Below are 56,907 nucleotides of genomic sequence, written 5' to 3'. Positions count from 1 at the left end.
GACCACCCCGGCGGCGGCGACCAGATCTGGTTCCAGGGGCATGCCTCCCCCGGCATCTACGCCCGCGCGTTCCTCGAGGGCCGGCTGACCGAGGACCAGCTCGACGGCTTCCGCCAGGAGGTCAGCCACCCCGGCGGCGGGTTGTCGTCCTACCCGCACCCGCGGCTGATGCCCGACTTCTGGGAGTTCCCCACCGTCTCGATGGGGCTCGGCCCGCTCAACGCGATCTACCAGGCGCGGTTCAACCGCTACCTGCACGCGCGCGGCGTCAAGGACACCTCCGACCAGCACGTGTGGGCCTTCCTCGGCGACGGCGAGATGGACGAGCCCGAGTCGCTCGGCGCCATCGGCCTGGCCGCCCGCGAGGAGCTGGACAACCTCACCTTCGTCGTCAACTGCAACCTGCAGCGGCTCGACGGCCCGGTGCGCGGCAACGGCAAGGTGATCCAGGAGCTGGAGTCCTTCTTCCGCGGCGCCGGCTGGAACGTCATCAAGGTGATCTGGGGTCGCGGCTGGGACAAGCTGCTGGCCGCCGACCGCGACGGCGCGCTGGTCAACCTGATGAACGAGACGCCCGACGGCGACTACCAGACCTACAAGGCCGAGGACGGCGCCTTCGTCCGCGAGCACTTCTTCGGCCGCGACCCGCGCACCCGCAAGCTCGTCGAGGGGATGAGCGACAAGGAGGTCTGGGACCTCGCCCGCGGCGGCCACGACTACCGCAAGGTCTACGCCGCCTACAAGGCCGCGGTCGAGCACAAGGGCCAGCCGACGGTCATCCTGGCCAAGACGATCAAGGGCTGGACCCTCGGCAGCCACTTCGAGGGCCGCAACTCCACGCACCAGATGAAGAAGCTGACCGCTGAGGACCTCGCCGCTTTCCGCGACCGGCTCTACCTCGACATCCCCGACTCGGCGCTGGACAAGACCCTGCCGCCCTACTACAAGCCCGACCCCGACTCCGACGAGATGCAGTACATGCTCGAGCGGCGCCGGGCCCTCGGCGGGGCGGTACCGCGCCGCCGGTCGGAGTTCAAGACGCTCAAGGCGCCCGACGACAAGGCCCTCGACGTCCTTCGCCGCGGCTCGGGCAAGCAGGAGGTGGCGACGACGATGGCGTTCGTCCGCCTGCTCAAGGAGCTGCTCAAGGACAAGGAGCTCGGCCCGCGCTTCGTGCCGATCATCCCCGACGAGGCCCGCACCTTCGGGATGGACTCCCTCTTCCCGTCGCAGAAGATCTACAACCCGGCCGGCCAGCGCTACACCTCGGTCGACCGCGAGCTCATGCTGGCCTACAAGGAGTCCGAGCAGGGGCAGATCCTGCACGAGGGCATCAACGAGGCGGGTTCGACGGCGTCGTTCACCGCCGTCGGCTCCTCGTACGCGACGCACGGCGAGCCGATGATCCCGATCTACATCTTCTACTCGATGTTCGGCTTCCAGCGCACCGGCGACTCGATCTGGGCCGCCGCCGACCAGATGACCCGCGGCTTCCTGCTCGGCGCCACGGCCGGGCGGACGACGCTCAACGGCGAGGGGCTGCAGCACGAGGACGGCCACTCGCTGCTGCTGGCGCAGACCAATCCCGCCGTCGTCTGCTACGACCCGGCGTTCTCCTACGAGGTCGCGCACATCACCCGCGACGCGCTGGCCCGCATGTACGGCGAGGACCCGGGGGCGCCGCTGGGCGGCTCCCGCTCCCCCGACGTCATGTACTACCTGACGGTCTACAACGAGCCGTTCAACCAGCCGGCCGAGCCCGAGGACCTCGACGTCCAGGGCCTGCTGGCGGGCATGTACCGCTACGCGGAGGGTCCGCGGGCCGACGACGGCGCGGCGGGCGAGGTCAAGGCGCAGGTGCTCGCCTCCGGCGTCGCCGTGCCGTGGGCGCTGCGGGCGCAGGAGCTGCTGGCGCAGGACTGGGGGGTGAGCGCCGACGTCTGGTCGGTCACCTCCTGGAACGAGCTGCGCCGGCAGGCCGACGAGTGCCAGGAGCACAACCTCCTGCACCCGGAGGAGGAGCCGCGCACGCCGTACGTCACCGCGCGGCTGCAGGAGACGGTGGGCCCGGTCGTCGCGGTGTCGGACTGGATGCGGGCGGTGCCCGACCTGATCGCGCCGTACGTGCCCGGTGGCATGGCGACGCTCGGCACCGACGGGTTCGGTCTCTCCGACACCCGCCCGGCGCTGCGGCGGCACTTCCACGTCGACGCCGAGTCGATCGTGGTGCGCACGCTGGCCTCGCTGGCCGACGAGGGGCAGGTCGACCGGGCGAAGGTGCGCGAGGCCGTGGAGAAGTACCGGATCCGGGACGTGCAGGCCGCGCCGGCCGACGAGCGGTCGGACCCCAGCCCGGCCACCTGAGAAAGGACCCCCTCGCCCCCCACCGCTCGCACGCTCGCGGTGGGCCCCTGCGAGGGAGCCGGCAGCGGGGCCCGTCGAGGGCCCCGCTGCCAGTTCTCAGTGCTCGCGGTGGCGGCGGATGAGGTCGGCGTAGACCCGGCCGCTGTCCTTGACCGTGCGGCGCTGGGTCTCGTAGTCCACGTGCACGAGGCCGAACCGCTGGGCGTAGCCCCGGGCCCACTCGTAGTTGTCCAGCAGCGACCAGGCGAAGTAGCCGCGGACGTCGACGCCGTCGTCCATGGCGGTGCGCAGCGCCGCGAGGTGCCGCAGCAGGAAGTCGGTCCGCTCGGGGTCGTGCACGGCACCGTCGGGCGAGACCTCGTCGTCCCACGCCGAGCCGTTCTCGGTGATGACCAGCGGCAGGCCGGGGGCCTGCTCCCCGATCCACCGCAGCAGCCGGGTGAACGCCTCCGGGCTCACGCCCCAGCCCATCGTCGTCGTGACGCCCTCGGGGTCCAGCTCGACGACGTCCTCCCCGCCGATGAACGAGGTGGGCGGCATGTCGTCGGGCCGGGCACCCGCGCGCACCGTCTGCTCGAAGTAGTAGTTGACGCCGAGCCAGTCCAGCGGCGCGCCGATCGCCTCGAGGTCGCCGTCCTCCACCGGCAGGGGCGCGCCGGCGGCGGCCAGGTCGGCGACGACGTCCTCGGGGTAGGCGCCGCCGGCGACCGGCAGCAGGAACATCCGGTTCTGCTGCCCGTCGAGCCGCCGGGCGGCGTCCAGGTCCTCGGGCCGGTCGCTCGCCGGGGACATCGGCGTGAAGTTGAGCGTGATGCCCAGGTGGTCGGCGCCCTTGTCGCGCAGCACCCGGGTGGCCAGGCCGTGCCCGAGCAGCAGGTGGTGCACCGCCCGCGAGGCCGAGGCGGCATCGCGGACGCCCGGCGCGTGCGCGCCCGACTGGTGGCCGAGGAGCGCGCTCACCATCGGCTCGTTGAGCGTCGACCAGTGCCGCACCCGGTCACCGAGCGCGTCGTGGACGATGCCGGCGTAGTCGGCGAAGCGGGCCGAGGTGTCCCGGTCGGTCCAGCCGCCGCGGTCCTGCAGCGCCTGGGGCAGGTCCCAGTGGTAGAGCGTCAGCCACGGGTCCACGCCCCGCTCCAGCAGCTCGTCGACCAGGCGGCGGTAGAAGTCGAGGCCCCGCTGCTCCACGCGTCCGCCCCCCTCGGGCAGCACCCGCGGCCAGGCCACGGAGAACCGGTAGGCCGAGAGGCCCAGCTCCTCCATCAGCGCGACGTCCTCGGGGTACCGGGTGTAGTGCTCCACGGCGACGTCGCCGGTGTCGCCCCGGAACGTGCGGCCGGGGGTGTGGCTGAAGGTGTCCCAGATGGAGGGCCCCCGGCCGTCGGCGTCGACGGCGCCCTCGATCTGGTAGGCGGCCGTGGCGGCGCCGAAGAAGAACCCGGGCGGGAAGGTGAGCCCTCCGGCGAGCTCCGGACGAATGTCGGTCGAGGACATGGGCGCGCTGCTCCTTGGCGGGTCGGTCGGTCCGGGGCGCCGGTCGGCGAGGTGCGCGCTCGACGCGGTGAGAACGCTCTCACACCCGGCGCCCGAACGCCTCGCCCGGTGCTCCCGCGCCCTGCGGACATCTCGTGCGGCCGCCGCTGGCGCACTACCGTGACCACCCGGTGGCCCCGTGCGGTCGCCGCCCGTCACCGCCGAGGAGCTGCCATGACGACCACCGGTGCGCGCCCTCCGACGCCCACGCTGGAGCAGGTGGCCGCGCTCGCCGGGGTCTCCCGCGCCACGGTCTCGCGGGTCATCAACGACTCGCCGCGCGTCAGCCCGGCGGCGCGGGACGCGGTGCACGCCGCGGTGGAGGCGCTGCGCTACGTGCCGAACCGGATGGCCCGCAGCCTCGTCACCCGGCGCACCGACACGATCGCCCTGGTGCTCTCGGAGTCGAACACCCAGATCTTCGCCGACCCCTTCTTCGCCCGCATCGTCCGCGGGCTCTCCGCCCGGCTGGCCGACACCGAGCTGAACCTGGTCCTGCTGGCCGCCCGGGGCGGCCGGGAGCAGGAGAAGGTCGCCCGGTACGTGCAGCAGGGGCACGTCGACGGCGTCATCCTCATCTCGCTGCACCGCGACGACCTGCTGCCCGACCTGCTCGCCCGCTCCCCCGTGCCGCTGGTGCTCTCGGGGCGCCCCTTCGACGGCCGGGCGGTGCCCTACGTCGACGCCGACAACGTCGGCGGGGCCGAGGCCGCCACCACCCACCTGCTGCAGCTGGGGCGCTCCCGGATCGGCACGGTCGCCGGTCCGCTCGACATGGTGGCGGGCCTCGACCGGCTCACCGGGTACCGGGCCGCCCTGGCCGCCGCCGGGGCGCCGGCCCGGCCGGAGCTGGTCGCGGAGGGCGACTTCACCGAGGCCGGCGGCTCCCGGGCCATGGCGCGGCTGCTGAGCGAGGTCCCCGACCTCGACGCCGTCTTCGTCGCCTCCGACCCCATGGCGGTCGGCGCGCTGCGCGTCCTGCGTGCCGCCGGCCGGCGCGTGCCGGACGACGTCGCGGTGGTCGGCTTCGACGACGCCGAGGTGGCGGCGTCCTGCGACCCGCCGCTCACCACCGTGGCCCAGCCGCTGGAGGAGATGACCGGCGCGCTGGTCGACCTGCTGCTCGAGCAGATCGGGTCGGGCGGGTCGGCGGTCGAGGCCCGCCTCTGCGGCACCGCACTGGTCCGCCGCGCCTCGGCCTGACCCCCTGGGCACGCGCCTCGCCCCTGCCGCCCCGGGGGCATAGGAAGCTATGCACCCGCTTTCGAGCCGCAGGACGCATGGATAGCTTCCTATGCCTCTGCGGACCCCGGCGGAGCGTCAGCCCGAGAGGGCCTGCAGCGCCATCTGCGCGTAGAGAGCGACGCCGGCCGGCAGCGGCTCCTCGTCGAACACGACCAGGTTGGAGTGGTTGGGCGGAGCCGTGGCGGGGTCCACGCCGTGCGGGCGGGCGCCGAGCCACGCCATCACACCGGGGACCCGCTGGAGGACGTAGGAGAAGTCCTCGGCACCCATCAACGGCGCCGGCATCAGCACGGCCGCCTCCGGGCCCAGCAGCTCGGCCGCCGTCGTCAGCACGCGGGCGGCCATGCCGGGGTCGTTCATGGTCACCGGGTAGCCCTCGATGTGCTCCCAGTGCAGCGCCATCTCGTGCGCGGCCGCGACGTGGGTGGCGATCCGCTGGACCGAGGCCACGACGTCGGCCCGCCGCTCCGCGGAGAGGGTCCGGATCGTCCCCTCCAGGAAGGCGGTGTCGGGGATGACGTTGTTCGTGCTGCCCGCCTCGATGTGCGCGACGGTCACGACGGCGGGGTCGAAGACGTCGACGCGGCGGGTGACCATCGCCTGCAGGGCCAGCACGATCTCGGCCGCGACCGGGATCGGGTCGGCCGCCGCGTGCGGCTCGGAGGCGTGCCCCCCGCGCCCGCGGAGCGTCATGCGCCACTGGTCGGCCGCGGCCATCACCGGACCCGGCCGGAGGTTCACCGTGCCGCTCGGCATCGTCGAGGAGACGTGCAGCGCGAATGCACCGCTCACCGGCGCCTCGGGGACGGCGTCGAGCAGCCCCTCCTCCAGCATGTACCGGGCGCCGTGGAAGCCCTCCTCCCCCGGCTGCACCATGAAGACGACCTGGCCGGCCAGCTCCTCCCGGCGGGCCGCGAGCAACCGCGCCGCGCCGACCAGCATCGCCACGTGGGTGTCGTGCCCGCAGGCGTGCATCACCCCGGGCACCTCGGAGGCGAACGGCAGGGCGCTGTCCTCCTGCACGGGCAGGGCGTCCATGTCGCCGCGGAGCAGGAAGGTCGGCCCCGGCCGGGCGCCGCGCAGCACGCCGACGACCGAGCTGGTCGAGGTGCCGGTGGTCACCTCCAGCGGCAGCTCGGCGAAGGCCTCCAGCACCGCCGCCTGCGTCCTCGGCAGGTGCAGCCCCACCTCCGGGTGCCGGTGCAGCCGCCGGCGCAGCTCGATGGTGCGGTCGGCGTCGGAGTACGCGGCGGCGAGCACGTCGGAGGAGCTGATCGGCATGCCCCCACTCTCACCCACGGGACCGGGATCGCGCCCGTCGCCCGGTCAGCACGCCCAGCTCGGCCGGCCGGCGTCGAGCTGCCAGACCAGCACGGTGGCCGCGCCGCCGGTGCGCACCGCACCCCCGTCGTGCGGCCGCACGCCGTCGTCGCCGGCGACCAGCACCAGCCCGGCGGGCGGCACGACCTCCTCCCCCGGCTCCGCGTGCCCCACCCACAGCCGCGTGTCCGGTCGCCCGAGGTCCACCCAGCCGGCGGCCGACCGGTGCACCGCGTGCGCGGCCGGCTCCGCGGGGGCGGCGCTGCGCAGGTAGCACTGCAGCACCCGCGCCCCCCGGTCGCCGGCCACCTCGTCGTGGGTCAGCCCCGCCCCGGCGCGCAACACCGCGACGTCGCCGGCGGCGAGGTCGGCACCGCGCCCCCACCGGTGCTGCAGCCCCCCGGCCAGCACGACGGCGACGACGTCGACGGCGCGGTGGTCGTGCCGGCCGTAGCCCTCGCCGGGCCCGAGCCGGTCGTCGGCGATCCGCAGCAGCGGGCCCAGCGAGCCGTCGTCGGGGGCGAGCACCACCCGCGAAGCCGGGCCCTCCGCCCCCTCCGCGGGGGCACCGACCGGGGGAACGTCCACGGCCTCACTCTCCCCGATCCCGGTGGGCGTGACACGCTGACCCGGTGAGCCGGGTGAGCAACCACCCGCCGAGCGACGCGACGCTCCGGCGGCTGGAGCGCGCGTCGGGGTCGTTGGCCACGCAGGCCGTCGCCCGCATGGACGACGACCTGCCCTGGTTCCGGGCCATGCCGGCCGACCAGCGCTCCTGGGTCACCCTCGTCGCCCAGGCGGGGATCGCCTCCCTCGTCGAGTGGTGCCGCAGCCCCGGGCGACCCCCGCGGCTCACCGGCGAGGTGTTCGGCGCGGCGCCCCGCGAGCTGGTCCGGGCGGTCGCCCTCAAGCAGACCGTCGACCTGATCAAGGTCACCGTCGAGGTGATGGAGGAGCGCGTCACCTCCGTCGCCGAGCCCGGGGACGAGGAGACGCTGCGGCTGGCCGTGCTGCAGTTCAGCCGCGAGGTCGCCTTCGCCACCGCGCACGTCTACGCGAGCTTCGCGGAGAGCCGGGGGGCCTGGGACGCCCGGCTGGAGGCCCTGGTCGTCGACGCGCTGGTGCGCGGCGAGCGCTCGGATGAGCTCTCCGGCCGGGCCGCCGCGCTGGGCTGGGCCGCCGGCACCCCGGCGCTGGTCGTGGTCGGGGCGACGCCGACCGCGGTCGACGACCCGCACGGGGCCGTGCGCCGCGCCGCCCGCAGCCTGAACTGCGACGTGCTGGTCGGGGTGCACGCCGACCAGCTGGTGGTCGTCCTGGGCGGCACCGGCGACCTCGAGGCCGCGGCCGAGCGGGTGGCGGACGAGTGCGGCCAGGGCCCGGTGGTCACCGGCCCGGTCGTGGACGGGCTGGGGCGCGCCGCCGTCTCCGCCGCGGCGGCGCTCGCCGGGCTGCGCGCGGCGGGCGCGTGGCCGGAGGCGCCGCGCCCCGTCACCGCCGACGCCCTGCTGGCCGAGCGCGCGCTCGCCGGCGACCCGCTGGCCCGGACCGCGCTGCACGAGCAGGTCGCCGCGCCCCTGCGCTCGGCCGGTGGCGGCGTGCTGGAGACCGTGCGGGCCGTGCTGAGCACCGGCGGCAACCTCGAGGCGAGCGCCCGGGCCATCTTCGTGCACCCCAACACCGTGCGGTACCGGCTGCGCCGCGCGGCGGAGCTGACCGGCCTGTCGGCGACCGATCCGCGGGGCAGCTGGACGCTCCAGGTGGCTCTCGCGCTGGCCGCGCTGGACCGCGACCGATCGCTCTGGCACTAGTCCCGGACGTCCGGTTCCCACCACGGCTCGCCGCTCCGAGGCACCGAACGCCCGCGTGTTTTGTGGGAATCCCACAAAGATCAGCGGTGTGCTTTCGTGCCCGGTCGCCGCGCGCGGGACCGGTGATCACTGGCACGGTGAACAGGTGCTCGCCGTCCTCGCCCCGGGTCAGGGTGCGCAGAAGCCCGGGATGCTGACCGACTGGCTCGACCTCCCGGGCGCCGAACCCTTCTTCCGCTGGGCCGGCGCCATCGCCGGCGCCGACCTGCTGTCCCTCGGCACGACCGGGGACGCCGAGGCGATCAAGGACACCGCGGTCACCCAGCCGCTGGTGGTCGCGATGAGCCTGTTCGTCGCCCGCGAGCTCGGCGGGCTGCCGGGCCCGGTGGCGCACACCCCGCACACCGGGCGCGACGTCGTGATCACCGGGCACAGCGTGGGCGAGCTCACCGCCGCGGCGCTCGCCGGCGTGCTCAGCATCGAGGCGGCGATCGCGCTGACCGCCGTCCGCGGCCGGGCCATGGCCGCCGCCTGCGCCCGGACGCCCACCGGCATGTCCGCCGTCCTGGGCGGCGACCCCGACGAGGTGCTCGCCGCCCTGGAGCGGCACGGGCTCACCCCGGCCAACATGAACGGCGCCGGGCAGGTCGTCGCCGCCGGCCCCCTCGACGGGCTGGCCGCACTGAAGGCGGAGCCGCCGGCCAAGGCGCGGATCATGCCGCTGCCGGTGGCCGGCGCGTTCCACACCGGCTTCATGGCCCCGGCCCGCGAGGAGCTCGAGGGCCTGGTGGGCGGCCTGCGCCCCGCCGACCCGAGCCGGCTGCTGCTCTCCAACGCCGACGGCGCGGCCGTCGACTCCGGCACCGAGGTCCTGGCCCGCCTGGTCAGCCAGGTCACCAGCCCGGTGCGCTTCGACTCGTGCCTGGCCACGATGCGCGAGCTGGGCGTCACCGCCGTCCTCGAGCTGCCGCCGGCGGGGGCCCTCGCCGGGCTGGCCAAGCGCGAGTGGAAGGGCGCGGGCATCGAGGTGCTGGCCGTCAGCGCGCCCGCCGACCTGGACCGCGCCCGCGAGCTGATCGCGGCCGAGCGCGGCCGCAGCGAGGCCGAGCACCTGCCCGACTGGCGCATGGTCGTCGCCCCGGCCCGCGGGACGGTCAGCCCCGCGGAGATCGCCGAGGGCACCCACCTCCCCGCCGGCACCCCGCTCGGCTGCATCCGCGGCCGCCGGGAGGAGGTCAACGTCTCCGCCGGCTACGACGGCGTGCTGGCCGAGTGGCTGGTGCACGACGGCGATCTCGTCGACGCGGGCGATCCCATCGCCCGGCTCTACCCGGAGGTGACCGCGTGACCACGCTGAAGCTCGACCCGGGAGCCCCGGGCGCACGGATCCTCGGGTTCGGCAGCTACCGCCCCCGGCAGCGGGTGACCAACGACGACCTCGCCCAGCGCATGGAGACCAACGACGAGTGGATCCAGGCGCGGGTCGGCATCGCCGAGCGCCGGTGGGCCGAACCCGACGAGACGCTGGTGGAGATGTCGGTCGCGGCGGGCGGGAAGGCGCTGGCGGCCAGCGGCCTGGACGCGAGCGAGATCGACCTGGTGCTCCTGGCGACCACCAGCCCGCCGAAGGCGATCCCGGGCCTCGCCCCGCGGATCGCCCACCAGCTCGGGGTCCCCCGCCCCGGCGCCTTCGACCTCAACGCCGGCTGCGCGGGCTGGTGCTACGCGCTGAGCGCGGCGGCCGACGCGATCCGCAGTGGCACCGCCCGCAACGCCCTGGTCATCGGCGGCGAGCGGCTCACCGACTACGTGAACTTCCAGGACCGGACGACGGCGGTGATCTTCGCCGACGGCGCCGGCGCCGCGGTCGTCACCGCGTCCGACGAGCCGGCCATCGGCCCGGCGGTCTGGGGCAGCGACGGCGACCTGCACGAGGCGATCGCCATCCCCCCGGACGAGACCGGCATGAGCATGGCCGGCCAGGCGGTGTACCGGTGGGCGACGACGAAGCTCACCGACACCCTGGTCGAGGCCATGCGGCGCGCCGGCGTCGGGCCCGAGGACATCGACGTCTTCGCGCCGCACCAGGCCAATCTGCGGATCATCGAGCTGATGGCCAAGCGGCTGAAGCTGCCCGAGCGGACCGTCATCGCCCGCGACATCGTGCGCGCGGGCAACACCTCCTCGGCCTCGGTCCCGCTGGCCCTGGCCGCCCTGCTGGAGAGCGGCGAGGCGAAGAGCGGTGACGTCGCCCTCCTGCTCGGGTACGGGGCGGGCCTGACCTTCGCCGGGCAGGTCGTCGTGCTGCCGTGAGCCGCCCGGCCGGGAGCCCCACCGCTCCCCCCAGATCCCCGGGACACCCGTCCCGGACGTCGACGGCGCCCCCGCCCGGGGTCGCCGTCCCATCCGAGAGAGAGGACCCCGCGTTGGCCAGCACCCAGGAGATCCAGGCCGGACTCGCCGAGATCCTGGAGGAGGTGGCGGGCGTGACCCCCGCCGACGCCACTCCGGAGAAGTCCTTCACCGAGGACCTCGACGTCGACTCCCTGTCGATGGTCGAGATCGCGACCGCCGTCGAGGACAAGTTCGGCGTCGCCATCCCCGACGACCAGCTCGCCAACATCAAGACCGTCGGCGACGCCATCAGCTTCATCGAGAGCAACCAGTAGAAACACCCCCTGCCCCCCACCCCTCGCACGCTCGGGACGGGGCCCTGCAGGGGGCCGGGTCCCGCCGGCCGACCGTCGGCGGGACCCGACCCCGATCCGGCCTTCGGGCCGTCGTCCGCACGAGGAGAGATCCCATGAGCCCGTCCACCACCGACGTCGTCGTCACCGGCCTCGGGGCCACCACGCCCCTCGGCGGGGACGTGGCCGGTACCTGGGACGCCTTGCTCGCCGGCCGCTCGGGCGTCAGCCGGATCACCGAGGACTGGGTGCAGGAGTTCCCGGCGCAGCTGGTCGCCCGCCTGGCCGCCGACCCGATGGAGCAGCTCGACCGGGTGCGCGCCCGGCGCCTGGACCGCAGCCAGCAGGTGGCGGTCATCGCCGCCGAGCAGGCCTGGGCGGAGTCCGGCGCCGCGGACGCCGGCGTGGCCCCCGAGCGGATCGCGGTCGTCTTCGGCACCGGGATCGGCGGCGCACTCACGCTGCTCGGGCAGGACGACGTGCTCGAGCAGAAGGGCCCCAAGCGGGTCTCACCCTTCACCATCCCGATGCTCATGCCCAACGGCCCCGCCGCCGCTGTCGGCCTGGCCATCGGGGCCAGGGGCGGCGTGCACGCACCGGTGAGCGCCTGCGCCTCCGGCGCCGAGGCGATCCGCTGGGGCCTGGACCTGCTCCGCTTCGACCGCGCCGACGTCGTGCTCGTCGGCGGCGCCGAGGCGTGCGTCCACCCGCTGCCCATGGCCGGGTTCGCCGCCATGCGCGCCATGTCCACCCGCAACGACGAGCCCGAGCGCGCCTCCCGCCCGTTCGACAAGGGCCGCGACGGGTTCGTGCTCGGCGAGGGCGCGGCCGCGCTGGTCCTGGAGCGCGCCGACTCCGCCGCCGCCCGGGGTGCCCGGGTGCACGCCCGGCTGGCCGGCGCCGGCGCGACCGCCGACGGCTACGACCTGGTCGCCCCGCACCCGGAGGGTGAGGGCGCCGGCCGGGCGATCACCGCCGCGCTGCGCGACGCCGGGCTCTCCCCCGCCGACATCGGGCACGTCAACGCCCACGCGACCTCGACCCCGGTCGGCGACACCGCCGAGGCCGCCGCGATCCGCTCGTCGCTGGGCGAGCACGCGCTGGTCAGCGCCACCAAGAGCCAGACCGGTCACCTGCTCGGTGCCGCCGGGGCGCTGGAGTCGGTGTTCACCATCCTGGCGCTGCGCGAGCAGGTCGTGCCGGCGACGGCGAACCTCGACGACCCCGACGACGACGCCGCCGTCCAGGCCCTCGACATCGTGCGCCGCGAGCCGCGCAAGGTGCAGCTCACCGCGGCGGTCAACGACTCGTTCGGTTTCGGCGGGCACAACATCGCGCTCGTGTTCACCACCGCCTGATGACGGACCCCGCTGCCCCCCGCCGCTCGCGCGCTCGCGGCGGCACCCTGCAGCGCGGCCATGAGCCCCGGAGGTACCCGTGACGACAGTCCAGGCCGCGCCCGCCGTGACCGCGCCCGACCCCCGCGACCCGGAGGACCGACTGCGGCGGTTCTTCGACGCGGGCTCGATGCAGCAGCTGGGCATCCGCGACACCTCCGGGGTGCTGGCCGCCCGCGGCACGGTGTCCGGCAGCCCCGCCATCGCCTTCTGCACCGACGCCACGGTGATGGGCGGCGCGATGGGCATCGACGGCTGCCGGCACATCGTCGACGCGATCGACGCCGCCCTGCGCGAGCGGGTGCCGGTCATCGGCATCTGGCACTCCGGCGGGGCCCGCCTGGCCGAGGGCGTCACCGCGCTGCACGCCGTCGGCGAGGTCTTCGCGGCCATGGTCCGGGCGTCCGGTCGCATCCCGCAGATCTCCGTGGTCCTCGGCCCGGCCGCCGGCGGTGCGGCCTACGGCCCGGCACTGACCGACCTGGTGATCATGGGGCCGGCCGGCCGGGTGTTCGTGACCGGGCCGGAGGTGGTCCGCTCGGTCACCGGTGAGAACGTCGACATGGAGAGCCTGGGCGGGCCCGACACCCACGGACGGCGCAGCGGCGTCGTGCACGTCGTGACCGACTCCGAGCCTGCGGCGCTGGAAACGGCGCGGCTGGCCGTGGACCTGCTCGCGGCCCAGGGCAGCTTCGGCCCGGCCGGCGACGGAGCGGGCACCGACCTGGGGGCGCTGCTGCCCGAGCAGACCAACCGGGCCTACGACGTGAAGCCGCTGGTCTCCTCGCTCCTCGACGAACCCGGGCTCGAGCTGCACCCGCGGTTCGCGCCGAACGTCGTCACCACCCTGGGCCGGCTGGCCGGGCGGACCGTCGGCGTCATCGCGAACAACCCGCTCCGCCTCGGCGGCTGCCTGGACTCCGCGTCCGCGGAGAAGGCGGCGCGGTTCGTGCGCATGTGCGACGCCTTCGGCGTCCCCCTGGTGGTGCTGGTGGACGTGCCCGGCTACCTGCCCGGCGTCGGCCAGGAGTGGGACGGCGTCGTGCGCCGGGGCGCCAAGCTCCTGCACGCCTTCGCCGAGGCGGTGGTCCCGCGCGTGACGCTGGTGACGCGCAAGTCCTACGGCGGCGCCTACATCGCCATGAACTCCCGCTCCCTGGGCGCGACCGCGGTGTTCGCGTGGCCCGGCGCCGAGGTCGCCGTCATGGGCGCCAAGGCGGCCGTCGGCATCCTGCACCGCAAGAAGCTGGCCGCCGCACCTCCCGGCGAGCGCGAGGCGCTGCACGCCCAGCTCGCCGAGGAGCACGAGCGGATCGCCGGCGGGGTCAACCGCGCGCTGCAGATCGGCGTCGTCGACGAGGTGGTCGAGCCGGTGCGCACCCGGCAGCGGCTCGTCGAGGCGCTCGCCGCGGCTCCGCACGGTCGCGGGGCCCACGGCAACATCCCGCTCTGAACGATCCGTGCCTCCCACCGCTCGCGGGCGGCGGGGGGCCGATCCAGCACCTCATGTGGGTGGAAGGGCGACCCTGCGGCCGGGCGGCGGCCTTGCTCCGACGGCGATGCCCCTGGGGCGGACATCCCGGGCCCTGAGATGTCCGCCTCAGGGGTATCGCTGCGGCGGCACGGCCGCGCGACGTGGAAAGGCCGTCCCGGCGCCGCTTCCCCGACGGCGCCCGGACGGCCCGCTCCAGGCTACGACGGCTCCCCGACCAGGCCGGGAGTGTCGTGCCCCGATCGTGACCTTCAGACCACCTGGTGCAGCCAGGTCACCGGGCTGCCGTCGCCGGCATGCCGGTAGACCTCCAGGTCGGCGTCCCACGCGGCGCCCAGCAGCTCGTCCACACCGTGCCGGAAGGCTTCGATCGACGTCGCCGTGGCGGCCAGGTGCCGCAGCTGCTGCTCGGTGACGATGAGGTCGCCGTTGGCGCTGGTGGGCGCGCGGAACACACCGTGCCCGGGCACGTAGGACATGCGCTCGCCGTCGTTGCCGTGGCTGGCTTCCTCGGTGACCTCGAAGCGCAGCATCGGCCACGCGCGCAGCGCAGCGACGAGCTTGGCGCCGGTGCCGGGCGAACCCGTCCACGCCACTTCGGCACGGTAGGCACCGTGCGCCGCGGGCTGCTCAGCCCACGACAGGGAGACCGGCGCGCCGACGACGCGTTCCAGCGCCCACTCGACGTGCTGGCAGAGCGCCTTCGGGCACGAGTGCACGAAGACGACACCCTGGGTTGACCGTCGCTGCACCGGGCACCTCCATCGACTCGATCGGTCTCGTCTTCCCCTACGGACCCATCGATTCGGTGACGCGCCGTCATCGGCAGTGGCGGAGCAGGGCTCCCGCGACAAGTTTGCACGATGGTGACCCCATCGCGCCAGCCCGGCTGCGACTCCTGGGGCGAATGTGGCGACCGAGCACGCGCGCAGCGCCTTGTTGCTGGTCAGCGGCCAATACCATCTGTTACCGACCACGTCCAGCGGTGTCAGCGTATTCACAGGTGCGCACGCTCAGCGGGCGCCGCGCCGGTCGGGATCGATCCGGAACCGGCCGAGCCGCGGGGACGGTCGGTCACGCTGAGTAGTCGCGCTGCGGAGCCCGACGGCTCCCGTCGCAGCGCACGACCAGCACGTCCGGCCGACAGGCGGTTCACGCTGCGTGATCCACGGGCCACGCGGTGTCGACAGCTTGGGGTCAGGAGTCGAGCACGCCCACCCGGTCGCCGCCGGTGCTCTTCGCCCGGTACATCGAGACGTCGGCCCGGTGCATCAGGTCCTCGACGTCGTCGCCGGTCTCGACCTCGGCCAGGCCCACGCTGGCGGTGACGCCGAAGCGCGCCCCGGTGACCGCGACGGCGGAGCGCAACCGGTCGGCCAGCAGCGCGGCCGAGTACCCGGCGGTCACGTCGGCCAGCACGGCGAACTCGTCGCCGCCGAGCCGCGCCACGGTATCGGTCTCGCGGACGGCACCGCCCAGGGCCGCCCCGACCGCGGTGAGCAGCGCGTCCCCGGCCGCGTGGCCGTCGGCGTCGTTGACGGCCTTGAAGCCGTCGAGATCGACGAGGCAGACCACCGACTGGTGACCCCACGCTGCGGCCTCCACCGCGCGGGAGACCCGCTCGAGGAACAGCCGCCGGTTCGGGATGCCGGTGAGCGGATCGGTGGAGGCCAGCACCTCCTGCGTGCGGATCAGGAGCATCTGCCGGTCGTAGGCGGCCCAGGAGTTGGCCGACGCCATCGCGCAGACGATCGTGAACACCCCCATGACGGCCAGGAAGAACATGCCGTTGGTGGTGAGCCCCGGCAGTTCGATGCAGAACAGGTACGCCGCCGTCATGACGCTGCCCATGGCGACCACCCCGGCCGGCGAGTACGCGACCGCCGTGTAGGTCAGGGTGAGGAAGAGCAGCGCGTCCAGGGGGCTGGCGGCGCCGCCGTCCAGGCGCGTGGCGACGACGACCACGACGATGGTCGCGAGCGTCCAGCCGTAGAAGAGGGTGGGGCCGCGCCAGTCGCGCATCATGGCGCGCAGCGGGAGCAGCAGCGTCGCGGGGACGGCCACGGCGATGCCGGCGGCCAGGCCGACGAGGCCGAGGCGGGCGGCGACGGGACCGTCGGTCAGCAGCGCGTATGCGGCGACGGCGAGCGCCGACAGCTCGGTGACCAGCACGCCGATCCGCACGTGCCGGATCCAGAAGGCGACGCGGGCGTCGTCGCCGGCCAGCGGCCGGTACAGCCCGGACCGCACGCGGGTCAGCGCCGCGGTCGCGGCCGACCGCGGCCGCGCTCCGGAGGCCGGAGAGCTCCCGGCTCGGCGGTCATGCGCCGATGCGTCACTCACAGGGTGGCGATCGGTCCCGCCCGGCCGCTGCTTGACGCCGTGCTCACCCCTGCGGGTTACCGGTGCCACGCGAGGTGATGCCTGCCCCGCCGGGCCTCCGGGTAGGGCCACCCGCGTGGGTGCACACCAGGGGATGGCCGAGGCGGGACGGGACGCCGTCGCCGGGATGGTGCTGGAGGCGTGGGACGCGTTCCTGGCGCAGGCGGAGTCCGTGGACCTCGACCGCTCCTCGCGGCTGCCGGGATGGCGGGCGCACGAGATCTGCGTGCACCTGGGCTGCTGGGACGACCACGCGGCCCTGCACGACCTCATCGCCTCGGCGCGCACCGGCGCGACCGGGACGCCGCCGGACCCGGATGCGGTGAACGCCCGCGTCGTCGCCGCCCACCGCGACACCTCCCGCGAGGAGGTGCTGGCCGGGCTGCGCCGCAACCGCGAGGCGACCGCCCGCTACCTGGCCGACGAGCCCGTGGAGCTCGACACCGCGCCGGCGGTCTCCGTCGTCGGCCGGGTGCCGCTGCTCAGCGTCGTCCTGGGCCAGGCGTACGAGCTCGCCGTCCACGGCCTGGACCTGGTCTCCTGCGGGGCGGAACCCCCACCCGCCGCCGTGCTGCAGTCCGGAGTGGCCGCGCTGACCGACGTCACGGGTGCGCTGGCGGCCTCGAGCGGCATCTCCGGGCGGGTCAGCCTGGTCACCCCCGACGGCGGCTGGGGGTTCACCTCCGACGCGAGCGGCTGGCAGGTGCGCCGGGTCCCCGCCGGGGTCGTCGAGGGGCCGGCCGTCGAGGCCGCCGCCGACCTGCTGCTCGACGCCGCGTCGGGGCGGGTCAACCCCGTCCCCGCGGCAGCGCGCCGCAAGCTGAAGGTCCACGACGTGCCGGGCCTGCTGCAGCTGGCGCCGATCGTGCAGCAGGTACCGGGCATCCCGGGCGGGCCGATCCTGCAGCTGGCCGCCCGCACCGTCGGTGGGGCCGGCGGCGTGCTCGGCCGGCTGTTCGGCCGGGGCTAGGCATGGGCTAGACACCCCCGCGGGCCAGCCGCGCCGTCCGGCCCCGGTACCACCACGCCATGCCGACGGCGAGCACGGCGAGGCCCGCCACCAGGCCCGGGACGACGACGGAGGCGTCCAGGTGGGCGAACAGCACGCCGGCCGAGGCGCCCAGACCCACCTGCACCAGCGTGCTGGGGACCAGCCCCACGGCCGTGGCTGCGGCGAAGGGCGCCGGCCGCACGCCCGCGAGGCCGGCCCCGTAGTTGACGGCGACGAAGGGCACGACCGGCACCAGCCGGCTCACGAGCACCGCGACGAAGGTGCGGCCGCCGGCCAGCCGGTCCAGGCGCGACCCGACCAGCCGGGCGACGGCCGGCCGCCCCAGCGCGCGGGCGAGCCCGAAGGCGACGACGGCAGCGAGCATCCCGCCGGCGAAGGCCACGGCGAGCCCCGCGGCGAAGCCGAGCACCGCGCCGACGAGGGCCGAGACCACCGACCGCGGCACCGGCGCCAGCAGCACGAGCGCCACCGCGCCCACCAGCAGGGGCCAGGCGACGGCCCCGGCCCCGTCCACGACCGCCCGCAGGTGGTCCCCCGACGGCAGGTCCAGCGTCAGCGCCGCGACCCCGCCACCGAGCAGCAGGGCGCCGAGCACCGTTGCCCGCAGCCAGACCCTGTCCACCGCCGTCCGCACGCCCCGATACTGCCCGAGGCGACGCGCCGCACCGGTCAGCTGCAGCTGCCGCCCAGGGAGATGCCGCGCTGGGCCAGCCACGAGACCGGGTTGGCCCGGTCGGCGTAGAGGCCGCCCCGGTGCGTCTCGAAGTGGAGGTGCGGCCCGGTGGACTGGCCGCGGTTGCCGACCTCGGCGATCTGCTGCCCGCCGCTGACCACCTGGCCCGGCGACACGAAGAACTGGTTCACGTGGCCGTAGACGGTGATGATCCCGTCGGGGTGCTGGATCGCGACGGCGAGCCCGAAGCCGCTGGCCGGACCGGCCTGCAGCACGACGCCCGGCTCGGGGGTGTAGATCGGGGTGCCGATCGGCGCGGCGATGTCCACACCGAGGTGCATCGTGCCCCAGCGCGCGCCGTAGCAGGAGGTGACCCGGCCCTGGGTCAACGCAGCGCCGCTGCCACCCGGGGCGGCGGCCACCGTCATGAGCGCCTGCTCGGCCGCCTGCGCCTCGTCGTACGCGCGGGCGGCGTCCTCGGCGCCCTTCACCTCGAGCAGCCGGATCTCGGCGTCGCGCAGCTGCTGGTCGAGGCTCGCCTTCTCCGCCGTCAGGGCGTCGAACTCGGCCTGCGCCTCGACGAGGAGGCTGTCGGCCTCCGTCTGGGCCTCCTCGGCCTTGCGCGCGGCGGCGTCGCGCTCGGCGACGGCCGCCTTGGCCTCGCGGTCGAGCCGCGCCTCGCGCGCCTCGACGACCCGCAGCTCCTCGAGCACCCGGGCGCGGTCCTCCCCGAGCAGGTCCAGCGTCGCCGCCTGCTGCAGCAGCTCCCCCGGGCCTTCGGCGTGCAGCACCATCTCGATCTCGGTGAACGCCTCGTCGCTGCCCATGTAGGCCTCCCGGCCCAGGGTGGCGACGTCGTCCTGGGTGCGTCCGACGGCCTCCCGGACGGCGGCGAGCTCGGCGGCGATCGCGTCGGCGTGCTGCCGGGCACGGTCGAGCTCGGCCTGCGCGGCCAGCACGGCGCCGCTGGCCTCCTCGGCCCGCAGCGTCATCTGCTGCAGCAGCTCCTCGGCCTCGCGGACCCGCTGCTCGATGCTCTGGACCTCGGCGGCGACGCGGTCGTGCTCGCTCTGCGCTGCGCTCGGTGCCGCCGACGAGACCGGCGTGCCGAGCAGGGACAGCGACAGCAGTGCGGTGAGGGCGATGGTCGCCCGGCCGGCGGCGCGGCGTGGGCGCCGCAGGAGGCCCTTCAGGTGGTGCGTGGTCGCCAAGGCGACTGTCTCCGTTCCTCGGTCCGCCTACCAGGTCAGCTGACGGGTTCGGGCCGGAACGTGCCCTACCTGCCTGCCCGTGGAGGCGCAGGCGGGATTCACCCCAGAAACTTGGGTCCCCGGTCCCCGCGGCGGTCAGACCGCAGAGTTCGGCGGGGCCCGCCCGAGCCCCCGGGTTCGGGAGCGGGATCGGGTGGGCCGCGAGAGACGGTACAAGCGAAACCTGGATATGTCACAGGGTGGTAACGAACCTTCTTGGTCCGCCACTCGAACACCGAGCCGCGAGGCGGGTTCCGCGGAGGCTTCTGGCAGGCTGGTAGGTCCGGGGCGGTAGCTCAGCCGGTCAGAGCATGGGACTCATAATCCCTGGGTCGTGGGTTCGAGCCCCACCCGCCCCACCTGCAACCGCACTCACTACCTTGCTGGCTTCATCGAGGTAGAGAGTGTATCGAGAGCTTGATGCCGCCGCACTGACGGCCCAAGTTGGGACATTCCGGGAACCGAGGGACGTCGATCGCCTTGTCCGAAGCACTTGAAGCAGCACTCGTGGAACGCGTCGACCTTGACCAGTTCAAGGCGGCGAAGCGGACTCTTTTCGCGTTGCAGTTGAGCCGAGACTTGGAAGACATCGCCTCGGTCGCCGCCACAGCGCTCACCGATGGCCCCGACGATAAGTCGTGCGACCTCGTCTATGTCGACCGGGATGCGGGCAGCATGGTCATCGCTCAGGGCTATGAAGCGACCGTGGCAAAGCCGCATGCGCCGGAGAGTAAGGCGAGCAGCCTTCACCAGGCCGTCAATTGGCTCCTTGGTGCCGAGACCGCAGAAGATGTACCAGCGAGGCTCAGGAGCGCCTGGAAGGAAGTCCACGAGGCCTTCACCGACGGGGCCATCAAAGAAGTTGAGATTTGGTTCGTCCACAACCTCCCCGAGTCATCCACGATTGCGGCGGAACTTGATGCTGTCGCAAAGGCTGCATACCGACTCACTAAGAGCCGATACGACACTGACGACGTCAACATCGTCGCTAGGGAGGTCGGTGAACAAACCCTGACGGACCGATACGAAGGTTCCCGCACCCCGATTCTCGTCACCGACAGCTTTGAGATTCCCGTCTCTGGATCGTTCGGAGAAGAAGGAGAAGATTGGACTGCCGTTTGCACCAGCATCCCAGCATCTTGGCTTCATCACCAGTACTCGGTGTACAAGGAGCGCCTGTTCTCAGCCAACATTAGGGGATATCTAGGCTCTCAGCGTTCGCAGACGAACATCAACAACGGTATCCAGCAAACCGCGAAGGAAGAGCCCAAGCAGTTCTGGGCCTACAACAACGGCATCACGGCACTTGTGCACTCCGTGGACCCAAGCGAGGATGGGACAACACTCACCGTACGGGGGCTAGCAATTGTCAATGGCGCCCAGACCACCGGGGCAATCGGCTCAGTTCCCGCCAGTGCGGTGGCGAACGGTCGCCTACTTGCCCGATTCATCAAGTGTGACGATCCGACCACCGTCCAGGAGATTATTCGCTACAACAACAGGCAGAATCCCACCCAGGCATCCGACTTCCGTAGCAACGACCGCGTCCAAGCCCGCCTTGTTAGCGAATTCACAAGCCTCGGGGTAGTGGGCTACAACGGCGGACGCAGAGGCGGCGCAGAGGATGTGATCCGTCGCCCTGGGGAGAATCAGCTTTCCGCAACTGTGGCGGCGCAGGCGCTAGCCGCCTTCCACGGTCGTCCCGATGTCGCGTACCACGCAAAGGGGCAGATCTGGGAAACAGATTCCATCTACAGCGAGGTCTTCCCCGAACGAACGACTGCTAAGCACATCCTATTCGCCTACAGCCTCCTGCGGGCCGTGGAGCAACAAAAGTTGGCCTTGGGCGCCAAGCCCATCGGCTCTCAAACACAGAGCGATAAGGACCTTGCCGCTTGGTTCGGGCTTCGTGGGTCGACCTTTCTGGCGGTAGCAGCGGTGGGAGCAGTCTGCGAGACAGTTCTTGGAGTCGCCATCCCAGACCGCTACTCCGTGAGCTTCAAGAAGCGCTTGTCCGTCGCGGAAGCAATCGCCGAATGGCAGCCGGTGCTACAGGCGGTCCTCGCTCTAGCCCCCACCCAGCTGAGCGCGCCTTTGATAGTCCCAGGAGCGTTGCGCAACAGGGTTGCAGTCGACAGCGCCATCAACAATTTCCGGGCCGTCCTAGTGGCGACAGCGACTATCAATCAGCCGATATACTCCTCGTTCTCGAAGCAAGTCACGCACAGCTAAAGGTTTAGCGACTGTCGCCCCCGGTCTCGGAGCACGGGTGACAGTCGTGCGTGTTTCGCATCTGAGACGACTACTGGCAGACAGCCAATGCCTCGGTCGAGCTCAGCAGACCATGGTGGCGAGCTGCCAGGCCTCGCACCAGGCACTCCGGGCCTCCGCCCCCGCCACCGCCGCCGCGCCGGCCCCGGTCTAACCGGTGGAGCCGCAGAGAGCGTAGCGGAACTTGACTCATAGTCCCTCGGCTTGAAGTCCGGTCACTGGAACCGTCGATCAGAACATGTCGTGGACCAGAGCACCGGAAGCGCAACAGTGGCAAGTCGAATTCGGCACCCGCCTGCGGGAACTGAGGAAGGTTCGCGGATGGTCACAGATGGAGTTGGCGAACGCCGCTGATCTTGACCCGACATACGTCTCATCCGTCGAACAGGGTCGTCGAAACATCGCCTTAGTCAATATACGGGTATTGGCCCAGGCCCTCGCGGTCGACCCAGCGGACTTCTTTCACAGCTCAACCGCACGACGGGAACAAGCCTCTCGGGGGCCTGCGGAATGAGCCCGGACAGCAGGGACCCAGCACCTGATCGATTCGCCAATGCGGGCGACATCGATCTGACGGGCCTCACTGAGACGCAGTTGAACATCCTCGCGTCGATGGCTGAGGCCATGCGCGTACCTGTCGATGTCTCGGATACTGACGGCAGTGATCTGGCTAGCGTTACGTTCATCGAGGCAATGTCTAACTTGCTCACTCTTCATCATGCCCAGCACGAAGAACCCCTGAACAAGAAATCGTTTGAGTATCTCTTCAAGACCTGCCTGATCGCCTCGGGCCGGCCAGCCCAGATGAACCCTTCTCCGGGTGACGAATCGTGGGACATTCGGGAAGCTGACATGCGTTGGTCCCTAAAGACCGAGGCCGCCAAAGGCATTAGTCCGAACATGATTCGGATTGAGAAGCTGATGGAGGCCCGTTGGGTCAGGGAGTCCAACACCCCCGCCCAATGCGCCCGGGAGGTGCGCCTACGTCTTCCTCAGCACATGCGGGACTACGACCGCATTCTCGTACTTCGAGCGTTTGCCAGACCTGGCGCCTACCTCTATGAACTAGTGGAAGTGCCCAAGGACCTTCTTGTTCGCGCCTTTACGACGGCCCGCCCAGCGGATTTCGAGAAGCAGGGATCCTCGATCAGCTTTGGGGCGAACTTCTCAGGCTCAGACGGCAAAAGGATCTTTCGGATGCTTCTTGATTCCAGTGTCGAGAAGATCCGCCTTTGGTACCAAAGGGATTCTGCGCGCGTCCACGGTCGATGGCTCGTGCAGGTGGATCGGGCTCAGGAGGCTCAGCAGAACGCGATCGAGGCCTGATGAGGCTTGCGGACAATATCCGCACTCGTCAGGTTCGTGCCGGCGAGGATTGTGCTGGCGAGGTCTGGCTTCTCACCAGTGAGGATCCAAGAGGCCACCCAGGCAAGCTGGTGAGAGATGAGCGGCGGGACGGCATCCCCGATCTGCCGGTACAGGTTCTTTCGACTGGTTCCGACGAACTTGTAGTCGATCGGGAACCCTTGCAAGAGGCCGAGTTCTCGCACGCTGCACTGCCTGTCCTGTTCAGGGTGCGCGTATCGCCCGTTGCCCACATGTGAACATTCCCGCTTGATTGTCGGGGCAGGCTTGTCCCACGACAATCGCCCGTAGATGTCGCAGTAGCTATTCAGTCGCCCCTTTTCGACAGCTCGCCACATCGACGGGATCAAGTGACGATGTTTCCCTTCATCCGCCAACAGGTCCGGCCAGCTTCCGCCGTTATGTGGAATAGCCTGTATCCGCTCTAGGGACGCACCTTCGAGATGCGTGCTCGTGTGGGAGGGGTCGCTTGGATGCGTCTCCCCCGACAGGATGGCGGGTAGGTCGCTAATTGCTCGCCGAACTGTCGTAGCCGCCGGTGACACTCCGAAGCCCTCCCAGAGGTCTTCCAATGTACGCATCTGGAGGTCCTTCTTTACGGCAATAACGACCGCGCGCTCCCGCTGCTGAGCCAAGCCGAACTCGCGAAGACGGTGAACACTGGCGTGAACTTGGTATCCGAGCCCGGTAAGGTTCTTTCGCAGGGCCAGGAAGTGACTGTTGAAGCGACCGTTCAAGAGTTGCGGAACGTTCTCCATCAACATGACGGACGGCGAAAGCAAGTCGGCATAGTCAGCCGCATGAGCAATCAGGCTGTTGCGAGGATCGTCCTCCGTACTGTTCTTTGCAATCGCCCGCGAGAAGCCCGTGCAGGGTGGGCACGCAAGCAGGACCGACAGTGGGTCGGTGGCATCGAGCTTCCAGGCTTCAACGACGTCTGTCGGGCTCGTTAGGCCGAGGTCCACCGCCTGGGGTGTGACCTTCATGTTGGCCTCATACGTTGCGTTGCATCCGATAGCCCCGGCGCCCGTGCTCGGCTTCCCGATCTCCGCGTCAGCGGCGGCCACCATCGCGAATGCAGGGTGCGCCGCGAAGCCGTAGCTCATGCCCCCGCCGCCTGAGAACAGGTCAGCGACGGCGCCCAGGTAGTTGGTCGACAAGGTGCCTCCGGTTCGTCTCGCCAGCGAGGCTAGCCACCGCCGCCGACAGGAACCGGGGTTGCGTGTCGTGTCGGAGGGTGCCTCCCTGCCTGGCCGTGCCAGCCGCACCTAGCGTCCCAGAGGCATCCTCCGTGGGCCCTGGTTATCCACAGCTCGTGATGGCCCTCACTAGCCTGATCACCCCGACGGGAGCCGGCCCCCATGACGCCACGGGGGTGCCGGAGGCAGGCGTACTAGCTGGAACGCGCCAGAGCCTCCCGATCGAGAGCGGCGGACCGGAGAACAGCCGCAACCGTGGCGGGCAGCCATGCGCGGCCACCACGAGCAGTCGGTATGCCGTCGGCGTTCAGCCGGTTGGCGATACCCGTGAGCGTGCCGCCCGCATTGCGCTCGGCAACGATCCGCTCCCTGATCGCTGGGGCAAGCGCACGGGGGCGTCCAAGCCGGGCGCCAGCAACCTTCTTGGCTTGCAGCGCCGCCGAAGTACGCTGACCGATCAGCCGCCGTTCGAACTCGGCAAAGCTGGCCATTACATTTGCCATAAGGGCACCGCTCGGGGTTGATGTATCGATCGCCAAGTCCAGGGCCACCAGTTCCCAACCCTGCCGCCTGGCCGTGTCCATCAAATTTGCGAAGTCAAGGAGCGACCGGCTCAGCCGATCCAACTTGCTGACGACCAAAACCCCAGCTTCCCCAGTCGCGAGCTGTTCAAGGGCCCATGCGATGCCGGGACGCGAGAGATTCTTAGCACTTACGCCTTCATCGCTGACGAACTCGACGTCCAGCCATCCGCGCTGGATGGCGGCTGCCTCAATGACTGCGCGCTGATCAGCAAGACCCAAGCCAGAAGCCCGCTGCTCGTCCGTCGATACGCGAACGTAGGCCAGAACCCGACTGCTAGTGCGCTTACCCATGAGAAGACCCTAAACAAAACGGTCGTTTTGTACAACCAGCGAGGTCTATGGGCGCACTATTGAGTGAAGCGGGGTCCGCTTGCTCCCTGTATCCGACTCCGAAACGCGAAAGTTCAACTTGGGGAGCTGGCAATTTGTTATCAAACTGCAATAAGGACCAGCGTCATCCGTCCTTGTCCGCAGACGTGTACCGGACTACCTAGAACGGCGCCGCTCATACTTCTCCGCCACACCCTTCACTTGGGCCAAATTATGCTCGGACCGAAACCTGCCCTCGGTACGCTTTACTGTCCCGTCCAGCGACAACTGAGAGGCCTAGAGAGCACTTACCACTCGACGCTATCGGCTTCCGTTGCCGACGATTCGGGCAGTGGCCACCGAGATACCGGGCCATCTTCCGTCTTCGCCTTCCGTATTGCATCCAGGGAAGCAATCGCATACCTCCTTAGAGGATCCTCCTTCCAACCCCTGTAGTTCTCGTGGCTCATGCGGATTGCCCGCATTCTCATCTGAATCTCTAGTTCCGTGTACGGGCTCTGATCCGCAGCGCCTCTTACCCCAGCGGCCGGCCCCCCTGCGGGTGTCCGAAGAGCATTAGTCGGCAAACTCTCTAACAGGTTAGAAGAACCAGAGGAAGACTTGATTAGGTTAGGGGAAGCTGACGGGCCAGGAGCGATAGCGACGGGCACGGAGGCTTCTGAGTCTATCGATTCAGGAACATCCAGAGAAAGAGAAAGACCATCCGAAGACAATGACTCCTGGCTCAGTCCCGACCCGCCAGGGGCGGGAGCGTCTTCTTTGCGTTCTCCTTCTACGTTCCCCTTCTTGTTCTTCTTCTTGTTTACCTTTGGGGTAGGTTCCGCCGCACCCTCTTCTTGTCGAGCGCCCCTGGGGGAGTCCGATCTGCCGCTAGAGGGGGTCTGTTCTACCGACTCGCCTGCCCGGGAAACCGTTACGGACTCACGATCCGCCAACGTCAGCCAGCCAGATTCGTCGTCCTGATCGACTTCTTCTCGCACGGGGACATAGGTCGCTAAGACGTCGGCATTGACTCGGTAATGAGTAGGCTGCTCCCTGACTGGCTTACTAAGCAACAGGTCTCGGGACAGCAATGAATCTCTGGTCTTCCTCCACAGCTCGATCCCCATGCCCATTTCGGCCTTGGAGTTCTCCTTTGAGCGACGGTACACACCCCGCGACTCGATTATGAACAGGAAGAGCTTTTCGTTGCGGTTCAGGCCAACTGCATCCCTAATGTCCCAAAGCACATGAACCCTCATGCCTGTCACGTTCTTGCTGTCGTTCATCTACTCACTTGCCTCGTCGCCGCATGCCGCTTAGTGGATCGCCGGTCTGACGCTAAGGGGTTACGCGGACGGAGTGCAAGCAGCCTTTGCATTGTTGAGCAGGAATGCAGGTTTCCCTGATTCTTGCATTCCCTGATGAGGGTCCTGACCTGGAAGGATGCGGGAAGAATGCAATGACAATGCAGGATGTGATGTCGGCCACACCGCCCATGGCTCCATGTATGCCACTCAGAAGGCGCCCAGGTCCTCCACGGCCCTTTCAAGATCACCTGCTGCTGCCCTGGCGTAGTGCGTGAAAGTGACCCTCACGTTGGCGTGACGCATGAGCTTCTGTACGACGTGGGGAGGGAGACCCTGGGCAATCAGATGGTTGCAATACCAAGTTCGCAGTTGGTGCGGGTTGAGATGGATGCCCAGCCTGTTCCCGGCGTTGAGCAGGGCCTTGCGCACAGCTTTGGGTGATACCGGCGCTGAGAGCTCCTGTGCCCGCTCGGCTAGCCACAGGGGTAGCGGCACCCTCCCCTGCCTTGATTTCGTCGGCACAAGGCGTCTGGTGGTTTCGTCCACCTGCTGACCGACATCGAGCCAACGACCCTTGATGTCGGCACGCGTGGTCGCCGCCAGCTCCCCTAAGCGCAATCCTCCATACATAGCAAGAAGAAGTCTCGTCTCGTGCGGACACGTCATCAGTGCCAAGCGAAGAGTGTCTTCGTCCGGCAGGTCATAGTCCCGGGGGATGGCCGCCGGCACCCGTAGGGCCTTGACGGCAGGATGAGGGACACAGGCTTTCAAGGCGATGATGCACTTACGGCGGGTGTTCTGGTTCTTGATCCCGAGAAGAGCGTCGTTGAGGTCGGCGACGGCGAGCGTCTCTGTCTCTAGATCGAAGAACGGGCGAAGAGAGATCAAGTACTGCCGCCGGGTTGACGGCCTTATGTCCTTGATGACGAGCGACTCCATGACAACATCGCGCAGAGAACCCACGACTCACAATCCCTTCTAGAAATGTGAGCGAGGTCACAGTATGGGTCGGGCATCCGAGCCCCACCCGCCCCACCGAACGACGCTCGCGGTCCCGCCTCGTGCTCGACGGCGCCTCCGTTTCCGCTGTTGGTCGCTGAGCTGGCGTTTCCGCCGGGCAGGGGTGGAGGGTGCGGGATGAACACGGTCCGCTTCACGACGTGCACAGGGTCGGTTGCCGCAGTCTCGCTGCTCGTCGCTGCCTGTGCTTCCGATGATGCAAGGCGCGACGGCGGCCTGGCCTCCCCCGAGGCCGTCATCGCCTGCTCCGACCACGTCTTCTGGGGCACCGTCCGGGGGACGACGGAGCGAGCCGGTGGCCTGCACGTCACCTTCACGGTGGATGACTGGGTCAGGCCGGCATCGGGCGACCTCCAGGTCACGCTCGTCGCCGATGATCCGACCGAGAATGTCGGCGCCCCCGACTGGACCACATCCGAGCGACTGCTGGTGATCGACGGCCGTGAGTCCCCGCTGGAGTGGATCCAGGGCGAGGCGGCGGAGGAGTTCGTAGCCGCCTGGGAAGCTGCGGATTCCTCGCTGTCCTGCCCAGAGCACTACTAGAAGTCAGATAGCCACACCTCCCGGAGATGCACAGTCCCTGACAGCCGCCGGCTCTCACGCCTGTTTCGGAGTCCGTGATCGGCAGCAGGAACGTCGTGCACATCGAGCCTGCGCCATCTCGATCACTGCTGCGCCGTCCGTCGCCGAGACGCGTGCGCGGCAGCGCCGATGTGGGCTGAGGTCAGGGTTCTGGAGCCCAGGGTCGTGATGTTCGGCGCCCTCACGGGCCGTGGCCGGCGCAGTCGGTGCCGTGTGCGGCTCGGCTGACGGAGACGACTCCTCCGCTCCAGCGCATCGGCAGCTCGCGCTGGCCGGGGCTCGGAGAGTTGTCGCCGGTACCCACTGGGTTCCTCGGGAAGCGCCTTTCCGGGCAACGGTGCGACGCTCCTGATGTGATGGCCCCGCTCACGGTCGCGGAGACGCTGTGCGGCCCACCGACCGACGCCGACGGGGCCCACGCGACGTTGCCGCGGGAGTCCGGCCTCTACGCCTGGTGGGCTCCGCCGGGAAGCCTGTCGGACGGGAGCGGTCCCGCGCATCCGTCCGTCGACGGGCTGGAACTGCTGTACGTCGGGTTGGCGCAGAACCTGCGCACCAGGGTGGGCCGCAACCATCTCCGAGGCCCGACCGGGTCCTCCACGCTGCGCCGCGCCCTCGTTGCGCCGCTCATGTCGTCCGAGGGCTACCGCACCCGCTGGACGACGGACCGCGTCGTCCCCGTCGACGCGGACGAGGAACGGCTGTCCGATTGGATGCGCGCTCACCGCCGCACGAGCCGCCTACCGCGCGTCGGCCGGGCCCCGACCGCAGCGCACCGGCTGATCCTCGCCGAGGCACGACCCCGTGCCAGGATCGCGAGGGTGACGAGATACCGCGCGTCGGTGACCTACACCGTGGAGGTCGTCGATCAGGCGGCCGTGTCGGCTGCCGGCGCAGCTGCCTGGCGGGCGGCGGACGGGGGCTGGGCGGTCAAGGTGGAGGAGGACGGCCGGGTCGTCGAGGCGACCGCCGAGGAAGCGGCTGCTGCACGCCCGGACGCCGAGGCCAGCATCGCTCTCGCACTGGGGCAGCAGGGCTACCCGTCCGTCCCAGGGGTGCAGTTCCACACGATGTCCGTCGATGTCGTCACGGCGGCCCCGGAGAAGGAGTAGGCGGCCGGCGCAGATGTCCGGTCCACCGATCCGTGGCGCCTCAGGTGGCTGGGCCTGGCGCGAGCCCGCTCAGCCGGTGAGCAGGAGCCAGAGCGGCACCGTTCCCAGCGCGGCGGTGGTCGCGACCGAGATGTGCGCCGACACGAAGCCGCCGTTGCCGCCCATCCGCGCCGTGAGCACGTAGGACGCGGTGGCCGGGGGCACCACCGCGAAGGCCAGCACGACCGCCCGCTGGTCGCCCTCGACCCCGAGCAGGGCCAGCAGGGCCAGGGCGGCGGCGGGCACCACGAGCAGCTTGACCGCCGCCAGGTACCCGGAGAGCAGCCACCCGCTGGGGTCGAGCTCTCGCAGACGGAGCGCCGCGCCCACCGTCAGCAGCCCCAGCGGGACCGCCGCGGCCGCGATCCGGCCGAGCGTGGCGTCGACGGGCTCCGGCAGCGCGAGCCCCGCCACGTTGCCGAGCAGGCCGACGACGGTCGCGACGATCAACGGGTTCCGGACCACGGCGCCGAGCGCGCTCACGACGGCGCCGCGACCGCTCGACGTGGCCGTGCCCCGGGCGAGCGCCAGCACCGCGAGGACGTTGACCGCCGGCACCGTGACGCCCAGCAGCACGCCCATGAGCGCGAGCGCGGCCGGTCCGCGGTCGTCGACGAGGGCCAGGGCGAGGTAGGTGTTGAAGCGGAACGCCGTCTGCCAGCCCGAGGCGGCGGTCACCCGGTCGACGCCCGGGAACCAGCGCACCAGCCCACCCACCAGCGCGCCCGCGGCGAGCGCCCCGAGCGCCGCCAGCAGGGCGCTGCCGGTCCCGCCCGCGGCCAGGTCGGCGGCCAGCGTCGTGCGCAGCAGCAGGGCCGGGAACAGCACGAAGTACACGAGGCGCTCGAGGTCGACCCAGAAGCCCGGCGACCGCCAGGCCCAGCGGCGCAGCAGCACGCCCAGGACGATGAGCGAGAACTCCGGCAGCACGACCGCCGCCGCCTCCACGCGGGCAGAGTAGCCAGCGGGCGGAACGGCCTCAGCCCGGGCGCGAGCCGTACCGCTCCTCCAGCGGCATGGTGTCCGCGGGGTCGAGCAGGTCGACCACCTCCGACAGCCCCCGCACCGGATCCTGGGGGTCGACGACGTTCACGCCGATCGAGTTCAACGGCTGCAACGCGCTCTGCCACACCAGGCGCACCGCCTCCTCGTGGATGGCGCGCGGGTCGGCGCCCGGCTCCGCCGTGACGTCCACCGTGCTGCTCGCCGGGTCCGTCGCCGTGTCCTTGTAGCGGAATTCGACGGCGGCGACGTCGTCCCGGGCGAGCAGCCCGGCCTCGACGGCGGCACCGATGCCGGCAGCGTCCGGGGACGGGGCCGGCGGCGTCCCACCGCCCCCACCGGAGCAGCCGGCCACGGCGAGCAGCACCGCCGCGGGCACGAGCAGGCGCACGTACCGCTCACCCCCTGCTGATCGAGTAGACGCGGGCCACGACGGTCACGTCGTCGCCGGGCCCGGCGAGGAAGGGTGCCGCGCTCGCCCGGTAGGCCGCAAGCGAGGGGTCCTCGCTGCGGTCGACGGCCCGGGCGCCGTGCAGGTAGCTGTTCCGGAGCCCGTGGTCGGTGCCGAGGCCCCCGGTCCGCCGCTCGAAGGTCACCGTGGTCACGTTCGCGTCGTCGTCGTTGTCCCGGCCGTCCAGGTGCGGGACGACGTCGTGGACGTTCTCCAGCGCCAGCACCCGCACCCGCGCGGGCACCTCCACCCGGCCGATCGGCGCACCCGCGGTGAGCACGCAGCGCACGTCGTAGGGGAAGTCCGCCGTCCCCGCGTCGTGCGCCGCCTGCGCGGCCACCATCCCGCCCTGACTGTGCCCCACGAGCAGCACCGGGTCGGCGGGCCCGGCGCCGGCCCGCCGCAGCGCCTCGGCGATCGCCCGCTGCCGCGTCGTGACGTCGCCGCCGAGCACCCGCAGGTTGGTGCCGAGGTCGTTGGTCGCCGGGTTGACCCCGCCACCGGGCAGGTCCCAGTCCTGTGTCCCGGGGATGTCGACGACGTAGGCGGTGGTGCCGTCGGCGCGGGTGAGCACCCGGACGCCGATGTGGTCCCGGTCGGCGTCCGATTCCTCCGACCGCAGGTCGACCGCCGCCAGCAGGTCCGCGACGCCCCGGGGCGGCCGGACCGCGGCGGCGCGGACGTCGTCCGGCCGCGCGGCCACGACAGGTGCGCCGTCCGGCCAGAGCCGGCCCAGCCGCGCGGCCGCGGACCGGACGTCGCCGCCGCCGAACCACGGGGAGAGCCGCCCGCCGGTGCTCAGGCCCAGCCGCGACGCCGCACCGGGGGCGGCGTTGACCAGATGGTCGACCACGCCCGGGTGCTCGGCCAGCCACCCCTCGGGGTCGTCAGCCAGGTCGCGCGCCCCGTCGACGGCGCCGACCGGGTCGGTCAGGACCCGCCCGGCCCCGAGGACCAGCAGGCCGCCCACGGTCGCCTCCGGGAAGAAGCCGGCCGCCCAGTGCAGGTCGTCGGCCAGGCCGGCGAGCGCGGCGTCCGCGGCCGCGTACGCCTCGGCCGCTGCCCGCAGGGTCGCCGCGCGCGCGGTGAACGCCACGGCGAGCGCCGTGAGGCCACCGGCGCCGTCGAGCGCTGCCAGCAGCGCCGCCTCGAAGCGGGCGACGCCGACGGGGTCGAGCACCGCCGACGCGAGCAGGTCCGGGTCGGCCAGCATGCCGTGGCAGAGCGCGCTCGTGGTGGCCAGCGCCTCGGCCAGGTCGAGGCTGCTGCCGGCCAGGGCGGAGAGGTCGGCGAGGTCGGCCTCCACACCGCCCGCCCCGCCGCGGACCTCGATGGCGGCGCCGGTCACCACAGGCCCGCGCTGCTCAGCCGGGCCGAGACCGTGCGCCATGCCTCCGCACCCGCCTCGGGCAGCTCCCCCACCACGTCGGCGACCTCCTCGAGCAGGTCGCCGCCCCGGGCCGCCTGCTGCTCCAGCCACGAGCGGACCGCCTGCTCGGCGCGGGCGATCGCCGCCAGCCGCGCGCGCACCTCGTCGGCGTGCCGGCGCAGCAGGCCGGCGGCGTGCGCCATGGCATCGGCCGCGGCGTCGACGGCCGCGCAGTCCCGGGCTTGCTGGCGGCGGTAGGCCGTGGCGGCGTCGGAGACCCAGCGGGTGCGCGCTCCCGCGCGCCGGTGTTCCTCCCCCGCCGCCCGCACCGCCCCGGCACGCCGGACCAGCTCGGCGGCCAGCCCGTCCAAGGCGTCGGGATCCCCGTACGCACCCACCGCGGCCTCCTCCCGGTTGCCTGACCAGAACGGAGCCTAGGAACGCCGATGCCCTCCCCGCGGGGCCCGGCCGGGGTCTGTGGGAAGCGGCCAGGGCTGTTGATGGATGCTGGCCCGATGACCGGCGCACCCGTCTCCCGAGCCCTCGTGCAGACCGTCCTCGCCATTCCGCTGCACCGGTTCCTCGGCGTCGAGCTGCGCGACGAGGCGGACCCGGCGGCGGGCATCCGGTTCCCCGTGGGCCCGGCCGCGCAGAACCCGGCCGGGATGCTGCACGGCGGCGTCGTCTACGCCCTGCTGGACGTCGCCTCGTTCCTCGCGCTGCTCCCCCACCTCGGCGACGGCGAGCACGCCGTCACCCACGACGTCTCGGCCTCGCTGCTGCGGCCGGTGGGCGCCGGGTCCGCGGTGGAGGTCACCGCCTCCGTGCTGCGCCGTGGCCGGGCGGTCGCGTTCATGCGGGCGGAGGCCACCGTCGACGGCGTCCTGGTCGCCACCGGCCAGGTCACCAAGACCGTCGTCGCCCCCCGCTGAGCCGCATCACCAGAGGGAGATCGACCGGCGGAAGATGCCGGCGAGGTCGTCCTCGGTGACCGCCCGGGGGCAGGTGGCCAGCAGCCGCTGCTGCTTCATCGCGCCGTCGACCAGGTCGGGGATGTCGCCCTCGCCGAACCCGACCGCGCCCACCCCGTTGGGGATGTCGATGTCGCGCATCAGGTCGGCCAGCACCGTGGGCAGGAACTCCGCGGCGTCGGCCGGGCGGTCGGCGCCGGGCGCGAGCAGCTCGGCGGCGCGGACGTGCCGCTCCGGCGACGCCTCGAACGTGAAGCGGAACGCCTCGGGCGCGGTCAGCGCCACCGACATCCCGTGCGGCACCATCGCCTCGTCGCCCGGGTAGTCCTCGGGGTGGAAGTCCTTCACCTGCCCGGCGATGGGGTAGGCGTTGGCGTGCGGGATGTGCACGCCGGCGTTGCCGAAGCCCATGCCGGCGAAGGTGGCCGCGATCGCCATGTCGAAGCGGGCCTGCGCGTCGTCCCCGTCCCGGACGGCCTTCCGGAACGACCCGGCCAGCAGGCTCATGGCCTTCTCCGACCACATGTCCGAGATGGGGTTGGAGCCGCAGTAGGGCACCCGCTGGTCGGGGCTCTTGCGGTCGTAGGTGGTGTACCAGCGGGCGGTGTAGCTCTCCAGCGCGTGGCAGAGGATGTCCATGCCCGAGGCCGCCGTCACCCCGGGCGGCTGGCTCAGCGTGAGGTCGGGGTCGATGACGGCCAGGGTGGGCCGCAGCCACGCGTGGCTGATGCCGCTCTTCACCCGTTGGGCGATCACGTCCATCACGCAGATCGTGGTGCTCTCGGAGCCGGTGCCGGTCGTCGTCGGGACGGCGACCAGCGGCTTCAGCGGCTGCGACGGCGCCTGCCCCTTGCCGACCGGCACGTTGACGTAGTCCATGAGCTCGCCAGGGTTGGTGGTGAGCAGGTTGATCGCCTTCGCGGTGTCGATGCTCGACCCGCCGCCGACGGCGACGAAGGCGTCCCACGGGCCCGAGGACCGCGCCTCGTCGATCGCGTCGACCAGGCTCACGTCGGTCGGCTCGACGTGGACGCCGTCGAACACCCGGGCCTCGATGCCGAACTGCGCCATCTGGTCGGCCACCCGCTGCGGGTGCCCGGTGGCGGCCACCCCGGGGTCGGTCACCACCAGCACCCGGCGCACGCCGTACCGGCTGAGGTCGAAGCCGATCTCGTCGGAGGCGCCGTTGCCGAACTTCAACTGCGGCGCCCCGTAGGTGAAGACGGACTCCGGGTTGCCGGGCACGGTGCTGGTCACGGGGTCTCCCTGCGGCTCGGACGGCGCACCGGGTGGTGCGCGATCGCACCGAATGTTGCACGCCGGTTGTGGCGCCACCACACCCGGCGGATAGTCCGGAGCGCCGCCCCGACCGTCCGACGGACGGGGGACCGCCCAGCCCCGGAGGTGTCCGTGACCGACCCCCTCGTGACCGCGCCGCGCTGCGGTGCGCTGCTCGGGGACGCAGCCACCCACGGGGCGGGCGGTGTGACCGCTGACGAGATCCGCCGCGCCCGAGCTCGCCGAGGCCGCCGGCACCCCCGTCGTCATCGAGCAGCGCCATGAGCGGCTACGACGACCGGCCGTGGCTGGCGCTCTACGGCGACCAGCCGGCCGACTACGCGATCGAGTTCGACACCGCCCTGGAGATGTTCCGGGCGGGCGTCGAGCGCGACCCCGACGGCGTGGCGCTGCGGTACTTCGACGGGACGATCACCCGCCGGGAGCTCGACGAGCTCAGCGACGCCCTCGCCGCCGGGCTGCTCGCCCGCGGCTTCGGGCCGGGCGACCGGCTGGCGGTCTACCTGCAGAACGTGCCGCAGTTCGTCATCGCCATGGTCGCCGCCTGGAAGGCCGGCGGGATCATGGTGTCGATCAACCCGATGAGCCGGGCCCGCGAGCTCTCCTACCTGCTCGAGGACTCCGGCGCCACCGTGCTGCTGTCGCTGGAGACGCTCTACGACCAGGTGGGGCGCGAGGTGGTGCCCGGTACCGGCGTGCGCCTGGTGCTCACCACCAGCGAGCTGGAGTTCCAGACCCGCGACGACGAGCGGCTCTTCGCCGGCACCACCCGGCAGCGGCACGAGGGGACGACGGACTTCGCCGAGTTCGTCGCCGTCCACCGCGGCCGAGTGCCGCCGCCGGTCGGCCTGCGCTCCGACGACGTGGCGTTCCTGACCTACACCTCGGGCACCACGGGCGTGCCCAAGGGGGCGATGAACACCCACCGGAACGTGGTGTTCACCGCCCAGGTCTACCGCGACTGGGTGCACGCGGGCCGGGACGGCGCGATCTTCGGCGTCGCCCCGCTGTTCCACATCACCGGGCTGATCGGGCACATCGCCGTCAGCCTGCTCGTGCCCGCCCCGCTGGTGCTGACCTACCGGTTCGAGCCCCAGGTCGTGCTCGACGCCTTCGCCGAGCACCGCCCCGCCTTCACCATCGGCGCGATCACCGCCTTCACGGCGCTGCTAGACGCCCCGGGGTTCAGCAAGGCCCACGTCGCCTCGTTCACCTCCATCTACTCCGGCGGGGCGGCGATCTCCCCCACCGCGGAGCAGAACTTCCTGGCGGCCACCGGCAAGCCGGTGCACAGCGCCTACGGCCTGACCGAGACGACGTCGCCGATGACGGTGGCCCCGTTCGGGGCGCCGTCACCGGTGGACCCCGTCTCGGGCGCGCTCTCGGTCGGCGTCCCCGCCCCGAACACGGTGGTGCGCATCCAGGACGACGAGGGGCGCGACCTGCCGCTGGGCGAGGTCGGCGAGATCGTCGCCGAGGGCCCGCAGGTGGTGGCCGGCTACTGGGGCAAGCCCGAGGAGACCGCGGCCGGGCTGCCCGGCGGTGCGCTCAAGAGCGGGGACGTCGGCTTCATGAACGCCGAGGGCTGGGTGTTCATCGTCGACCGCAAGAAGGACATGATCAACGCCTCGGGCTACAAGGTGTGGCCCCGCGAGGTCGAGGACGTGCTCGCCGAGCACCCGGCGGTGCGCGAGTCGGCGGTGGTCGGCGTCCCCGACGAGAAGCGCGGCGAGACGGTGAAGGCGTTCGTCAGCCTCCGGCCCGGGGCGAGCACCACGCCGGAGGAGCTGATCGCGCACTGCAAGGTACGGATGGCGGCCTACAAGTACCCGCGCAGCGTGGAGCTGGTCGAAGAGCTGCCCAGGACGGTGACCGGGAAGATCCTCCGCCGTGAGCTGCGGGGGCGGTAGCGCGGTCGGAAGGCCGGGCCGAGGGGTCGGAAGGCCGGGCCGAGGGGCCCGGCCGACGTCCAGGAGCGGGTGGACGGACGAGTTCCGGCTCCGGAACCTCAGCGCGATGCCGTCCCGGCGGATATCGTTCAGCCCCTCCTCCCCGGGCGTTGCCCCGGCTCGCCGACCCTGGCGGTGATGACGATGACCAGCTCGCCCCCGCCCGCACCGGGAGCCGATCCGGCGCGTGGCCCGCAGCCCGTCTCCCCTGACCCCGGAGCCGCCCGCCCGGCGCGGCGACCGTCACCGGTCCCGCGCGATCCCGCCGCCGTCCGGCGGCCGGCAGCCCCGGTGCGCCGGCGCCTGGTACCGCAGCGGTCGGCACCACCACCGCCGTCGCCGCTGGCCCGCTACCACGCCCAGCTGCTGGCCCGCCGCCGGCTGCGGGCGCTGGCCGCGATGACCGGTGGGTTGGGCTCCGCCGCCGTGCTGGCGCTGAGCGGCTCCGTCCTGCCGGGCGCCGGAGCCCTGCCGGCCGCCGGAGCCCTGCCGGTGGCCGCCGACGACGCGCTGGACCCGCAGGCCTGGGTGTTCCCCGAGGACGCCGGCATGGGGCCGCTGGTCATCCCGACGATCGGTGCCCTGCCCCCCGGCTCAGCCGACTGGTTCACCCCCGGTGCTCCCGCCCCGGCGGTCAGCTCCTTCCGGCCGGCAGCCCGTCCGGCCGACCCCGACCCCGACCCCGACCCCGAGCCCGCCCTCGACGTCGATCCCGGCCCACCGGCGGCGCGCGTCACCGAGCCGCCCCCGTCCGCGGCGGTCCGGGGCGAGTCGCGAGACCAGGCCGTCGCACCGCCCACCCACCCGGCACCGTCGGACGGGCCCACCGCACCGGCCACCACCCGACCACCGTCCGGCCCGTCCTCGTCGGTGCAGCCGTCCCCGGCGACGACCCTTCCGCCCACCGACCCGTCGCCCGCCGAGCCGTCGCCCACCGACCCGTCGCCCACCGACCCGTCGCCCGCCGACCCGTCGCCGGTCGACCCATCCCCGGCCGAGGAGCCACCCGCCGAGGAACCACCTCCCGTCGAGGAGCCGCCCGCCGAGGAACCACCCCCGGTCGAGGAACCGCCGCCCACCGAGGAGCCGCCGCCCGCCGAGCCCGTGCCCGTGGTGCTGGCACCCGGGGCGTCGGTAGAGGTGCTCGATCCCGCGACGAGCGGCCCGGCGCTCTCGGTCACGCTGAAGCAGGTGCGCGCCGGCGTCTCCTGCGCGGACGCCTCCGTCGTCCCGGGCAACGGCACGCTGGTGGCGGTCCGGATCACCGTGACCACCGGCGCCGATCTCTCCGTCCTCCGTGGCGAGCGCCGCGTCTCGCCCGGCGACTTCCGCCTCGTCGCGGACGACGGGTCCGTGGCCGGCGGCAGCGCGCCGGCCGGGGTGTGCGACACCGGGGCGGCCGCCTTCCCGGCGGCACCGCTCGCGCCCTCCTCGGCGGTCACCGGCACCGTGGTGCTGGACGTGCCGGCGCTGTCGGGCACGGTGGTCTTCCGCCCGGCGTGGCTGCCCTGAGCAGGCGGGTGAGGGAGCGAGGCGCGGCGCGCTGCGGCAGGGTGGGGGCATGACGACGCCGGACCCCGAGACGCCGCAGCCGCGCGACATCGCCCTGGAGCAGGAGTCGCCCGAGATGGCGGCGTCCTTGGAGGCGCAGAGCGCTCCCCGCGAGGCGCCGCAGGGAGACGAGGGCGACGTGGAGGGCCACCCCTCCTAGGACTCAGGCGCGCGACCCGCCGGTGAGCTGACGGGCGGCGATGCGCCCGTCGGCCACGTAGTACAGCGTCGTCCCCGGGCTCAGCGGGGTGTCCCACGGGGGGCTGACCGCGAGCCCCTCGGGGCCGCGCACCGCCAGCACGGTGGCGCCGAAGGTCGCGCCGAAGTGGCGCTGGCACTCACCGAACGTGCCGTGCGGGAAGCCCGGGGGCACGATCAGCGAGTACGTGTTGCGCCCCCCGTGGGTCATCAGCTCGCTGTAGACCTGCGTGATGCCCGGGTCGTTCGCCTCCTCGGTGAGCAGCGAGGGCATGTGCCACTGGACCGCCTGCACCCCGGCGCTGACGTAGCGCAGGGTGTCCCGACGCTCCAGGTCGCGCAGCGCGGCGACGAGGTGCACACCCGGGTGGGCGTGCTCGACGGCGACCGCCACGGCGAGCGTCTCGTTGTCGTCGCGGACGTCGACGACCACCGTCCGGGCCTGGCGCACGCACGCCCGCCGCATGACGTCCTCGTGGGTGAGGTCGCCGCGGACGAAGTGCACCGCGGGTTCGTCGGGCATCGGGTTCTCCGAGACGTCCTCCCAGGCGCAGAGCGCGACCTGGGTGCGCCCCTCGGCGGTCAGCTCCGCGACGATCCGCTCGGTGCGCCCGGGCCAGTAGCCCAGCAGCACCACGTGGTCGGACAGCTCCAGGGGGACCACACCTCTCAGACGCCGGCCCCGCAGCGACTGCAGGGCCTCGGACAGCTGGGTGAACAACAGGGTCAGGGTCACGATGCCGCCCACGATCACGTAGGCGCCGACCAGCCGGCCGGGGATCGAGCTCGGGAAGACGTCGCCGTAGCCCACGGTCGCGGCGGTGACCAGGAAGTACCACCAGTAGGTGCCCGGCGCGGTGATCGCGCTGCCACCGGGCTCCACCAGCGCCATGGCCAGCCAGCTGGACAGGAAGACGAACACCGCGACCGCCAGCGGCAGCCGCCAGCCGCTCAGGCGCAGCCGGACGAACCGGGCGAAGTGGACGAAGAACGGCAACGGAGCTCCAGGGGCGGGAACCGGGACGACGCAAGCTACCGCGACGCGCCCGGTGGCAGCACGACCCCGACCACCCGCGCGGCCAGCTCGGCCAGCACCCGCGGGGCCTCGGCGAGGCAGCGCCGGACGTCGGGCTCGACCTCGGTCAGCGCGTGCCCGGCCACGAACCCCGCCGCCCGCAGCCGCTCCGGGGCCAGCCGCACCGCGCCGGCCAGCGCGAGGCACGGCACCCCCGCCGCGGCCGCCCGGGCCGCGACCTCCGCCGGGGCCTTGCCGCGCAGCGTCTGCTCGTCGAGCGACCCCTCGCCGGTGATCGCCAGAGCGGCGCCGGTGAGCGCGTCGTCCAGCCCGACCAGGTCGCAGACGTAGCGGGCACCGGAGCCGACGCCCCGGGCGATCGTGGCGGCCAGGCCGCCCGCCGTGCCCCCGGCCGCACCCATCGCCGGCCGGCCGAGCAGGTCGACACCGAGGTCACGCCGCACGACGGCGGCGAACCGGCTCAGCGCGGCGTCGAGCACCGCGACCTGCTCGGGTGTCGCCCCTTTCTGCGGGCCGAAGACGGCCGCGGCCCCCTCCGGCCCGGTCAGCGGGTTGTCGACGTCGACGCCGACGACCAGCTCCGTCCCGTGCAGCCGGGGGTCGCGCGCCCCGACGTCGATGCGGTCGAGCCGGGCCAGCCCCGCGCCCCCGCGCGGCACCTCCCTCCCCTCGGCGTCGAGCAGCCGGACGCCGAGCGCCTGCAGCAGCCCCGCGCCGCCGTCGGTCGTCGCGCTGCCGCCGGCCCCGAGCACGATCCGCCCGGCCCCCGCGTCCAGCGCCGCACGGACGAGCTCGCCGACGCCGTACGTGGTCGCGGTGAGCGGCGCCGGGCGCTCCAGCAGCCCGAGCCCGGCCGCCGAGGCGAGCTCCAGCACCGCCGTCGTCCCGTCGACGGCGAACACGGCGTCGACCGGCCGGCCGTCCGGCCCGCTGACCCGGGCGGTGCGGGCCCGGTACCCGGCGCGGAGCGCGGCGGCCACCGTGCCCTCGCCGCCGTCGGCGACCGGGCGCAGCACCACCTCGGCGTCCGGGCGGGCCCGCAGCACGCCCTCGGCGACCGCCTCGGCGGCGCGGTCGGCGGCGAGGCTCCCCTTGAACGAGTCGGGCGCGATGACGACGTGCACGCCGGGCAGCATGCCGCAGATCGCCGTACGTTCGAGGTCGTGACCGCCGACACCCCCGACTTCTACGCCATCGAGGACCTCCTCGAGCCCGCCGAGATCGAGCTCCGCGACCGGGTGCGCGCCTTCTGCGACGCAGAGGTCATCCCGCACATCAACGACTACTGGGAACGCGCCGACTTCCCGTTCGAGATGGCGAAGCAGCTGGCCGGGCTGGGCATCGTCGGCGGCACCATCGACGGCTACGGCTGCCCCGGGATGAGCAACGTCGCCGCCGGCCTGGTCGCGGCCGAGCTGGCCCGCGCCGACGGCAGCATCGGCACCTTCAACGGGGTGCACAGCTTCCTCGCGATGCAGTCGATCGCGGTCCTCGGGGACGAGGAGCAGCGGGAGCGCTGGCTGCCGGCGATGGCGCGGCTGGAGAAGATCGGCGCCTTCGGCCTCACCGAGCCCGCCCACGGTTCCGACGCCGTGGCGCTGGAGACCTCCGCCCGCCGCGACGGCGACGCCTACGTGCTCAACGGGCAGAAGAAGTGGATCGGCAACGGGTCGATCGCCGACTACGTGATCATCTGGGCCCGCGGCGAGGACGGGGCCGTCGGCGGCTATGTCGTCGAGAAAGGCAGCCCCGGCTACGAGGCCACGGTCATGACCGGCAAGACGGCGCTGCGGGCGGTGTGGCAGGCGGAGATCACGCTGACCGACGTCCGGGTGCCCGCGGAGAACAAGCTGGCGAACTGCCACTCGTTCAAGGACGTCTCGCAGATGCTCGACCGCACCCGGTACACCGTCGCGTGGCGGGCCCTGGGACTGGCGACGGCGTCCTACGAGCTGGCGCTGGCGCACGCGATGCAGCGCGAGCAGTTCGGCCAGCCGATCGCCGGCTTCCAGCTGGTGCAGGACAAGCTGGCCCGGATGCTCGCCGAGATCACCTCGATGCAGCTGATGTGCTGGCGGCTGTCGAAGCTCGCCGACGCCGGCCGGATGACCGCGGCGATGGCGTCGCTGGCGAAGATGAACCACGCGGCGAAGGCCCGGGCAATCGTGGCCGACGCGCGGGACATCCTCGGCGGTGACGGGATCCTGCTGGACCACCACATCGCCCGGCACCACGCCGACATGGAGGCGATCTTCACCTTCGAGGGAACCGATTCGGTGCAGGCGCTGATCGTCGGCCGCGCGGTCACCGGGATGTCGGCGATCAGCGGGCGCAAGCCCGACAAGGGCTGAACAGATCGGCCGGCTGCGGCCGGCCGGTCCGGGCGCGGTGCCCGGGGGTCAGCGGGCGGTGGTCAGCCGGCTGTCGACGGCGGTGAGGCGCGCGCACTCCGGGCAGCCGGTGCGGCCGACGCCGACGCGCTCCCACTTCTGCGTGCCCCAGATCTGGACGATGGCCCCGCAGACGGCCAGCTCGACCTCGCCGTCCAGCTCGGCCGGCGGGCGGTGCGCCTCCACGGCGTGCCACGGGTAGCTCTGCTCGGTCCGCTGCCCGCCCGACCAGCGGTCGGGACGGGCGAATCCCACGGCGTACGTGTCCACGGGTCACACGTGCCCCGGATCACCGGAGCTCAATCCCCCCCGATCGGGCGAATGCGGCTCCGGGTCGGACGCACCCTCGCCACCCTGCGTCACCGACCCACCCGGGGCGCCGGCGCCGACCGCCACACCTCCGGGGACCGCGTCCCCGCGCTACCGTCGGAGGCTCGCGCGGGAGGTGCACGCAGATGGACCCGATCAGCCTGCTGGTGGGTGCGGGGCTGCTCGGCGCCGGCTTCCTGGCCGGGCGCCTCGGCCGGAACCGGGCCGGCGCCCCACCCCCGCCGGTGACGCCGCTGTGCGGCTGCGGCCACACGCTCAGCCAGCACGACACGGCGGCCAACACCTGCTACGCCGAGCTGCGCCGCGACACCTACGACAAGCGCGGGCGCTGGTCGGGGCACAGCTGGGTGCCCTGCACCTGCCGCCAGTACGTGGGCCCGCGACCGGTCGACGAGGTGTTCGTCCCGCGGGTGCTCCCGCCGGCCCACTGAACGCGCCCCCGCGCGGGCATGCAGCCCGGGTGAGCACCCCGTCCGGGCGCCCCCGCCCCGCCCGTACCGACGACCTGCTGGCGCTGACCGAACCGGCCCGCGCGCTGGTCAGCGCGGGCGCGCTCGCCGTCGGCGCCCCGCTGCTGCGCCGGGCACCGCGCGGCGAGCCGCACCCGGTCGTCGTCCTGCCGGGCTGGCTCGCCTCCGACGTCTCCACCCGGACGCTGCGCGGCTGGCTGCGCCGCCTCGGCTACCCGGTGGTGGGCTGGGACCTCGGGCGAAACCACGGCCCCCGGCCCGAGGTGGTGGACGGCGTCCGCGACCTGGTGCGGCGGCTCGCCGACGAGCACGGCGGGCCGGTGAGCATCGTCGGGCAGAGCCTGGGCGGCATCTTCGCCCGCCGGCTGGCCGAGCGCTCCCCCCGGCTGGTGCGCCAGGTCGTCTCCCTCGGCTCCCCCTTCGCCGCGGCGCCCGCCCGGCCCCGCCGCGCCGCCTCCGGCGCCGGCATGTACGGCGAGTACCGGCGGCTGCGGGCGGTGGAGGACGTGCGCCCCGCCCCCTCGCTGCCGGTTCCGAGCACCTCGGTCTACTCGCGGTGGGACGGCGTCGTCGACTGGCGCAGCTGCCTGCAGCAGGAGGGGCCGACCAGCGAGAACGTCGCCGTGCACGCGAGCCACCTGGGCATGGGGGTGGACCCGGCCGTGCTGTGGGTCGTCGCGGACCGGCTGGCCCAGCCCCGGGGCGCCTGGCGGCCCTTCCGGCGGCCCGACCGGTTCGGGCTGCGGACGCTCTTCCCGGAGGGATGACCGACCGGGCGGGTCCGGGGGCACGGGACCCGCGACCGGTCGGGTGGCTCAGCCGCGCAGCACTTCGCCGAAGCGGGCGCTGGTCTCCTCGATGGCCTGCTGCGCCGCCGGCGAGATGGTGCCCATGTCGAAGAAGCCGTGGATCATGCCGTCGTAGCGCCGGACGTCGACGGTCACGCCCGCGGCGCGCAGCGCCTCGCCGTAGGCCTCCCCCTCGTCGCGCAGCGGGTCGTACTCGGCCGTGACCACCACCGCGGGCGGCAGACCGGCGAGGTCGGCACCGTGCAGCGGCGACAGGCGCGGATCCAGCGCGTCGTCCCAGCCCTCGGCGTAGTGCCCGTAGAACCAGTCCATGGTGTCCTTCTCGAGGAAGTAGCCCTTGGCGTTCTCGATCCGGGACGGGTACTCCCCCTCGGCGTCGACCGCCGGGTAGATGAGGAACTGCGCCGCCAGCGGCGTGCCGTCGGCGTGCAGGGCCTGGGCGACCACGGCGGAGAGGTTGCCGCCGGCGCTGTCCCCGGCGACGCCGAGCCGCTGGTCGCCGCCGAACTCCTCGAGGTGCGCGGCGATCCAGCGCGCCGCCGCCACGGCGTCGTCCGCAGCCGCCGGGAAGGGGTGCTCCGGGGCCAGCCGGTAGTCGACGGCGACGACGACGGCGCCACTGCCCCGGCAGACGCTGCGGGCCATGTTGTCGTGGGTGTCGAGGTCACCGATCACCCAGCCGCCGCCGTGGAAGAAGACGACGGTCGCGAAGGGTCCCTCGCCCTCCGGGCGGTAGACGCGGGCCTTCAGGTCCCCCACGGCGCCGGGCACGGTGCGGTCCTCGGTGGACCCCACCGGCACCAGCTGCTCGGGGGTGCGGGCGCCGTGGGTCAGCGCCAGGTACAGCGCCCGCCCGGCCTCGGGGGTGCCTTCGTACATCGGCGGCAGGCCGGCCTGCTCCATCATGGTCAGCATCGCGGCGATGTTCTGGTCGACGGGCACGTGGGCTCCTGATCTGTCGGAAGTGGGCGGTCAGCGGTAGGCGAGGGACTTGTCGTCGAGGTCGACGGCGGGCAGCGCCGTCCGTTCCTCCGCGTACTCCAGCAGGTGGGTCCAGGGCTCGCGGTCCCCCTGCTTGAACATGCGGTCGACCGAGCGCATGACGTAGCCGGAGTTGAAGTTCTCCGGATCGGCCCACGGCCGCAACGGCATGTCCTCGTCCTCGGGGCGCAGCGTCGGCACGACCGTGGTGGCGCCGCGTTCCTCCATGTGCGCCAGCAGCCGGCAGACGAGCTCGCTGACCAGGTCGGCGCGCAGGGTCCAGCTGGCGCGGAAGTACCCGAACACGTAGGCCATGTTGGGCACGCCGCTGATCATCGTGCCCCGCCAGGTGACCCGTTGCGTGAAGTCGACCGGCTCGCCGTCCACGGTGAAGGCGACACCCCCGAAGAGGCACAGGTCGAACCCGGTCGCGGTCACGACGACGTCGGCCGCCAGCTCCTCGCCCGAGGAGGTGCGGATGCCGGTCCCGGTGAAGGTCTCGATCGTGTCGGTGACGACCGACGCCTTCCCCTCCCGGATCGCGGCGAACATGTCGCCGTCGGGCAGCAGGGCCAGCCGCTGCTGCCACGGCCGGTAGGTCGGGCTGAAGTGCTTCGCGATGTCGAAGTCCTCGGGCAGGAGGGGACGCATCGCCTCGATGAGCATCTCGCGCAGCTCGTCGGGCGACTCGAACGACAGCCGGGTGATCTCGTCGCCCTCGGCGATGTAGGCCCGGCGGAGGATCTCGTGGGTCCAGTCGTCGGGCACGTCGAGCGCGCGCAGCGTCTCGGCCAGCTCGTGCGTGCGGGGGCGGGCGAAGAAGAAGGTCGGGGACCGCTGCAGCATCGTCACGTGCGCGGCCGTCTCGGCCACGGCCGGGACGATCGTCGCCGCGGTGGCGCCCGAGCCGATGACGACGACGCGCTTGCCGGCGTGGTCGAGGTCGTCGGGCCACTGCTGCGGGTGCACGACCACCCCGCGGAACCGGTCCATGCCCGGCCACTCCGGCCGGTAGGGCTGCCCGTGGTCGTAGTAGCCCTGGCACATCCACAGGAAGTCGGTGGTGAGGGTGAGCGCCTCGCCGGTGTCCTCCCGGGCGACCTGCACCGTCCACCGCCGCTCGGCCGACGACCAGCTCGCGGTCGTCACGCGGTGCCGGTAGCGGATGCGCCCGGCGAGGTCGTCCTCGGCGATGACCTCGTCGAGGTAGGAGAGGATCTCCGCCGAGGTGGCGATCGAGGCGCCGCGCCACGGCTTGAACCGGTAGCCGAAGGTGAACAGGTCGCTGTCGGACCGGACCCCCGGGTAGCGGTGGGTCCACCACGTGCCGCCCCGGTCGTCGAGGGCGTCGAGGATCGCGAAGGACCGGTCGGGGAAGCGCTCCTTCAGGTGGTGCGCCGCCCCGATGCCGGAGATGCCGGCGCCGATGACGAGCACGTCCACGTGCTCGGTCGTGGGTGAGACGACTGGCTGCTCCAGCGTCGCGGTCATGACTCCCCCCTCGCTCGGTGATCTGGCTCACTGGCGCGAACGTAGCCTCGGGGGGTCGGTGTGAGCCATGGCACAATCGGCCGCACCTTGATGATTTCGGCCAACTCCGCCCACGCCACGGCCCGGGGCACGGGCAGCGCAGCGCTGCTGTGCGCGCTCGGCGAGGAGCACGGCCTCCCGCGGGGTCGGCTGCTCGCCGGGGCCGGCATCACCGAGGTGCAGCTGGCCGACCCGGGAGCGGAGATCAGCGCCGAGCAGGAGGTCCGGCTGGTGGCCGCGCTCGCCGCGGAGCTGCCCGAGGACGGCGGTCTGGCCGCCGGGGGCCGCTACCGGCTGGCCACCTACGGGATCTGGGGCTTCGCCCTGCTCTCGAGCCGCACCCTCCGCGCCGGGCACGAGGTCGCGATGCGCTTCCTCGACCTGACCTATGCGCTCACCCGGGTCAGCGCCGTCGAGGACGACGGCGAGCTCCGCCTCTTCTTCGACGACCTCGACCTGCCCGAGCCCGTGCGGCGGTTCGTCCTCCTGCGCGACGCCACGGCGGCGCTGCAGCTCTGGCGGGAGTCCCTCGGCCGGCCGGTCGTGCCCCGGCGGGTGGAGCTGCGGCTGCCCGCACCGGTCGACCCCGCGCCCTTCGCGGCGGCGTTCGGGGTGCCGCCGCGGTTCGGGGCGCCGCGGTCGACCGTGGTCTTCGACGCCACGCTGCTCGACCAGCCGCTCCCCCAGGCGGCGCCGCTGACCGCCGCCCTGTGCGAGGCGCAGTGCCGCGAGCTGCTCGAGCGGCGGGTGTCCCGCCGGGGCCTGAGCGGCCAGGTGCGGGATCTGCTGCTCCGCCACCCGCAGCAGATGCCCGGCCAGGAGGCGGTCGCCGCCGAACTGCACATGAGCGTGCGCACCCTCCGCCGCCGCCTCGGCGAGGAGGGGACGAGCTTCCGCGCCGTCGTCGACCAGACCCGCCGGCACCTGGCCGAGGAGCTGCTGGTGACCGTGGGGCTCAGCGTCGAGGAGGTCGCCGAGCGCATCGGCTACTCCGAGGCCTCCGCCTTCGTGCACGCCTTCCGGCGCTGGACGGGCGCCAGCCCGCGGCGCTGGGCGCGCACCGCCGCCCGGGAGTGAGCCGGCCCGGTCAGGCCCACGCCGTGCCGGCGGCGAGCACGACCAGGGCCGCGGTCGTCCCGGTCTCCACGACCGCGCCGAAGACGTCGCCGGTGACCCCGCCCAGCCGGCGTGCCGCGTGCGCGGTGAGCCCCGCGCCGGCCGCCAGCGCGACCAGCACCGCGGCGACGGCCCAGGCCGCATCGGCCGCGGAGCCACCCGCCAGCACCCGCAGCCCGGCCGCGGCGGTGAGCAGCAGCAGCGTCGCCGTCCACCGCACCGCCGGCGAGCCGGCGCCGGCCACCAGCACGCCCAGCGCCGAGCCGGCCGCCGCCGGTCGCGCGGCCGCGTGCAGCACCGCCACCCGGCCGGCCGTCGTCGCCAGGACGACGCCCACCGGGCCGGCGGCCCGCGAGGAGTCCTCCAGCACCGCCGACAGGGCCGCCACCTGCACCAGCAGCACGCAGACCAGCGCGGCGACCCCGAACGCACCGACGTCCGGGCGCCGCATGAGGGCCAGCGCCTGCTCGGCCGGCCGGCCGCTGCCCAGGCCGTCGGCGAGGTCCGCGGTGCCGTCGAGGTGCAGCCCGCGGGTCAGCAGGGCGAGGGAGCCGACCACGAGCGCGGCGGCCAGCAGCGGCGCCCCCTCGCCGTCTCCCCGCCACACCGCCAGCGCCGGCACGGATGCCAGCGCACCGAGCAGCGCGCCCACCAGCGGCAGCCAGCGCAGCACACCGGGGCCGGGGACGCGCGCGGACGCCGGGACCGGCAGCACGCTGAACACCCCGAGCGCGGCGAGCGGGCCCCCGCCCGTCACCGGAGCCGCTGCGGGAGGCCGGCGGTGAGCAGCCAGACGCGCTGCGAGGCGGCGGCGACGCGCGCGTTGAGGATGCCCAGTTCGTCGCGGTAGCGGCGGCCCGAGGCGGTCGCCGGCACGACGCCGGAGCCGACCTCGTTGCTCACCGCGACCACCCGGCGGCGGGTGCCGGCCCAGGCGGCGACGAGGTCGTCGACCGCGGCGGACAGGCACGCGTCGGCGCCCTCGGCCCCGGTCCAGACGCCGCAGTCGTCCATCACCCGGGCCAGCCAGGTGGAGAGGCAGTCCACCAGCAGCGGCGGGCCCGGCTGCCCGAGCACGCCGACCAGGTCGACGGTCTCGACCGTGCGCCAGGACGCCGGGCGGCGGTCGCGGTGCAGCGCCACGCGGTCGGCCCACTCGGGGTCACCGCCGTCGGCGGGCAGGCCGCAGGCCACGTACTCGACGTCCCGGGCGCGGACGAGCAGCTGCTCGGCGTACCGGGACTTCCCAGAGCGGGCACCCCCGAGCACCAGCGCCCGGCGGGGCGGGCGGCCGATCACCGCACCCGCCCGGCGGTGCGCCGGGCGCGCAGCGCGGTGAGCAGCAGCTGGGCGGCGAGCGCGGCGCCGATGCCCTCCCCCGCGCGCAGGCGGAGGTCGAGCAGCGGCTCGAGCCCGAGCTCGGTGAGGACGGCGGCGTGCCCGCGCTCGCGGCTGCGCTGACCGGCGACCAGCGCCGTCTGCGCGGCGGGCTCCAGGCGCACCGCGACGGCGGCGGCCACCGAGGTGACCAGGCCGTCGAGGACCACCGGCGCGCCGCCCGCGGCCGCGCCGAGCGTGATGCCGGTGAGCACGGCGACCTCCGGCCCGCCGAGCGCGGCGAGGAGGGTCATCGGGCCGGCGGAGCCGTGCTCCTGCCGGACGCGGGCCAGCGCGCCGCGGACGACGGCGCGCTTGCGGTCCAGCATCGCGGCGTCGGCGCCGGCACCCAGCCCGACGGCGTCGTCGGGGTCCAGGCCGAGCAGCCCGCAGGCGAGCGCGGCGGCCACCGTGGTGTTGCCGATGCCGACCTCGCCCAGGCACACCAGCCCGGTGGCGGCGAGCTCCCGTCCGAGCTCCCGGCCCTCCGCCACGAGGGCGGCCGCGGCCCCCGCGGTCAGGGCGTCGGCGGTGAGCAGGTCGCCCTGCGCGTCCGGGGAGACCGCGTGGTGGGCGCGCACCCGCAGCCCGGCCTGGCGGGCGGTCGAGGCCCCGAGCGAATCGCCGGTGCCGGTCGCGGCGAGCACGTCGGCGGTGACCGACGCCGGGTACGCGGAGACGGCGTGCGCGCGGGCGACGGGGTGGTCGCCGGCGACGACCACCAGCGTGCCGGCGTCGGGCACCTCACCGGGCAGGGCCAGCACCCGGTCGACGGCGCGGTCGAGCACCCCGAGGGACCCGGGCACGGCGAGCAGGTCGTCGCCGGTGTCGCGCGCGGCGACCACCGCCTCGGGCCGCGGGCCGGCGAGGTGGCTGACCGGGGCGGCGGGGCTGTCGTCGGCCGGCCAGCGCTCGCGCAGCACGACCTCCTCCAGGGCGGCCCGGCTCGACCAGCCCTGGCGCACCAGCCCGGGCTCCGGCGGGCGCTCGTCGGGCCAGCCCAGGCAGAGCCAGCCGAGGGTCTGCACCCCCTCGGGCAGGTGCAGCAGCGCGGCGAGGTCGGCCGGCTGGAAGAGCGTCACCCAGCCCATGCCCAGGCCGGCCGCGCGAGCGGCCAGCCACATGTTCTGGATCGCGCAGGCGCAGCTCCAGAGGTCGGCGTCGGGGAAGGTCGCCCGGCCCAGCACCCCGGTGGCGTGGGTGCGGCGGTCGCAGGCGACGACGACGCCCAGCGGCGCCTCGCGGATGCCCTCGAGCTGCAGGTCCAGCAGCCGGGCGCGGCGGTCGGGGGTGAGCAGCTCGGCCTGGCGCAGCCGCTCGCGGTCGGCCAGCACGGCGGCGCGGTCACGGGTGGCCTGCTCGGTGACGACGACGAAGCGCCAGGGCTGCGAGTGGCCCACCGACGGCGCCCGGTGGCCGGCCTCGAGCACCGGCCGCAGCAGCTCCGGGGGCACCGGATCGGGGCGGTAGCGGCGGATGTCGCGGCGCGCCCCGACGACCGTGTGCAACGCCTCGACCGTGGCGGCGTCGAAGGCCCAGCCCGCGGGATCGGCGGCCCGCTCGGCGGCGTGGGTCTGGTCACCGATCACCGGGACCGGCCGGGGCCAGGTCATGCCAACTCCTCCATCGGGTCTCCCGGGAACCCTCGCACGCCCGCACGTGCGCGCGGACCCCGGTTCCCCCGCAGGGGTGCGCCGGTCAGCGGTCGGGGGCCGCCGGCTCGCGGAGCGCCCGGCGGCCGTCCACCATCCTGGTGCACGTCCCCGCCGGCCGAGGGCCGGAGCCCGCCGCAGAGGAGATCCTGTGACGCTCGACGTCGTCTCGCTCACCCCGACCCCCGACCGGTACCGGTACGTCTTCGGCGGCGCACCCGAGCCGCTGGTGCGGGTGCAGCCGGGCACCGTCGTCGAGCTCACCACCGAGGACTGCTTCGGCGGCCGGGTGACCAGCACCGACGACCTGCCCAGCCGGGTCTGCGACTTCTCGCGACTCAACCCGGTGACCGGGCCCATCCACGTGGAGGGCGCCGAGCCCGGCGACACCCTCGCCGTCCACCTCGTGGAGATCGCACCGGCCCGCGACTGGGCCGTCTCCACGACGTTCCCGCACTTCGGGGCGCTGACGGCGACGCACAGCACGGCGATGCTGCACGACCCCCTGGAGGAGGTCGTGTGGGTGTACGAGGTCGACCGCGAGCGGGGCACCTGCCTGTTCCGCCCGCGCCGCGGTGGGCCGGAGGTGGAGCTCCCGCTCGACCCGATGCACGGCACCGTGGGGGTGGCGCCCGCCGGTGGGGAGGCGTTCGCGACCATCACGCCGGGCGCGCACGGCGGGAACATGGACACCCCGGAGATGCGGGCGGGGGTGACGGCCTACTTCGGCGTCAACGTCCCCGGCGGTCAGCTGTCGATCGGTGACGGGCACTGCCGCCAGGGCGAGGGCGAGGTGTGCGGTACCGCCGTCGAGGCGGCGATGCGCACCGTCGTCGTCGTCGACCTGGTCACGGGTGGCGGACCGGCCTGGCCGCGGCTGGAGACCGACGACTTCCTCATGTCGACCGGTTCGGTCCGGCCGCTGGAGGATGCCTACCGGGTGAGCCAGCACGACCTGGTCACCTGGGCCGCCGAGCTCACCGGCTGGGACACCCTCGACGCCTACCAGCTGGTCAGCCAGGCCGGCCTGGCGCCGGCCGGGAACGTCGTGGACACCAACTACACGATGGTGGCCAAGCTGGCGAAGGCCTACCTGGGCCGCGAGGGCGTCGTCGCCGCCGACGGCGTCCACGACCGGCTGCGGCAGACCGCCGCGGCCTACCTCGCCCAGCGCTGAGGGTCGCCGGGTCGTCGTCGTGCCGGCAGCGGCCGCGACGGCGACCCGGCAGCCGAGGTCACGGTGACGCGTAGCCCGCCGGCCGGACCTCGAGCCGGCCGTCACGGGGGTCCTCGGAGAACAGCAGGGCACCGCTGCGCCGGCTGTCCGGCGGCACGTAGGCGATCGTGGCCGACGCCTGCTCCACCTCGCGGCCGCCCCGGGTCAGGGAGCCCGAGACCTCCAGCTGCTCCGCCGTCCGGCCCCCGCTGTTCTCCACCCGGAAGGCGACCGCCCAGCCGTCCCCGCGCGGCTCGACCGCCGTCACCGTCACCGCGAGCTCAGGGGCGGACCCCCGTCCGGTGACCACCTGCTGGACGAGGAAACCGAGCAGGACGAGGACCAGCAGCCCGCCCAGGGCGCCCAGGGCGTACTCCCCCGCCGTCGTCCGCTCCGGCCGCGCCGTCTGCTCCTCGGATTCGTCCACCGGGCCCTCCCTCACAGGATGAGCCGCGCCGCCGCGGCTCCGACGCTGGCCGGGAAGCCCAGCACGACGGTCTGGCCGACCACCACCGCGGCCCCGGTGCCGTCGAACCGGCCGAAGGTCCACAGCACGTAGGCCGAGACCAGGAACGCCGCGGCGTACCCCACCACGGTCAGCGTCAGGAACGACCCGACGAACCCGGTGGACCGTTCCTGCCCCCGGAAGCCGACGGTGTACACGAAGCCGTGCATCACGACCAGGCTCAGCACGACGAGCAGCCCGGTGCCCACCGTGCTCATCTTCGCGGCCAGCAGGACCACCTCCTCGGTGGGGGCGATGTTGGCGGCGAAGACGACGGCACCGGCGACCATGAGGAAGACCTCGTGCCCGTACCGGCCCGGGGACCGGCGCCGGCTACCCGTCCCCAGCTGGCTGCGGGCGTAGGAGGCACCGACCGCCGCGGGGAGGGTCTCGATCGCGGTCACCGACAGCGCGTCCTCCCAGCCGCGGATCGGGTCGACGACGCCGAGCACACCCATCACCAGTGCCGTGGCGACGGCGGCGACGAGCAGGGCGACACCGGCGTCGGCGAGGTATCCCCCGACCCCCACGCCGCCGGGACCGGCGCCGAAGTAGCGGGAGAGGCCGATGACCAGGGCGACCGTGGTGACCACCAGCAGCGCCAGCCGGTACCGCTCGACGGTGTGCGCCAGGCGCCACAGCTCCATGGTCATCATCAGCGGCAGCGCGAACAGCAGCGCCCCGCCGAACGCCCGCCCGACGCCACGGGCGAGCTCGTGGTCGCGGATCCCGGTCACCCGGCACCGGGTCCCGGGCAGCGGGCGAGGAGGAGGTCCACGGGCCTCCCCCTACCCCGCCGCGCACGATCGAGCCCCGTTACGTTTTCCCGACGGAACCGCCGGTCGGGGGCCGGTTGCGGTTACCGGCGCCGCCGGTGGCAACCCACCCGGCATGCCAGCCACCTCGACCGACGACAGCTCGGGCCGCCCGCCCGTCGCCGACGGCCCCGCCGTGGTGCGCCTCGACGACGAGGCGGCCACCGACAACGGGGCCACGGGGGCGAAGGCGGCCGCGCTCGCGCGGGCGCACCGCGGCGGCCTGCCGATCGTGCCCGGCTTCGTCGTGACGACCGGGGCCGTGGAGCAGCTCGCCGGCGGCTCGCCCCTGCCCGACGACGTGCGCGCTGCCTGGCGGGAGCTCTCCGCGGAGGGACGGCGCGCCCTGGTGGTGCGCAGCAGCTCGACGGTGGAGGACCTCGGCGACTCGTCGATGGCCGGCCGGTTCGAGTCGGTGGTCGGGGTGCGCGGCCCCGAGGCGTTCGAGCGCGCCGTCGCGACGGTCGTGGCCAGCCGCGAGACCGCCGCGACCGGGTCGGACACGCTCACCGGCCGCGAGCCGCTGGCCGTCCTGGTCCAGCCCCTGCTCGACGCCCGCAGCGGCGGCGTGCTCTTCGGCATCGACCCGGTGTCCGGACGCGAGGACCGCCTCGTCGTCGCCGCGGTGACCGGGGGGCCGGACCGCCTGGTGAGCGGAGAGGTGGACGGCGACCGCTACGAGCTCGACCGCTCCGGTCGCCGCACGGACGTCACCCGCGGCGACGGCGGGGTGCGGCTGCGGAAGGCGCAGCTGCGGGCGCTGGCCGACCTGGCGCGCCGGACCGCGCAGGTGTTCGGCGGTCCCCAGGACGTGGAGTGGGCCTTCGACGAGGGCAACCACCTGCGGCTGCTGCAGAGCCGGCCGGTCACGGCGGAGGCGCGCGGCCGTCCGCACGGACCGGTGCTCGGGCCGGGCCCGGTCGCAGAGACCTTCCCCGAGCCCCTGCAGCCGCTGGAGGCCGACCTGTGGATCCCTCCGCTGCGCGACGCGCTGCGGCACGCCCTGCTGCTGGCCGGCACCGCCGACCGGACCGCCGTGGACGACTCCCCCCTGGCCAGCGTCCTGGGCGGCTGGGTCGCCCTCGACCTCGACCTGCTCGAGCCCCGGCCGGATGCCCCCCGGCTGCGCGACCGGCTCGACCCGCGCCCCCGGCTGCGGCGGCTGCGGGTCTCCTGGCGGGTGGGGCGGCTGCGCTCGGCCCTGCCGGCCCTCGCCCAGGACGTGATCGGGGCGACCGACCACGCCCTCGGCGGCGTACCGCCGCTGGGTGAGCTGACCGACCGGCAGCTGGTCGCCCTGCTGCACCGCGTCGGCCCGGCGCTGCGCTCGGTGCACGCGCACGAGGTCCTCATGGGGATGCTCGTCGACCCCGACGCCCCCCGGCTCACCGGCGTCAGCGCGGCGCTGCGCGTGCTGGGGCGGTCGCGGCAGGCCGGGCTGGCCGACGCCGAGATCGTCGCCGCCAACCCGGTCGTGCTCGCGCTCGCCGCTCCGCAGATCTGCCGGACCCCGCAGCTGCCGCCCGACGTCGAGCCGCCCGACAGCGCCCCGCCGGTCGAGGAGACCGACGCCGGGCTGCTGCGCGAGGCGCTGCGGCTGCGGGTGCGGTGGCTCCAGGAGGTGACCGCCCGGGCCGCCTGGGCCCTCGGCGAACGGCTCACCGCGACCGGCCGGCTCGGCGGCCCGGAGGAGGTCCGCGGGTTGCGGCTGGCCGACCTGGCCGCCGCCGTCCACGACTCCGCCGTGGTGCTGCGGCCGGAGCAGGAGGAGCCCGGTGAGCCGCTTCCCGCGCGGTTCCGGATGAGCGACACCGCCCGCCCCGTGCCGGTCGCCGGTGCGGCCGGCGGCACCGGCGCCGGCGGGGGTTCGGGCACCGGGCCCGTCCACCACGGGGACGACCCGCCCGAGGGAGCGGTGCTGGTGGTGCGCACCCTCGATCCCTCGCTGGCGCCGGTGCTGCCGCGGCTGGCCGGCCTGGTCGCCGAGACCGGGAGCGTGCTCGCGCACCTGGCGATCCTCGCCCGCGAGTCGGGGGTGCCCACGGTCGTGGGCCTCGCCGGAGCGCTGGAGGAGTTCGCCCCCGGCACCACCGTCCGGGTCGACGGGGACAGCGGCACCGTGGAGGAGGAGGGCTCGTGAAGAAGCTGAGCTGGCTGGTGGGGGTCGTCGCGCTCCTCGGATCCGGCGCCTACCTGTTCGTCTACATCTACCGGTGGGAGTGGCACCGCGCCCTGCTGGTCGGCGTCCTCTTCCTCGCCACGCTGGTGGGGCTGTGCACCGGCCTGGTCGTGCGCCGGCTCAACGCGGTGGGCGACACCGTGCGGGCGACCGCCGCGGCGCCGCGGCCGCCCGGAGCGCTGGACCGGCTGCGCGCGGCACCCGTGGAGAGCAAGCCGTTCCCCTGGCTCAGGCCCGCGGATCCCGACCGGACGCACATCTTCATCCCGGTGCTGCTCGGCGGTGGCTTCGTCGTCTCCGGGATCGCCTGGCTGATCGAGCGGGTCGCGGGCAGCTCTGCCCGGGAGGGGGTGGAGCAGGAGGTGGCCACCGAGTTGGAGGAGATCGCCTTCCCGGCGACCTCGCTGGTGCCCACCGAGGCCGAGCTCCTCGCCGGCGACGAGGAGTTCGGGGACGACCCCGCGCTGCGGGTGCTGCTCGGGCCGGCCGCCACCGGGACGTCGCCGTGAGGCGGGTGCTGGCCTGGGTCGCCGGCGCCGCGGTCGTCGTCGCCGGGCTCCTGCTGCTGCGCTCGGAACTCATGACCGTCGACATCCCGCAGCCGGAGGGGTCCTACACCGACGTGGTCATCGCGGTGCAGGTGCGGGAGGACCCGTCCGTGCGGGAGGAGATGACCCGAGGGCTGGTGAGCACCTGCCGGCTGCTGGTGAACGCCGGCGTGGTGGAGGACTCCTTCCGGCAGGTCGAGGCGGGGGTGTTCGCCTTCCGGGTGCGGCCCGGGCTCGACGAGTTCGACCGGCGCGAGCTCCGGGGCTGCCTGCGCGACACCCGGGTGCAGCACCTGCTCGCCGACGTCCGCCGGATCGCCACGGTGACGCCGGACGACGCGGCCGGCCGCTGAGCCCGGGGCAGCCGTCACCGGATCGTCAGCTGCCGCCCGGTGTGCCCGCCGCCGCGCGGGTACCCGGAACGGGCATGAGCCGGGTCGAGGAGCACACACACGTCCAGGGCGGCCGCAGCACCACCGGGCTGGGCCGCTTCGGGCTGCGGGCCGTCCTGGGCCTGGTCGCCCTGCTCGCCGGGGCGGTCCCCTTCCTGCTGCTCCTCCTGCTGGTCCAGGTGGAGTGGTCGCCGCTGGCCGCGCTGGACGGCGAGGTGGCGGCGGGGCTCAACGCGGCGGTGGTGGACTCCCCCACGACGGTCCGCGTCCTGCGAGCCGTCACCGACCTGGGCGGGCACCCCGCCGCGATCCTGGTCTTCACGCTGACCACGCTGTTCCTGCTGATCCGGGGGCAGCGGCGGCTGGCCGCGTTCGCCGCCGTCACCGGCCTCTCGCTGCCCGTGCTGGTCCCGCTCACCAAGGCGCTCGTCGACCGCGCCCGCCCGGTGGTGGCCGATCCGGTCTCCGAGCTCCCGTCGAACGCGAGCTTCCCCAGCGGGCACGCCACCGTCTCCCTGGTCACCTTCGGGACGCTGGCGCTGCTGGTGCTCCCGGCGGTGCGCCGCGGGCTGCGGCCCTGGGTGGTCGCCGCGGCCCTGCTCCTCGCCCTGGCCGTCGGGTTCACCCGGCTGGCGCTCGGCGTCCACTTCGTCACCGACGTGCTCGCCGGCTACGCCCTCGGCGCCGGGATCCTCGCCGTGACGACGGCGGCGTTCCGGGCCTGGCAGCACGAAGATCACCACCACCCCGACGAACCGCTGGACCCGCTCGAAGTGGAGCCGCGGGTCATGCCGCGCGCCGCCCCGACCGGGCAGCCGGCCCTGCCCGACGGGCGCCGCACCGCGGCCCGGCTGCTGGTCGCCGCCGCCGCGCTGTCGGTCGTGCTGATCGCGCTGGGGCTGCTGGTCACCGGCGTGCTGGGCGGCACCGGGCTCGGCCGCTTCGACCGGGCCGTCGTCGACGCGTTCGTCGAGGCGCGCACCCCGCCGCTCACCGACGTCACCGCCGCCGTGGAGCGGCTCTCGGGCACCGCGATGGTCATCGCGCTGCCGCTGACCCTTGCGGTGCTGGCCCTGGCGATCACCGGGAGCTGGCGGCCGGTGGTCTTCCTGCTGGTCACCGTCGCCGGTGAGCTCGGCATCTACTTCGTCGTCTCGCGCACCGTCGACCGCGCCCGGCCGACGGTCGCGGACCTCACCTCGGGCCTGCCCACGGCCGCGAGCTGGCCGTCGGGTCACGTCGCGGCGGCCGCCGCCCTCTACGGCGCCCTGGCCGCGCTCGTCCTCACCCTGGCCCGGGGCCGGTGGCGGTGGGCGGTCCTCGCCGTCCCCGTCCTGGTCGTCCCGGCGGCGGCCCTGTCCCGCATCTACACCGCGGCCCACTACCCGACCGACGTCCTCGCCGGGGCGGTCCTGGGCACGGTGTGGGTCCTGGTCTGCGCCCGGTACCTGCTGCCGGGGGTCGGCGCGCTCCGCCACCCGGCAACGGCACGCCCCCGGCAGGCGGTGCCCGCGCGCTGAGCTTGCCGTTTAACCCCTGACCTGTTGGTTGTGGGTGTCGGGATGGTTCCGTGTGGTGATCTTGCCGATGCCGTGGCGGGTGGCGCGTTGTCGGTTTTTGGCACCGGGAGGGCGTCCCGGGCCCGGGCGGGTGGGTTTCGGCGCGCTGGCCGGCTGGGGGATCTTCACGCGGAGGTGGCGAAACCCTCGTCGGACCCGGGCGGGGGTTAATCGCTCGGGAGGCAGGGGTCTCTCCCAGGGCCGGCGCAGATCCGCTGCGAGGTGGCGGGCCAGGCGCAGTTGGGTGTGGGAGGC

The 56,907-nt window shown here is 73.4% G+C and carries 53 protein-coding genes, 1 tRNA gene and 1 riboswitch (1 of these 55 only partly in view); of the genes, 28 read left to right on the top strand and 26 right to left on the bottom strand.

Features of this window, described 5'->3' with window-relative positions; all coding sequences use genetic code 11:
- Positions 1 to 2,364 carry the 3' portion of a pyruvate dehydrogenase (acetyl-transferring), homodimeric type gene (gene aceE / locus BMW62_RS19615; protein ID WP_091934639.1) on the top strand. Its footprint begins 453 nt before the window's first position, so the window shows 2,364 of its 2,817 coding nt (coding positions 454-2,817); the start codon falls outside the window, past its left edge; the stop codon is at positions 2,362 to 2,364.
- Positions 2,365 to 2,460: 96 nt separating this feature from the next.
- Here the strand turns inward: aceE and BMW62_RS19610 are convergent, their stop codons facing one another.
- Complete coding sequence (locus BMW62_RS19610) at positions 2,461 to 3,858, bottom strand: GH1 family beta-glucosidase (RefSeq protein ID WP_091934636.1); 1,398 nt, start codon at positions 3,856 to 3,858, stop codon at positions 2,461 to 2,463.
- 213 nt (positions 3,859 to 4,071) lie between these two features.
- Between BMW62_RS19610 and BMW62_RS19605 the strand changes: the two genes are divergently transcribed.
- Positions 4,072 to 5,100: a LacI family DNA-binding transcriptional regulator gene (locus tag BMW62_RS19605; protein ID WP_091934633.1), complete on the top strand. Its 1,029-nt coding sequence runs from the start codon at positions 4,072 to 4,074 to the stop codon at positions 5,098 to 5,100.
- Positions 5,101 to 5,217: 117 nt separating this feature from the next.
- Here the strand turns inward: BMW62_RS19605 and BMW62_RS19600 are convergent, their stop codons facing one another.
- Both BMW62_RS19600 and BMW62_RS19595 read right to left on the bottom strand, forming a co-directional pair.
- Positions 5,218 to 6,423, bottom strand: a complete 1,206-nt coding sequence (locus BMW62_RS19600; RefSeq protein ID WP_091934629.1) for a M20 metallopeptidase family protein — start codon at positions 6,421 to 6,423, stop codon at positions 5,218 to 5,220.
- A gap of 45 nt (positions 6,424 to 6,468) precedes the next feature.
- Positions 6,469 to 7,050 (bottom strand): pirin family protein, encoded by a 582-nt coding sequence (locus tag BMW62_RS19595; RefSeq protein WP_091934626.1) that lies wholly within the window; start codon positions 7,048 to 7,050, stop codon positions 6,469 to 6,471.
- A 44-nt stretch (positions 7,051 to 7,094) separates the two neighbouring features.
- On the opposite strand from BMW62_RS19595, the gene BMW62_RS19590 reads away from it, so the two are divergent.
- The 6 genes from BMW62_RS19590 to BMW62_RS19565 all read left to right on the top strand — a co-directional run bounded on the left by BMW62_RS19590 (position 7,095) and on the right by BMW62_RS19565 (position 13,810).
- Positions 7,095 to 8,273 carry a PucR family transcriptional regulator gene (locus BMW62_RS19590; protein WP_091934623.1) on the top strand — a complete coding sequence of 393 codons (1,179 nt, stop codon included), beginning with the start codon at positions 7,095 to 7,097 and terminating at the stop codon, positions 8,271 to 8,273.
- Positions 8,274 to 8,418: 145 nt separating this feature from the next.
- Positions 8,419 to 9,621, top strand: a complete 1,203-nt coding sequence (locus BMW62_RS19585; RefSeq protein ID WP_091934620.1) for an acyltransferase domain-containing protein — start codon at positions 8,419 to 8,421, stop codon at positions 9,619 to 9,621.
- A complete protein-coding gene (locus BMW62_RS19580; RefSeq protein WP_091934617.1) occupies positions 9,618 to 10,586 on the top strand; it encodes a beta-ketoacyl-ACP synthase III in 969 nt (322 codons plus the stop codon). The genes BMW62_RS19585 and BMW62_RS19580 overlap by 4 nt, the downstream gene beginning before the upstream one ends.
- A gap of 113 nt (positions 10,587 to 10,699) precedes the next feature.
- Positions 10,700 to 10,942, top strand: a complete 243-nt coding sequence (locus tag BMW62_RS19575) for an acyl carrier protein (RefSeq protein WP_091934614.1) — start codon at positions 10,700 to 10,702, stop codon at positions 10,940 to 10,942.
- Between the two features lie 134 nt (positions 10,943 to 11,076).
- Entirely contained in the window at positions 11,077 to 12,318 is a 1,242-nt protein-coding gene (locus BMW62_RS19570) for a beta-ketoacyl-[acyl-carrier-protein] synthase family protein (protein WP_091934611.1), read from the top strand.
- 79 nt (positions 12,319 to 12,397) lie between these two features.
- Positions 12,398 to 13,810, top strand: coding sequence for an acyl-CoA carboxylase subunit beta (locus BMW62_RS19565; protein ID WP_091934606.1), 1,413 nt, complete (start codon positions 12,398 to 12,400; stop codon positions 13,808 to 13,810).
- Positions 13,811 to 14,100: 290 nt separating this feature from the next.
- Here BMW62_RS19565 and BMW62_RS19560 read toward each other — a convergent pair whose 3' ends face one another.
- Complete coding sequence (locus tag BMW62_RS19560; RefSeq protein WP_091934603.1) at positions 14,101 to 14,601, bottom strand: DUF3145 domain-containing protein; 501 nt, start codon at positions 14,599 to 14,601, stop codon at positions 14,101 to 14,103.
- A 445-nt stretch (positions 14,602 to 15,046) separates the two neighbouring features.
- Positions 15,047 to 16,099, bottom strand: coding sequence for a GGDEF domain-containing protein (locus BMW62_RS19555; RefSeq protein WP_091934600.1), 1,053 nt, complete (start codon positions 16,097 to 16,099; stop codon positions 15,047 to 15,049).
- Positions 16,100 to 16,307: 208 nt separating this feature from the next.
- On the opposite strand from BMW62_RS19555, the gene BMW62_RS19550 reads away from it, so the two are divergent.
- Complete coding sequence (locus BMW62_RS19550) at positions 16,308 to 17,201, top strand: maleylpyruvate isomerase N-terminal domain-containing protein (RefSeq protein WP_091934597.1); 894 nt, start codon at positions 16,308 to 16,310, stop codon at positions 17,199 to 17,201.
- A 7-nt stretch (positions 17,202 to 17,208) separates the two neighbouring features.
- Here the strand turns inward: BMW62_RS19550 and BMW62_RS19545 are convergent, their stop codons facing one another.
- Both BMW62_RS19545 and BMW62_RS19540 read right to left on the bottom strand, forming a co-directional pair.
- Positions 17,209 to 17,877: a TVP38/TMEM64 family protein gene (locus tag BMW62_RS19545; protein ID WP_170852473.1), complete on the bottom strand. Its 669-nt coding sequence runs from the start codon at positions 17,875 to 17,877 to the stop codon at positions 17,209 to 17,211.
- A gap of 35 nt (positions 17,878 to 17,912) precedes the next feature.
- On the bottom strand, positions 17,913 to 19,127 hold the full coding sequence (locus tag BMW62_RS19540) for a peptidoglycan DD-metalloendopeptidase family protein (protein WP_244524167.1): 1,215 nt from the start codon (positions 19,125 to 19,127) through the stop codon (positions 17,913 to 17,915).
- 24 nt (positions 19,128 to 19,151) lie between these two features.
- A riboswitch (cyclic di-AMP (ydaO/yuaA leader) is annotated at positions 19,152 to 19,282 on the bottom strand.
- Positions 19,283 to 19,451: 169 nt separating this feature from the next.
- Between BMW62_RS19540 and BMW62_RS19535 the strand changes: the two genes are divergently transcribed.
- The 4 genes from BMW62_RS19535 to BMW62_RS19520 all read left to right on the top strand — a co-directional run bounded on the left by BMW62_RS19535 (position 19,452) and on the right by BMW62_RS19520 (position 22,763).
- Positions 19,452 to 19,525, top strand: a tRNA-Ile gene (locus BMW62_RS19535).
- Between the two features lie 148 nt (positions 19,526 to 19,673).
- Positions 19,674 to 21,398, top strand: coding sequence for an AIPR family protein (locus BMW62_RS19530; protein WP_091934592.1), 1,725 nt, complete (start codon positions 19,674 to 19,676; stop codon positions 21,396 to 21,398).
- A gap of 277 nt (positions 21,399 to 21,675) precedes the next feature.
- Positions 21,676 to 21,951 carry a helix-turn-helix domain-containing protein gene (locus tag BMW62_RS23625; RefSeq protein WP_091934589.1) on the top strand — a complete coding sequence of 92 codons (276 nt, stop codon included), beginning with the start codon at positions 21,676 to 21,678 and terminating at the stop codon, positions 21,949 to 21,951.
- The gene (locus tag BMW62_RS19520; RefSeq protein WP_091934586.1) at positions 21,948 to 22,763 is read left to right on the top strand and encodes a hypothetical protein; all 816 of its coding nucleotides are present in this window, start codon (positions 21,948 to 21,950) and stop codon (positions 22,761 to 22,763) included. Before BMW62_RS23625 ends, BMW62_RS19520 begins: the two co-directional genes overlap by 4 nt.
- On the opposite strand, the gene BMW62_RS19515 is transcribed toward BMW62_RS19520, so the two are convergent.
- The 4 genes from BMW62_RS19515 to BMW62_RS19505 form a co-directional block, all read right to left on the bottom strand.
- Positions 22,739 to 23,962: a DNA cytosine methyltransferase gene (locus tag BMW62_RS19515; RefSeq protein ID WP_211435202.1), complete on the bottom strand. Its 1,224-nt coding sequence runs from the start codon at positions 23,960 to 23,962 to the stop codon at positions 22,739 to 22,741. The genes BMW62_RS19520 and BMW62_RS19515 overlap by 25 nt on opposite strands.
- 233 nt (positions 23,963 to 24,195) lie before the next feature.
- Positions 24,196 to 24,876, bottom strand: a complete 681-nt coding sequence (locus BMW62_RS19510) for a recombinase family protein (protein ID WP_091934584.1) — start codon at positions 24,874 to 24,876, stop codon at positions 24,196 to 24,198.
- 326 nt (positions 24,877 to 25,202) lie between these two features.
- Positions 25,203 to 26,183 (bottom strand): hypothetical protein, encoded by a 981-nt coding sequence (locus tag BMW62_RS22270; RefSeq protein WP_139206319.1) that lies wholly within the window; start codon positions 26,181 to 26,183, stop codon positions 25,203 to 25,205.
- A gap of 228 nt (positions 26,184 to 26,411) precedes the next feature.
- Positions 26,412 to 27,167 (bottom strand): tyrosine-type recombinase/integrase, encoded by a 756-nt coding sequence (locus BMW62_RS19505; RefSeq protein ID WP_091934582.1) that lies wholly within the window; start codon positions 27,165 to 27,167, stop codon positions 26,412 to 26,414.
- 174 nt (positions 27,168 to 27,341) lie between these two features.
- Between BMW62_RS19505 and BMW62_RS19500 the strand changes: the two genes are divergently transcribed.
- Positions 27,342 to 27,767, top strand: a complete 426-nt coding sequence (locus BMW62_RS19500; RefSeq protein ID WP_091934580.1) for a hypothetical protein — start codon at positions 27,342 to 27,344, stop codon at positions 27,765 to 27,767.
- Positions 27,768 to 28,627: 860 nt separating this feature from the next.
- Complete coding sequence (locus BMW62_RS22265; protein WP_139206318.1) at positions 28,628 to 28,918, top strand: hypothetical protein; 291 nt, start codon at positions 28,628 to 28,630, stop codon at positions 28,916 to 28,918.
- Between the two features lie 69 nt (positions 28,919 to 28,987).
- Here BMW62_RS22265 and BMW62_RS19490 read toward each other — a convergent pair whose 3' ends face one another.
- Genes BMW62_RS19490 through BMW62_RS19475 form a run of 4 tightly spaced genes read right to left on the bottom strand, consistent with a single transcriptional unit; the run spans position 28,988 to position 32,177 of the window.
- Positions 28,988 to 29,905: an AEC family transporter gene (locus tag BMW62_RS19490; RefSeq protein ID WP_091934576.1), complete on the bottom strand. Its 918-nt coding sequence runs from the start codon at positions 29,903 to 29,905 to the stop codon at positions 28,988 to 28,990.
- 31 nt (positions 29,906 to 29,936) lie between these two features.
- Complete coding sequence (locus tag BMW62_RS19485; RefSeq protein WP_091934574.1) at positions 29,937 to 30,350, bottom strand: hypothetical protein; 414 nt, start codon at positions 30,348 to 30,350, stop codon at positions 29,937 to 29,939.
- Positions 30,351 to 30,357: 7 nt separating this feature from the next.
- The gene (locus tag BMW62_RS19480) at positions 30,358 to 31,758 is read right to left on the bottom strand and encodes a lipase family protein (protein ID WP_139206317.1); all 1,401 of its coding nucleotides are present in this window, start codon (positions 31,756 to 31,758) and stop codon (positions 30,358 to 30,360) included.
- Positions 31,755 to 32,177, bottom strand: a complete 423-nt coding sequence (locus BMW62_RS19475) for a hypothetical protein (protein ID WP_091934571.1) — start codon at positions 32,175 to 32,177, stop codon at positions 31,755 to 31,757. The genes BMW62_RS19480 and BMW62_RS19475 overlap by 4 nt, the downstream gene beginning before the upstream one ends.
- 117 nt (positions 32,178 to 32,294) lie before the next feature.
- On the opposite strand from BMW62_RS19475, the gene BMW62_RS19470 reads away from it, so the two are divergent.
- A complete protein-coding gene (locus tag BMW62_RS19470) occupies positions 32,295 to 32,711 on the top strand; it encodes a PaaI family thioesterase (RefSeq protein WP_091934569.1) in 417 nt (138 codons plus the stop codon).
- A gap of 6 nt (positions 32,712 to 32,717) precedes the next feature.
- Here the strand turns inward: BMW62_RS19470 and BMW62_RS19465 are convergent, their stop codons facing one another.
- Positions 32,718 to 34,007, bottom strand: a complete 1,290-nt coding sequence (locus tag BMW62_RS19465; RefSeq protein ID WP_091934567.1) for a hydroxyacid-oxoacid transhydrogenase — start codon at positions 34,005 to 34,007, stop codon at positions 32,718 to 32,720.
- 302 nt (positions 34,008 to 34,309) lie between these two features.
- Here BMW62_RS19465 and BMW62_RS19460 point away from each other — a divergent pair, with 302 nt between their 5' ends.
- The 3 genes from BMW62_RS19460 to BMW62_RS22800 all read left to right on the top strand — a co-directional run bounded on the left by BMW62_RS19460 (position 34,310) and on the right by BMW62_RS22800 (position 37,709).
- Positions 34,310 to 35,959, top strand: coding sequence for an AMP-binding protein (locus BMW62_RS19460; RefSeq protein ID WP_091934564.1), 1,650 nt, complete (start codon positions 34,310 to 34,312; stop codon positions 35,957 to 35,959).
- A gap of 330 nt (positions 35,960 to 36,289) precedes the next feature.
- Positions 36,290 to 37,510: a hypothetical protein gene (locus BMW62_RS19455; protein ID WP_091934562.1), complete on the top strand. Its 1,221-nt coding sequence runs from the start codon at positions 36,290 to 36,292 to the stop codon at positions 37,508 to 37,510.
- A 49-nt stretch (positions 37,511 to 37,559) separates the two neighbouring features.
- The gene (locus tag BMW62_RS22800) at positions 37,560 to 37,709 is read left to right on the top strand and encodes a hypothetical protein (RefSeq protein WP_170852472.1); all 150 of its coding nucleotides are present in this window, start codon (positions 37,560 to 37,562) and stop codon (positions 37,707 to 37,709) included.
- A 3-nt stretch (positions 37,710 to 37,712) separates the two neighbouring features.
- Here the strand turns inward: BMW62_RS22800 and BMW62_RS19450 are convergent, their stop codons facing one another.
- Together BMW62_RS19450 and BMW62_RS19445 are read right to left on the bottom strand one after the other, a co-directional pair.
- Positions 37,713 to 38,744 carry an NAD-binding protein gene (locus tag BMW62_RS19450; RefSeq protein WP_091934559.1) on the bottom strand — a complete coding sequence of 344 codons (1,032 nt, stop codon included), beginning with the start codon at positions 38,742 to 38,744 and terminating at the stop codon, positions 37,713 to 37,715.
- Between the two features lie 35 nt (positions 38,745 to 38,779).
- Positions 38,780 to 39,907, bottom strand: coding sequence for a glycerate kinase (locus tag BMW62_RS19445; protein WP_211435201.1), 1,128 nt, complete (start codon positions 39,905 to 39,907; stop codon positions 38,780 to 38,782).
- 39 nt (positions 39,908 to 39,946) lie between these two features.
- Here BMW62_RS19445 and BMW62_RS19440 point away from each other — a divergent pair, with 39 nt between their 5' ends.
- The gene (locus BMW62_RS19440) at positions 39,947 to 41,134 is read left to right on the top strand and encodes an acyl-CoA dehydrogenase family protein (RefSeq protein WP_091934693.1); all 1,188 of its coding nucleotides are present in this window, start codon (positions 39,947 to 39,949) and stop codon (positions 41,132 to 41,134) included.
- Positions 41,135 to 41,182: 48 nt separating this feature from the next.
- On the opposite strand, the gene BMW62_RS19435 is transcribed toward BMW62_RS19440, so the two are convergent.
- Positions 41,183 to 41,443: a hypothetical protein gene (locus BMW62_RS19435; protein ID WP_091934553.1), complete on the bottom strand. Its 261-nt coding sequence runs from the start codon at positions 41,441 to 41,443 to the stop codon at positions 41,183 to 41,185.
- Between the two features lie 185 nt (positions 41,444 to 41,628).
- Between BMW62_RS19435 and BMW62_RS19430 the strand changes: the two genes are divergently transcribed.
- Complete coding sequence (locus BMW62_RS19430) at positions 41,629 to 41,934, top strand: hypothetical protein (protein ID WP_091934550.1); 306 nt, start codon at positions 41,629 to 41,631, stop codon at positions 41,932 to 41,934.
- Between the two features lie 29 nt (positions 41,935 to 41,963).
- Positions 41,964 to 42,740 (top strand): esterase/lipase family protein, encoded by a 777-nt coding sequence (locus BMW62_RS22795; RefSeq protein WP_091934547.1) that lies wholly within the window; start codon positions 41,964 to 41,966, stop codon positions 42,738 to 42,740.
- A 48-nt stretch (positions 42,741 to 42,788) separates the two neighbouring features.
- Here the strand turns inward: BMW62_RS22795 and BMW62_RS19420 are convergent, their stop codons facing one another.
- Positions 42,789 to 43,724 carry an alpha/beta hydrolase gene (locus BMW62_RS19420; protein WP_091934544.1) on the bottom strand — a complete coding sequence of 312 codons (936 nt, stop codon included), beginning with the start codon at positions 43,722 to 43,724 and terminating at the stop codon, positions 42,789 to 42,791.
- A gap of 30 nt (positions 43,725 to 43,754) precedes the next feature.
- Complete coding sequence (locus BMW62_RS19415) at positions 43,755 to 45,254, bottom strand: flavin-containing monooxygenase (RefSeq protein ID WP_091934541.1); 1,500 nt, start codon at positions 45,252 to 45,254, stop codon at positions 43,755 to 43,757.
- 90 nt (positions 45,255 to 45,344) lie between these two features.
- Here BMW62_RS19415 and BMW62_RS19410 point away from each other — a divergent pair, with 90 nt between their 5' ends.
- A complete protein-coding gene (locus tag BMW62_RS19410) occupies positions 45,345 to 46,370 on the top strand; it encodes an AraC family transcriptional regulator (protein WP_091934538.1) in 1,026 nt (341 codons plus the stop codon).
- 10 nt (positions 46,371 to 46,380) lie between these two features.
- Here BMW62_RS19410 and BMW62_RS19405 read toward each other — a convergent pair whose 3' ends face one another.
- From BMW62_RS19405 to bluB, 3 genes are read right to left on the bottom strand one after another with little or no spacing between them, the layout of a single operon-like run.
- Positions 46,381 to 47,166, bottom strand: a complete 786-nt coding sequence (locus tag BMW62_RS19405) for an adenosylcobinamide-GDP ribazoletransferase (protein WP_170852471.1) — start codon at positions 47,164 to 47,166, stop codon at positions 46,381 to 46,383.
- A complete protein-coding gene (locus BMW62_RS19400; protein WP_244524166.1) occupies positions 47,163 to 47,708 on the bottom strand; it encodes a bifunctional adenosylcobinamide kinase/adenosylcobinamide-phosphate guanylyltransferase in 546 nt (181 codons plus the stop codon). Before BMW62_RS19400 ends, BMW62_RS19405 begins: the two co-directional genes overlap by 4 nt.
- A complete protein-coding gene (gene bluB, locus BMW62_RS19395; RefSeq protein ID WP_091934533.1) occupies positions 47,705 to 49,399 on the bottom strand; it encodes a 5,6-dimethylbenzimidazole synthase in 1,695 nt (564 codons plus the stop codon). The genes BMW62_RS19400 and bluB overlap by 4 nt, the downstream gene beginning before the upstream one ends.
- A gap of 190 nt (positions 49,400 to 49,589) precedes the next feature.
- Between bluB and BMW62_RS19390 the strand changes: the two genes are divergently transcribed.
- Positions 49,590 to 50,615 (top strand): acetamidase/formamidase family protein, encoded by a 1,026-nt coding sequence (locus tag BMW62_RS19390; protein ID WP_091934530.1) that lies wholly within the window; start codon positions 49,590 to 49,592, stop codon positions 50,613 to 50,615.
- Between the two features lie 58 nt (positions 50,616 to 50,673).
- Here BMW62_RS19390 and BMW62_RS19385 read toward each other — a convergent pair whose 3' ends face one another.
- Positions 50,674 to 51,081 (bottom strand): hypothetical protein, encoded by a 408-nt coding sequence (locus tag BMW62_RS19385; protein WP_091934528.1) that lies wholly within the window; start codon positions 51,079 to 51,081, stop codon positions 50,674 to 50,676.
- 11 nt (positions 51,082 to 51,092) lie between these two features.
- Complete coding sequence (locus BMW62_RS19380) at positions 51,093 to 51,896, bottom strand: TIGR02587 family membrane protein (RefSeq protein ID WP_170852470.1); 804 nt, start codon at positions 51,894 to 51,896, stop codon at positions 51,093 to 51,095.
- A gap of 154 nt (positions 51,897 to 52,050) precedes the next feature.
- Between BMW62_RS19380 and BMW62_RS19375 the strand changes: the two genes are divergently transcribed.
- The 4 genes from BMW62_RS19375 (at position 52,051) to BMW62_RS19360 (ending at position 56,613) form a co-directional block, all read left to right on the top strand.
- Positions 52,051 to 54,114, top strand: coding sequence for a PEP/pyruvate-binding domain-containing protein (locus BMW62_RS19375; RefSeq protein ID WP_170852469.1), 2,064 nt, complete (start codon positions 52,051 to 52,053; stop codon positions 54,112 to 54,114).
- Complete coding sequence (locus BMW62_RS19370; RefSeq protein WP_091934522.1) at positions 54,111 to 54,662, top strand: hypothetical protein; 552 nt, start codon at positions 54,111 to 54,113, stop codon at positions 54,660 to 54,662. Before BMW62_RS19375 ends, BMW62_RS19370 begins: the two co-directional genes overlap by 4 nt.
- Positions 54,659 to 55,054 carry a hypothetical protein gene (locus tag BMW62_RS19365; RefSeq protein ID WP_139206315.1) on the top strand — a complete coding sequence of 132 codons (396 nt, stop codon included), beginning with the start codon at positions 54,659 to 54,661 and terminating at the stop codon, positions 55,052 to 55,054. The genes BMW62_RS19370 and BMW62_RS19365 overlap by 4 nt, the downstream gene beginning before the upstream one ends.
- Positions 55,055 to 55,128: 74 nt before the next feature.
- Positions 55,129 to 56,613 carry a phosphatase PAP2 family protein gene (locus tag BMW62_RS19360; protein WP_091934517.1) on the top strand — a complete coding sequence of 495 codons (1,485 nt, stop codon included), beginning with the start codon at positions 55,129 to 55,131 and terminating at the stop codon, positions 56,611 to 56,613.
- The last annotated feature ends 294 nt before the right edge of the window (positions 56,614 to 56,907 follow it).

Origin of the sequence: Blastococcus sp. DSM 46786, assembly GCF_900109665.1 — a bacterium.
Lineage (GTDB): Bacteria > Actinomycetota > Actinomycetes > Mycobacteriales > Geodermatophilaceae > Blastococcus > Blastococcus carthaginiensis.
Note: the sequence above shows the minus strand (reverse complement) of the source record. Positions and strands in the feature narration are given on the sequence as shown.

Excerpts from the sequence above, each read along its gene's own strand:
- BMW62_RS19610 (WP_091934636.1), bottom strand. The coding sequence starts at position 3,858 with ATGTCCTCGACCGACATTCGTCCGGAGCTCGCCGGAGGGCTCACCTTC.
- BMW62_RS19605 (WP_091934633.1), top strand. The coding sequence starts at position 4,072 with ATGACGACCACCGGTGCGCGCCCTCCGACGCCCACGCTGGAGCAGGTG.
- BMW62_RS19600 (WP_091934629.1), bottom strand. The coding sequence starts at position 6,423 with ATGCCGATCAGCTCCTCCGACGTGCTCGCCGCCGCGTACTCCGACGCC.
- BMW62_RS19570 (WP_091934611.1), top strand. The coding sequence starts at position 11,077 with ATGAGCCCGTCCACCACCGACGTCGTCGTCACCGGCCTCGGGGCCACC.
- BMW62_RS23625 (WP_091934589.1), top strand. The coding sequence starts at position 21,676 with ATGTCGTGGACCAGAGCACCGGAAGCGCAACAGTGGCAAGTCGAATTC.
- BMW62_RS19520 (WP_091934586.1), top strand. The coding sequence starts at position 21,948 with ATGAGCCCGGACAGCAGGGACCCAGCACCTGATCGATTCGCCAATGCG.
- BMW62_RS19510 (WP_091934584.1), bottom strand. The coding sequence starts at position 24,876 with ATGGGTAAGCGCACTAGCAGTCGGGTTCTGGCCTACGTTCGCGTATCG.
- BMW62_RS22270 (WP_139206319.1), bottom strand. The coding sequence starts at position 26,183 with ATGAACGACAGCAAGAACGTGACAGGCATGAGGGTTCATGTGCTTTGG.
- BMW62_RS19500 (WP_091934580.1), top strand. The coding sequence starts at position 27,342 with ATGAACACGGTCCGCTTCACGACGTGCACAGGGTCGGTTGCCGCAGTC.
- BMW62_RS19470 (WP_091934569.1), top strand. The coding sequence starts at position 32,295 with ATGACCGGCGCACCCGTCTCCCGAGCCCTCGTGCAGACCGTCCTCGCC.
- BMW62_RS19460 (WP_091934564.1), top strand. The coding sequence starts at position 34,310 with ATGAGCGGCTACGACGACCGGCCGTGGCTGGCGCTCTACGGCGACCAG.
- BMW62_RS22800 (WP_170852472.1), top strand. The coding sequence starts at position 37,560 with ATGACGACGCCGGACCCCGAGACGCCGCAGCCGCGCGACATCGCCCTG.
- BMW62_RS19430 (WP_091934550.1), top strand. The coding sequence starts at position 41,629 with ATGGACCCGATCAGCCTGCTGGTGGGTGCGGGGCTGCTCGGCGCCGGC.
- BMW62_RS19415 (WP_091934541.1), bottom strand. The coding sequence starts at position 45,254 with ATGACCGCGACGCTGGAGCAGCCAGTCGTCTCACCCACGACCGAGCAC.
- BMW62_RS19410 (WP_091934538.1), top strand. The coding sequence starts at position 45,345 with ATGATTTCGGCCAACTCCGCCCACGCCACGGCCCGGGGCACGGGCAGC.
- bluB (WP_091934533.1), bottom strand. The coding sequence starts at position 49,399 with ATGACCTGGCCCCGGCCGGTCCCGGTGATCGGTGACCAGACCCACGCC.
- BMW62_RS19375 (WP_170852469.1), top strand. The coding sequence starts at position 52,051 with ATGCCAGCCACCTCGACCGACGACAGCTCGGGCCGCCCGCCCGTCGCC.
- BMW62_RS19360 (WP_091934517.1), top strand. The coding sequence starts at position 55,129 with ATGAGCCGGGTCGAGGAGCACACACACGTCCAGGGCGGCCGCAGCACC.